Source organism: Nocardia flavorosea NBRC 108225, from assembly GCF_001613385.1.
Taxonomy (GTDB): domain Bacteria; phylum Actinomycetota; class Actinomycetes; order Mycobacteriales; family Mycobacteriaceae; genus Nocardia; species Nocardia flavorosea.
The window spans coordinates 1-51,512 of sequence record NZ_BDCG01000007.1; the positions used below are offsets into that span (position 1 = coordinate 1).

A 51,512-nucleotide genomic window follows, 5' to 3' on the forward strand; every position below is an offset into this window, starting at 1 on the left:
AGCCGGCTCTCGAGCTTGGCCGTAACCGCCTCGAAGGCGGCGTAGAAACTGTCCGCACAGGCCTCTGCCCGCACGATCGGGCCCTTACCCCGCGCGGTGATCTCCACCCGCTGGCAGCTCTTGCGTTGACGACGATTGCGCTCGTGGAAGAGTTCCACGTCGAACAGGAAGATCGATGGATCGAAGCGTTCCAGCCGGGACAGCTTGTCCGACACATAGATTCGGTAATGGTCGGGGACCTCGACGTTGCGACCCTTCACCACGATATCGGCGCGGGCCTCTCGTGGGCGGTCGAGCTGGTCTTCCAGCTGCGGCTGGGCTGTGTCCTGAACTGAAGGTCGTGAAGATGTCGTCACGCGTACCTCCCGGATCTGGCCGCACACTTCCGATGCGCGCGGCGGGATGAACGTTGCCGGCCGCGTCCCATCAGTCGGCCGGCATTCGAATCGCAGGCCCACCTCCAAACTCCCGGAACTCCGGTGTGTGAACGCGACGCTAGTACGCGGATCCGAGGTTCGCCACTGTTCACGCAAATTTCGGGGTACTCACGCCGCGCAGGTCACCAAGATGTCATCGAGGTATGTGCCGGCGGCCGCCAGAGCCCGGGCGCACGCCTGCGCCGTGGCTCCAGTTGTCAGCACATCGTCGACCAAGACGACCTGCGCCTTCGCCGCATCGGCAGGTAACGGCACCGCGCGCACCCGACCGCGTAGATTGCGATCGCGGTCGCGCGCCGACAGGCCGGCCGAATCGCGGACTCCCCACCAGACTCGCAGACACGGCAACACCTGGCAACCATCCAGCGACCGCGCCGCCGACCGGGCGCACCGCAGCACCGGATCACCGCCGCGGCGCCGGGCCGAAGCCCGCCGGCTCGGCGAGGGTACAAGTATCAGCGGCCGGCCGGGAGCCCGCAACTCGGCGAGCCCGGCGGCCAGCGCCACCCCGAGCGGCCCCGCCAGATCGCGCCGGCCCCGTTCCTTCACCGCCAGTACCGCCTGCCGCGCGGGCCCGCGGTACCGGCTCAGCGCCCAGCACGGCACTCCTGGATCCCGGAGGGGGTGGATACGCGTCGGCGGGCCCGCCACACTGCGGGCGCATTCGCCGCACCACGGCGTTCCGGGTCGACGGCAAGCACCACATTCGGCCGGCAGAACCAGATCGAGGAGTGTCCGCATAGCGGCGAGTGTGCCGCCGGGCACCGACAGACCGGCCGCACCGACGCCGGGCCCGATATCAGCCGGGGAGGATGGGCACCGCGTCCGCGCCGAGCTCGGGGACCTCACGCCAGTACGGATCCCCGCCCTCCGGGGTACGGGTCAGTTCGAGAACCGCCCGCGAATCCGCCACATACTGGCGCTCGATGGAGGCGGTGACCTGCCGGACGGGCGGGGTCAGGTTCCGGCCCCCGAGCGAGGACATACCGGAACCGTCGATCTTGACCGTGCGTACCGGATCCACCGTGCCGCTACCGGCGATAATGATCGTATCGTCGCTGTACCAGTCCAGAGCGGTGGCGGTGGTGGGGAGCTCGATGGCGATACGCCGCGGTTCGGTGAGCGCGTAGGTGCCGTCCGGACGAACCACGACCATGGCCAGGTACACATTGCCGTCGGCGATCAGCGCCGCACTCACCCCGTTACGCGAAATCCGCAGTTCGGTGATCGGCCCCTGAACCGGCGTTCCGGAACCACCGGCGAACAACTCGGTGGTGTCGACGCCCTGCGGCAGCACCGTACCGGTTTCCCGGTTGGTGACGGCCCGAATCACCCGATTACCGTCGACAACCGCCCAGGCCGCGCTGCCGTCCGCGGTCCAGGACGGGCGCGTGATGGTGCCGCCCTCCTCCACCGGGAACGCATCACCGCCGTAACTGCCCATCATCAGGGTGCGCTGTGGTTCCGGCGGTTCCCGACCCGCATCGGCCACCGCCGCGACACGCTTACCGTCCGGCGACAGCCCCACCGACTGCAGATTCTGCACGGTGCCGAAGTATCCGGGAGCGGGCCGCGGACCGCCGTCCGATTCGACCTCCACCAGTGTTCCGTCGCGCAGCGCATGCAGGCCCACCGGCGTCTCCGGCCGAACGGAATCGGCCACCGGTCCCAGATCGGTGACCGACCACCCCCCTTCGGCGAACCGCTCGTCCAAGGGACGGCCGTCGGCCAGCAGAATGTAGGGACCGAGAACATCCGCGGCGGACAGGGTCAGCACCACCTGCGCAGCGAGGAGCTCACGGTCACGCTGGGGCAATTCGCCGATACCGGAAAAATCGATCCGGACCCCGCCGAGACCGACTCCGACACCCACAGGATCACCATTGGCCTTGGTGATCGTGCCACGCACAGCCGCGGGCGGACTCAGATAATTACGCACTACCGGGGCGATATACGGCTGGGGGCCGGCAATGAGCATATCGACCAGCCGCCGGGTCAGATCGTCCGGCCGCACCGAAATCCAGCGCAGATCCGGCGCCACATGCCGGCCGTCGGCGGTGACGAAATACAGGGCTTGCCGCCGGTAGGACTGAGTGAAGGCGGAGTACTCCATGACCACGCCGTCGGGCAGGTCGTCGATCCGCCATTGGCCGTCGACCCGGGTCATCTCGATCTTGTGCTCGATGATCCCGTCGGCCACATGGTAGGAACCGTCCTCGGCGAGCTCACCCACCTTCCGGGCCCGCAGCACATACGTCGCCACGTTCTCGGAACGGGATTCCCGCAGCGTATCCGCGCGCTCGACGACGACATGGGATTCCTCGTCGTTCCACTGGGTGGACGCGGCCGGTGTCATGTACTGCCGGGCCGCGAGATGCCCGTCGGCGGGATCCGCGGTGGCCTGCAGGAAATCGCGTAACAGCAGATCCGGGTCGCGACCCTGCATCGGCGGCGGCGGACCCTCCACCGTCGGCTCCTGATTGATGGTTCCGAGTGCCTGCGGCTGTGAGGAGTCCGGCAGATTCGCGCAACCGGCGACGACCACCATCCCCGCCACGGCGACGACTGCGGTCAGCAGCCGGAACCAGCGTGAGCGTCGGGGTCGCACGGTCATGATTTCTGGTCTCCGCTGTCGGTGAACACGGTCGGGGGCGCGGATTCGGCGGAATCTGTTGCGGGCGAATCGGGTCCACGAGGGCGGTCGATCTCCGCCGCCTCGGGTCCGTCCTCGCCCGGGGTGTCCGCCCCGGCTCCCGCCGTACCCGGACCACCCGCCCCCGGCACCTCGGCACCGGTCCCGCTCGCCGGACCGTCCCCACCGGGAGCTGCCGCACCTGCACCGCCCTCAACGGCTTCAGCCGCACCGGAGGCCTCGGCACGCGAGCCCTCCACGGCGGGACCGACGACGGCAGGCCCGGCGGCACATGGTGTGTCTCCAGCGACTTCAGCCGCGCCGCGATCCACGACGCCCGGATCCTTCGTAGCAGCGTCGCCGCCGGCCCCGGCCGCACCAGGGCCGCTGCCCTCGTCCGGCCCGTCCGCACCGGAGGCCCCGGCACCCGGCCTATCCGCAGCGGGACCGTCTCCGCCGGATCCGGCGCCACCCGGACTGTTGCCACTGACTTCAGCCGCACCGGGGGGCACGGCGCCCGGACCGTGCGCGGCGCGGTCGCCGCCGGCTTCGGTCGCGCTGGGGCCGTCGGCCCCACCAGGCCTGTCCGCATCGGATCGGGCGGTGCCGGGAGCCTCGGCGCCCGGCCTGTCTGCGGCGGGACCGTCTCCACCCGGCCCGGCACCACGTCCAGCGGCATCAGCCGCACCGGAAGCTTCGGAGCCTCGCCCCTCCACATCGTGACTGCCGCCGCTCGGCCCGGCGGCATCGGTGGCGGGAACGCCCTCGGCAGCAGCCCGGCCTGCTTCCGGCCCGCCCACAGGCCGGGGAGCCCACGGCTCCGTCTCTGTCACCGGGGGGCCCAGTTCCGCTCGCTCGGATCCGTTCTGGTCGCCTTCGGCCTGCGGGCGGCGCGGTGCCTTACGCATACCCGGTTCCAGCGGAAGCGGGCTCTTGCCCATTTTCTGACCGCGCACGAGTGGCAGCGTCAGCCGGAAACTGGCACCGATATTGGGACGTCCCCAGGCCTCCAGTTTTCCGTCGTGCAGATTGGCGTCTTCCACGCTGATCGACAAGCCGAGGCCGGTGCCACCGGAGCGGCGCATACGCGACGGATCGGAACGCCAGAACCTGCTGAAGACCAGCTTCTCCTCCCCCGGCCGCAACCCGACACCCTGATCCCGGACCACCACCGCCAGCGCATTGGCCTCGATATCCCCACGCATCCGGATCAGCACCGGTTTGCCTTCGCTGTGGTCGATGGCATTGGCCAGCAGATTGCGCAGCACCCGCTCCACCCGGCGCGGGTCGACCTCGGCGACCACGGGTTCCTCGGGGAGGTCGATCACCACCTCGACCCCGGCGTCGCGGGCCAGATGCCGCACCGTGGAGATCGCGGCCCGCACACACATCCGCACATCGAGCGATTCCACCTGGAGTTCGGCGACACCGGCGTCGTGGCGTGAGATCTCGAGCAGATCGTTGAGCAGTCCTTCGAACCGGTCCAGTTCGGTCACCAGCAGTTCGGCGCTGCGCGCCAGCGCGGGATCCAGATCGTCACTGCTGCCGTGGATGAGATCGGCGGCCATACGCACCGTGGTCAGTGGTGTCCGTAGTTCGTGGCTCACATCGGAGGTGAAGCGGCGCTGCAGATTGCCGAATTCTTCGAGCTGGTTGATCTGGTTGGACAGGCTCTCGGCCATTTCGTTGAAGGCCTTGGCGAGCCGGGCGATATCGTCGTCGCCGCGTACCAGCATGCGTTCCTTCAGCCTGCCGTCGGCGAACCGTCCGGCAATCCGCGCGGCGGACCGGATGGGCAGCACGACCTGGCGGGTCACCAGTGCGGTGATCGCGGCCAGCAGGATGAGCAGCACCGCACCACCGACCATCATGGTTCCGCGCATCAGCGCCAGGCTGCGTTCCTCGTTGGCCAGCGGGAAGATCAGGTAGATCTCCAGCGTGGGCACTTCGGCGCTGGGACTGCCGAGGATCAGGGCCCGGCCGCGGTAACCGTCCGGATCGGAGACATTGGCGAACTGGTAGCTGACCTGGTTGCGCTGCACGAAACGGCGCAGCGAATCGGGTACCTCCTTGATGGGCCCGACTGCGATCACCTGCTGCGGCGTACCGCCGATCACGCTCAGTGCCGAATCGAAACTGCCCGCGGCACCGCCGGACCGGCTCGATTCACGACGGTTGGACAGCGACTCCCGGGCATCGCCCAGCCGCTGCTCCTGGGTGGTCACATCGTGCACCCCGGCGAGCTGGCCCTCCACCGTATTGCGGACCCGGTCCATCTCCTCGACACCGGCGCTGATCTTGGCATCCAGCAGCCGGTCGGTGATCTGGCTGGTGAGCACCACACCGAGAACGGTGATGACGATCAACGACAGCGTCAGCGTCGAAACGATGACCCGCAGCTGCAGCGAACGCCGCCAGAGCAACCCCAGGGATCTACCCGTGTGCTGAAACCATTCGTTCACCGGAGCCAGTGCCTGCCGCAGCTGGTCCCGACGCCCACTCCCGCCCGAATCGCGATCTGTGCGGGATCCTTCGTGGTCGCGCAAGTTACCGCCTCCGGGCCCGGAGCCGACGGTAACCGATCACGGCGGACCGGCCTTGTATCCCACACCACGAACGGTCAGCACGATCTCCGGATTCTCCGGATCCTTCTCGACCTTGGCGCGTAGTCGCTGAACGTGGACGTTCACCAGGCGGGTATCGGCGGCGTGCCGGTAACCCCATACCTGTTCCAGCAGGACCTCGCGGGTGAAGACCTGCCGCGGTTTACGCGCGAGCGCGACCAGCAGATCGAATTCCAGGGGCGTCAGCGAGATCTGCGCACCCTCGCGGGTGACCTTGTGCGCCGGCACATCGATCACGATATCGGCGATATTGAGCAGCTCGGCCGGCTCTTCCTCGGTACGGCGCAACCGCGCGCGCACCCGCGCCACCAGTTCCTTCGGCTTGAAGGGTTTGACGATGTAGTCGTCGGCGCCGGACTCCAGGCCGAGCACCACGTCGACGGTATCGGTCTTGGCGGTGAGCATCACGATCGGCACACCCGAGTCGGCGCGCAGCACCCGGCAGACGTCGATACCGTTCATCCCCGGCAGCATCAGGTCCAGCAGGACCAGGTCGGGCCGGATCTCCCGGACCGCCGACAGCGCCTGGGTGCCGTCGCCGACCACGTGCGGGTCGAAACCCTCGCCCCGCAGGACGATGGTGAGCATCTCCGCGAGGGCCATATCGTCGTCGACGACCAGAATCTTCGGCTTCATAGTTACTATGTTGTCATCTCCCGGGCTCGTAACGGGTCGCCACGCCATACATGGCGCGTTCCCGCCGGATATCCAACACTAATTCGCGACCAATGCGGCGAGCCGCGCGGCCAATACATTCATTTCGCCGGAGCGCGGACCGGGACCTTGTTCGCCGGGCCGGAAAACCCACCAGGTTCCGTACCAATCGCGCCGAGCGAGATCACGGTACACCGCGGCGGTGCGCTCCTGTAATCCACCGTCGCGTTCGTAGGCATCCAGCTCTCGCGCCGCGTCGAGTTCGCCGCGCCGGCGGGCGCGTTCGGCCGCGACTTCGACCGGTACGTCCAGCAGCACCTGTACCTGCGGCACGGGCAGGGCGAAACGGCCGAATTCCAATTCCCCCACCCACCGCACGATTTCCCCGTCTGCGGTTTGGCCGAGCCGGGCGGCGTTGTAGGCGGCGTTGGAGGCCACGTAGCGGTCCAGCACGACCAAATCGTTGTCGGCCAGCAGTTTCGCCAGTTCGTCGGCGGCTCCGGCGCGGTCCAGCGCGAACAGGGCGGCCATGGCGTTCACCGAGGCGGCCAGATCACCGTGCGCGCCGCGTAATGCTTCGGCGGCGAGATCGGCGTGGACGGAGCGGCCGTACAGCGGGAAAGCCAAGGTTTGCACGCGCAGCCCGCGCTGTTCCAGCGCGGCCACCAGATCGGTGATCAGCGTCCGCTTCCCCGCACCGTCGAGCCCCTCCACCGAGACCAGCACACCCATGCTGAGCAGCCTACTCGGACGGCTGTGCCCGCCTGCCGAGGCAGGCGGGCACAGCCGGAGACCGAGAAAGGTGCCGGATCAGTAGCGGTAGTGCTCCGGCTTGTACGGGCCTTCGACATCGACATTGATGTATTCGGCCTGGTCCTTGGTGAGCTTGGTCAGCGTGCCGCCCAGTGCTTCGACGTGGATGCGGGCGACCTTCTCGTCGAGCACCTTCGGCAGGCGGTAGACCTCGTTGTCGTACTCCTCCGGTTTGGTCCACAGTTCGATCTGCGCGATGACCTGGTTGGAGAAGCTGTTGCTCATCACGAACGACGGGTGGCCCGTGGCGTTGCCCAGGTTGAGCAGCCGTCCCTCGGACAGCACGATGATGGACTTACCGGAATCACCGAACGTCCACAGGTCGACCTGAGGTTTGATATTCAACTTGGTGGCACCGGAGCGCTCCAGGCCCGCCATATCGATTTCGTTGTCGAAATGGCCGATATTACCGAGAATGGCCTGGTCCTTCATCGCCCGCATATGGTCGAGGGTGATGATGTCCTTGTTACCGGTCGAGGTGATCACGATATCGGCGTCACCGATGGCCTGTTCCACGGTCACCACGTCGAAACCGTCCATCAGCCCCTGCAGGGCGTTGATCGGGTCGATCTCGGTGACCTGCACCCGGGCCCCCTGCCCGGCCAGCGATTCCGCGCATCCCTTGCCGACGTCGCCGTAGCCGCAGATCAGCACCTTCTTACCGCCGATGAGGACGTCGGTGCCGCGGTTGATGCCGTCGATCAGCGAATGCCGGGTGCCGTACTTGTTGTCGAACTTGGACTTGGTGACCGAATCGTTGACGTTGATCGCCGGGAACGACAGTTCACCGGCGGCGGCGAACTGGTACAGGCGCAGCACACCGGTGGTGGTTTCCTCGGTGACGCCCTTGACACTTTCGGCAATGGCGGACCACTTGCCCTTATCGGTCCCGAACCGCTCGCGCAGCAGGTTCAGGAAGACCGTGTATTCCGCGGAATGCTCCTCGTCGGCCGGCGGCACCACACCCGCCTTCTCGAACTGCGCCCCGCGCAGCACCAGCATAGTGGCGTCGCCGCCGTCGTCGAGGATCATATTGGCCGGTTCGCCCGGCCAGGTGAGCATCTGTTCGGCCGCCCACCAGTACTCCTCCAGCGTTTCGCCCTTCCAGGCGAAGACCGGGGTGCCCTGCGGCTCCTCGACGGTGCCGTGCGGGCCGACCACCACGGCCGCCGCCGCATGATCCTGGGTGGAGAAGATGTTGCAGGAGGCCCACCGGACCTCGGCGCCGAGTGCGGTAAGGGTTTCGATCAGCACGGCGGTCTGCACGGTCATATGCAACGAGCCGGAGATGCGGGCGCCTTTCAGCGGCGCGACATCGGCGTATTCGCGGCGCAGGGCCATCAGCCCGGGCATCTCGTGTTCGGCCAGCCGGATCTCCTTGCGGCCGAATTCGGCCAGCGACAGATCCGCGACCTTGTATTCGACGCCGTTGCGGCTATCGGTGCTCAGCGATGTGCGAGGCAATTCGGAGGTCGTCATCAGCGTGGATCAGCCTTCTCTCGGTTACGGCATGAGCGAGTCGGGCCCGCAGGCGGCAGCGGAACGTCACCACGCAGGACCCTCGCTCAGGCCCGATAAACACGGTCTCGATCGCAAGGCTAGCCGGTTCCGTGCCGCCGCGGTCCGGCTGTATCGGTTGCCGCCGGTACCGGGCACACGGCACCCGGGGCGCCTGTGGAACTCAGCCGGTGACCATGCCGGGACCGGACGATACGGCGGCCGCGGCGCGCCGTTTGCGGGGTGCGAGATTGATCCGGGTGAGGTCGCCGTCGTAGTGCGCGAGCACCCGTTTGTCCATCACCCGGCGCCACAGCGGCGGGATCCCCGCGAGGACGACCATGGTCGCGTACCCCGCGGGCAGCTGCGGTGCCTCGTCGGTACTGCGCAAGGTCTGGTAGCGGCGGCCGGGGTTGGCGTGGTGATCGCTGTGTCGCTGGAGGTGGAACAGGAAGATATTGGTGACGAGCCGATCGCTGTTCCAGCTGTCTCGCGCGGTGCAGCGCCGATAGCGCCCGTTGGGGCGGCGCTCTCGAAGCAACCCGTAGTGCTCGATGTAGTTGACGGTTTCCAGCAGACCGGCGCCGATCACAGCCTGCAGCAGCAGATACGGCAGGATATGCCAGCCGAATACCAGCATCAGTGCACCGAAGAGCACCGAGGTCATCGCCCACGTCTGCAAGATGTGGTTGTTCGGGCTCCACCAGCCGGACCCCGTTCGGCGCAACCGGTCTCGCTCCAGCCGTAGCGCGGAGCGGAACCCTCCGGCCACACTACGCGGCAGGAATTCCCACAGGCTCTCGCCGAATCGAGCGCTGGCGGGATCCTCGGGGGTCGCGACCCGAGCGTGGTGGCCGCGATTGTGTTCGACGAAGAAGTGACCGTACCCGGATTGCGCCAGCGCGATCTTGGCCAGCCAGCGTTCCAGGCGTTCGACCCGGTGTCCGAGCTCGTGGGCGGCATTGATACCGATTCCGGAGACCAGGCCGAGGGTGACGGCCAGACCGAGCTTGTCGACGATATCCAGTTCGCTACCGGACCACAGGTACCCGGCGAGGGCCAAACCTACGAGTTGGATGGGCAGGAAGAGATAAGTGCACCAGCGGTAGTAGCGATCGTTGGAGAGGGTTTCGTAGTCTTCGTCGCGGGGGTTGGAACCGTCGTCGCCGACCAGTAGGTCGAGGACCGGGATCAGCACCAGGACGATGATCGGCCCGGTCCACCAGAACACCTCGAGCCCGGTGTGCAGCACCAGCTGGGAGGGCAACAGCGCGGTGGCCGGAGCGATCAGACCGAGGATCCACAGATGGCGTTTGGGATCGGCCGACCCGGCCGACTTGCCAACCAATTGCACGTTTGCCCCGCTATTGAAAACCGAACTTGCAGCGGCCTACATATTCGCAGACCCGGTGTCTCCATTGCGTCATTGTTCGACCCAAACGTGGTGACCGTTACACGCCGGAACCGTACCCTGACGCCACGCCCGCGAGCCGGGCGGCCACGACCCCGGCCGAAAGCCGGCGAAACCGCAGGTCGCGGCGCCTTCTCCGAAAATCTCGCGGCCCGGTTCACCGCGCGGGGATTTCCGCTGCCCGCCCGGCGAGCACCGCGGCGACATAGGGGCCGAAGATGCGGCCGAGTTCGGCCGGTACGTCGTGTTGCGGCCCGGGCGGGGTAGGGATACAGCTGATCGCCAGCCGGACCAGGGCGTGGGCGAAGGTCTCGGCCTGGCCCCGGGTGAAGGCCACCCAGCTGCGCTGCATAACGCCGATGAGCCGCTCGGTGGCGTGCTCGATCAGCGGGCCGGCGTCGAGGGTGATGAGGCGCAGCAGATCGAGTTTGACCTCGCCGACCACCAGCGATTGCACCAGTGGATCCTGGGCGGCGTCGCGGAAATAGCCGGCGATGCCGTCGCGGATCGAGGCGTCGGCGTCACCGATATTGGCGGCGAGCGCCGTCTCCACATGATCGACGAGATCGTCGGCCAAGCGGATGGCATAGGCCTCGGCCAGACCCTGACGCGAACCGAATTCGTTGTAGAGGGTCTGCCGGCTGACCCCGGCGCCGGCCGCCACCTCGGTCAGCGTGATCTTGGACCAGTCCCGTTGCCCGAGAAGGTCACGCATCGCGTCCAGGATGGCTGTGCGCAGCAACTCACGCGCAGACCCCTGGATGAAATTCCGGGATCCGGTGCTCGGCATGGCAGCGACACTGGCACGAACGACCTGTTCGAGTCAAAGTTTCAAGTTCGTTCGGCCGGCTCCCGCCCTACCGGGCCCGGGTAGATCGCCGGAATCAGGGTAAGAGCACGACGTCGGCGTCCGGTGGCAGGGCGTCCACCGGCCACCACCGCAGATCGGTGGATTCCGCACTGCGCACCGGTACCGCACCGGCCGGGGCGGTGATCCGGAACAGCAGATCCAGATGCCGCGTCGGGATCCCGAGGGAACAGGTGATCGGATGCGCTTGGGCCGCATAGAGTTCCGGTTCGATACGCAACCCGTCGATACCGGATTCCTCGGTGGCCTCGCGCAGCGCGGCCCCCGCCACCGTCTGATCGCTCTCCTCACAATGCCCGCCGAGCTGGATCCAGCGCCCGACCCGCGGATGCAGGGTCAGCAGGACCTCCCGGCCGTCGTACGAGAAAACCACGGCCGACGCGGTGATATGACCGGGTACGTGTTCACGCAGGCATCCACGCGGCGCCGACCCGAGAAATGCCAGTATCGCTTCGCGCAGCGAGGCCTCGGTACCACCGGCCGGTTTCCAGGCGGTCAGCAGTTCGACGGCCGAGGTGTGCAGCGATTCGGCGCTCACCGCTCCACCAGCCCCGCTGCCGGATCCCGCGGGTCACGGGGGGCGAGCTCCTCGATGGGGTGACCGACGGCTATGGCACCCAGCGGGTTCCAGTCGTCATCCAGGTCCAGGACCTCGCGGGTGACCTCCGGCGCGAAGATGGTCGAACCGATCCAGCAACTCCCCAGCCCCTCGGCGGCCAGCGCAACCAGCAACCCTTGCACCGCGGCGCCCACCGCGACGGTGAACATGGTCCGTTCCGCGGCGCGACGGCGATCGTCGGGATAGTCATGGGCACCGTCGGGCACGCAGAACGGGATGATCACCTCCGGGGCGTCGAAGAGTATGCGCCCCCGGTTCACCCGGCGCTCCACCCGTTCGGCATCCAGGCCGTCGGCCAGGAGATCGGCCCGCCACTTCTCCGCCATGGCTGTGAGCAGCCGCGCACGCCGGGCCGGGTCGCGTAGCCAGACGAACCGCACGGGTCGGGTGTGATGCGGCGCGGGGGCGGTCAACGCGACGGCGGTCGCCGACCGGATCTTCTCCGGGTCCACCGGGTCGGCGGTGAAACTGCGCACCGAGCGCCGCAGCAGCACCGCCTCTTCCCGGCCGCGTTGCAGGGCCTCGGCCGTACCGAGCCAGAACAGATCGTCGGTTCCCGCACGAACGAGGTCGGCCGCGGTCGAACCGTCGTCGGTGAGTGTGAGTCCACGGACCACCGCCACCGGCACCGCGCCCAGTTTGCCCTTCACCAGATCGGCGGCCGCGGCGAGTTCGTCGGCAATTGCGACCTGGGTGACCTGCAGTTCGTTGCCCTGGCCGTCCACCGCGCCCGAATAGTCGTGCAGTACACGCAGTCCCGCCGAGCCGATCGCGACATCGGTCTGGCCGTTACGCCATGCGCGCCCCATCGTATCGGTGACCACCACCGCCACGTTCACCCCGAGCCGGGTCGCCAGCGCCGAACGCAACCCTTTCGCGCTGCCGTCGGGGTCGGCGGGAAGCAGGACGAGTTCGCCGCGTTCGACATTGGACCCGTCCACCCCGGAGGCGGCCTGGACGATGCCGAGCCGGTTCTCGGTGATCAGGGTGCGGCCGCGGCGGGCCACGAGCCGCACCGATTCCTGCTCCACCAGCCGCCGCCGTACCGCATCGCGCTCCTCCGGATCGGTTGGCGCGGTGACGATCCGTCCCTCCGCCTTGGCGACGATCTTGCTGGTGACCACCAGAACATCGCCGTCGGCGAGCCACGGAGCACAGGCGGCGATATGTTCGGCGAGGTCGTCACCGGGCCGGAATTCCGGTAATCCGGCAATCGGCAGAATACGCAATTCCGCGGCGGCGTGATCGGCAATTACCTCGGCGAACGACTCGGCGCCGGTCACGGTTTCACTCCTGCCAGATCGAGGGCCGCACGCACCATTTCGGCGGTGGCCTGCGGATCGGTCATCAACAGCGGCACGCTGCGCACCTGCACCCCGGGAACGTCGGCGGTATCGGTGGTGTGGACCAGCCAGCCGTCGAGAATGCCGGTGGCCGAACGTGATCCGTAGTGCCGGCCGACCGCCTCCGCGGAGGTCTCCACACCGATCACCGACAGGCATTCGTCGGCCATACCGCGTAGCGGCTTCCCATCGATCACCGGCGATACACCGATCACCGGGGCCGCGGTGGTGCGCAATGCGCCCCGAATTCCGGGCACCGAGAGGATGGAGCCCACGCTCACAACGGGGTTCGAGGGGGCCAGTAATACGATATCAGCATCGGCTATGAGTTCGATCACATTCGGTGCCGGCTTGGCTTCATCGGCCCCGATTGTGGCGAATCCATGAGTTCGGACGTCGGCCCGGTACCGAACCCACCACTCCTGGAAATGGATCGCGCGACGTTCGCTGGGGCTCTCCGGGTCGCTGATAACAACATGCGTTTCACAGCGATCGTCGGTTGCCGGGATGAGTTCGACGCCCGGCTGCCATCGATTGCACAGCGCCTCGGTAACCGCGGAGAGCGGATAGCCGGCACGTAACATTTCCGTGCGAACCAGATGTGTGGCGATATCCCGATCCCCCAGCCCGAACCAGTCCGGCTGAGCATGGTATTTCGCCAACTCTTCCTTCGCGTGCCAGGTTTCCCCCGGCCGGCCCCAGCCGCGCTCGGTATCTATTCCACCACCGAGGGTATACATGCAGGTATCGAGGTCGGGGCAGATTCTCAACCCGTGCATCCAGACGTCATCGCCCACATTGACGATGGCCGAAACCTTCGCTTCGGGCAGCAGCTCCCGCACGCCCTGCAGGAACCGCGCGCCACCGACTCCGCCGACCAGGACGACGATACGGGGACCATTGGCGGGCCCGATGTCCGCTTGTTGTGAAGTCACATCTGTACACCCTATGCGGCGCGGGAAATAGTGCGTCTCCCGCTATATTTGCCGGTCATTTGCTATTCGGGTCACAAGATCGACTCGGAATGCCGCGCGGGATAGTAACGGAATAGTGACGGTGGCTTGACCATCGCACCCGGCGGCGTGTCTAATCACAGACATGTCATTCCGGACGGCGCTGGAAGTTCAAGGCGCGAACGGAAACTCGAACAGGTGTTCGAATTGGAATGACGAGCTCGGGGAAGTCCGCGAGACAACATCGCGGAGTTAGGCCGTCGATATGCGTGTGGATCGACGGAAAGAAATCATTCTGCGCTAACACACAGTGAGGAGGCGGAGCGATGGCCGAAGAACTGGCCCCGGCCGGCATTCCGGTGGGTGTATCGCGAACCGATTCCACAGCAGGCGCAGCACGAGGCGTCGCTGCTGACAACGGCTGGACCGATCGCGATCGGAGTGAGCGAGAATCGACACCCCGGCTCAGCCTTATCGTGACCGGTTTCGACGAGATGTTCGACTCCATCGAGGAACAGTGGCAGGAACGCGCATTGTGCGCGGAAACCGATCCGGAAGCGTTCTTCCCGGAGAAGGGCGGCTCCACACGCGAGGCCAAACGCATCTGCATGGGATGCGAGGTCCGCGACGAATGCCTGGAATACGCGCTCGCACACGATGAACGGTTCGGTATCTGGGGCGGCCTGTCGGAGCGGGAGCGCCGGCGCCTCAAGCGCGGTATCGGCTGACGACACCGCTCGCGTCGGTGCGCCCCGGAGCAGGTAGCCGGGGCGGGCCGTCGCGGTCGGCGATCGGTGACTAACGTTCGAGTCATGGCACGATCCCGCAATCGCAGACCCCCGACCGCCCGGTCGGTGAGCCGCCGCGGTCGCGGCGTGCGCGGACCCATGCTTCCTCCCACGGTCCCGGCCTGGCGCACCCGCGGCCAGAAATTCGACCGGCTGGTCCTCGAGGCGTTCGCGCCACTGGACACCCGCTGGCACGACCGCCTCACCAAACTGGATATCGCCGTCGACGATGTCCCGAAAATCCGCCCGCTGCACCCGGACTCCGTCACCTGGCCGGACGAGGTGGTCGCCGACGGCCCGGTCCCGCTGTCGCGGCTCATCCCGGCCGGAGTCGACCGGCACGGCACCCCCATCCGCGCACGCGTCGTGCTGTTCCGCAAACCACTCGAATTACGCGCGGGCGATCCGGAGGATCTGGTGGACCTGCTGCGCGAAGTACTGGTCCAGCAGATCGCGACCTACCTCGGCGTCGACCCGGACGTCATCGACCCCGAACCGGAATAGCCGGAGCCGATCTGCCGCGCGACAAAGTTCTGCACCTCGAAGACACCCACTGGACGCGGCAGCAGCGAACCGAGATCCCGGCGTGAACAACGGGCATCGCGATCACAGGACAATCTCGCCCGGCCGGGCTGCGCCGCAATTGCCCCCAGTTATCTGGCCACCCCCGGACCATGGGTGGGGCCCGGCCGGTTCTGGAGCGACGGAGCCGGGGAACGAAGCGCAGGAGTGAAGACCCGGGCGTATAAGGGCCCCACCTTCGAGGCGCGGAGCGCCTCCGAAATTACGGCCCGCCCCTTCACCGACGGTCGACCCCGACAGCACGGCACCCCCCTGCGCCGCGGTGCACTCCGAATCACACCCGCCCCGCGCCGCGGCGCACTCCACAGCACTCCCCGCCCGTCGACCAAAGGCCCACCCAACAGCAAGCACTCCAACCCACACCCCCACCGTGCCGCAGCACGCTCCAAAAGCGCACCCCCTCCCTTCACAAACAGCTCACCCAGCGGCACTTGGTTGCGGACGGCTTACACCAGTGAGGCGGGCGCCCGGCCGGCCACCGCGAGTAATACGCCGAACTGCTGAACAGTTCCTCCCCTGTTTCGCCGACGGCGCCGCGCAGATGGTGCCGCCGGAGATGATCGGCGCCGACCGGCTCCCGGCACCAGGGCCGGCAGCGCCGCGAATCCCCCGGCACCGGAGGCGACGCCGAAATCACAGCGTGTCTGCCCCACCTGTGTCCGTGTTGCGGGTTACTCTCATCCACGTGATCTCCATGCGTCGTTGCTGCCGACCCGGCTGCAAGAATCCGGCCGTCGCGACGCTGACCTATGTTTACTCGGACTCCACCGCCGTGGTGGGTCCGCTGGCGACGGTGGCCGAACCCCATTCCTGGGACCTCTGCGGAACACACGCCTCCCGGATCACCGCCCCCAAGGGCTGGGATATGGTCCGGCACGAGGGCGGTTTCGCCACGAGCCCCGATGACGACGACCTCACGGCACTGGCCGAGGCCGTCCGCGAAGCGGGCCTACGCCGCCGCCCGCCCGAACCGGAGCAGCGCGGCTATCGCGAGCACACGCCTCCCCCGCGCCCTACCCGCACGGGACGCCGTGGACATCTGCGGGTCCTCCCCGACCCTCCCGGCTGATATCCGGCGCGCCTGACTCCTGCCGCACCCGACTACCGGTTCGGCTGTGCGGTTCGACGGCACAAGGTTCTGCAACCTCGGAAGACATCCGCTGGAAGCCGCAGCAACGGACCGAGCGCCCCAGCGTGCACGACAGGCAGGACCTGCAAACGCCGACGCGGCCGGCGCCGAGTCGTGCGGCCCCGCTTCGAGAGCGGATCGCGGTACGGCTGCTCAGTTCGAGCCGGCCAGGTGGCCGCCGGCCGGGGATTGTCCCGGGATCGAGACGGGTGGGACCGGAGGCACTGCCATGAATACGGCGCCGAAGTGGCACCTACTAGGGTGGTCCCCATGACAGTCGCCCGCCCTGCCGAGTCCGTGAACGCGGTGATCAAGGCCTACGACATCCGCGGCGTCGTCGGGGAACAACTCGATGCCGATTTCGTCCGGGATACCGGCTCCGCGTTCGCTCGGCTCATGCGGGCCGAAGACGCGCGACGCATCGTGATCGGTCACGATATGCGCGCCTCGTCTCCGGAGCTGGTGGATGCGTTCGCCGCAGGCGTGCTGGCTCAGGGGCTGGACGTGGTGCGGATCGGCCTGGCATCCACCGACCAGCTGTATTTCGCCTCGGGCACTCTCGACTGCCCGGGCGCCATGTTCACCGCCAGCCACAACCCGGCCCGCTACAACGGCATCAAATTGTGCCGGGCGCGGGCGCTGCCGGTGGGTCAGGACACCGGTCTCGCCACCATCGCCGAGGAACTCGTCACCGGTGTTCCGGGCTACGACGGCGCGACGGGCACCACCACGGAAACCGATTTGCTCGGCGATTACGCGGTGTTCCTGCGCGAACTGGTGGAGCTGGACGGTATCCGGCCGCTGACCGTCGCGGTGGACGCCGGTAACGGGATGGGCGGGCATACCGTTCCTGCCGTTCTCGGCGCCCTGCCGCAGGTGACGATCGTGCCGCTGTACTTCGAACTGGACGGGTCGTTCCCCAACCACGAGGCCAATCCGCTGGATCCGGCGAACCTGGTGGATCTGCAGAAACTGGTCCGGGAATCGGGGGCCGATATCGGGCTGGCGTTCGACGGTGACGCCGACCGTTGTTTCGTCGTCGACGAGCAGGGTGATCCGGTCTCGCCGTCCGCGATCACCGCGCTGGTCGCCGAGCGCGAACTCGCCAAGGAGCCCGGTGCCACGATCATCCACAATCTGATCACCTCACGGTCGGTCCCGGAACTGGTGACCGAGCTGGGCGGCTCCCCGGTGCGCTCGCGCGTCGGGCATTCGTTCATCAAACAGCTCATGGCGAGTACAGGTGCGGTTTTCGGCGGAGAGCACTCCGCGCACTACTACTTCCGCGATTTCTGGGGCGCCGATTCCGGCATGCTGGCCGCATTGCATGTGCTGGCCGCCCTCGGTGAGGACAAGCGGCCCGCTTCGGAACTGATGGCCTCCTACACCGGGTACGCCGCCTCGGGAGAGATCAATTCGACCGTCACCGACGCCGCCGAACGCACCGGCGCGGTGCTCGACGCTTTCGCCGGCCGGGCGGTGGCGGTGGACCGCCTCGACGGCGTGACGGTCCAACTCCCCGAGAATGCCTGGTTCAACCTGCGAGCCTCCAATACCGAACCGCTACTGCGGCTCAACGTCGAAGCGCGCTGTCCGGAGGAAGTAGACGCACTCGTGACCGAGATTCTGCGCATCGTCCGCGCCTGACTGGAATAGTGGAAATACACACCGTGGATTCGCCCGTTCCAGGCCCGGTATCCACGACCCGGGCGGTGGCGGCGGCCGAGACCGAAAACAGCGCGATGAGGGGAGGTGCCACGCCCGATGATCGCTGATACCCCGGTACTCGATCTGGACGATGCCGCAATGCTCGAGGCCGCCGATACCGGCGGCGCCCTCCGTTCGGCCGCATCCGGTGGCGCCCAGGTACGGGCCACCGCAGCGGCCGTGGCCGAGAATGCTCTCGCGGGGCTGGCCGGTCTGCAGCCACGCAGTCTGCTGCTGGTTTCCGGCGCCGGCCGGGCCGGGCGGGCGGCGGGGCTGCTGGTGGCGGCGCTCGGTGACCGTGCCGGATTGCCGCTGGTTCCGGTGAGCACCGTGCCTTCCTGGGCCGGCCCCCTGGATGTCGTACTGGTCAGCGGTGACGATGCCGGGGATCCACGGCTGATCGACGCCGTGGACCGGGCAGTGCGCCGGGGCGCCGAGGTGGTCGTGGCGGCACCGAACGAAGGGCCGCTGCGGGCCGCAGCGGCCGGACGTGCGGCCGTACTGGAGCCGCGGGTACCTGTGCTCGACGCCAACCGGCTACTGCGCTACCTGGCGACCGGTATCGCGGTGCTGCGGGCCATCGCCCCCGCCCGATCCTCCGGTGACCTGCCCGACCTCACCGATCTCGCCGATGTACTCGATACCGAGGCGCTGCGCGACGGGCCCCAGCACGAGGTATTCCACAATCCCGCCAAGAACCTTGCCGCCCGCACCCAGCAGCGCGGCCTGATCCTGGCCGGTGACAGTCCCGCCACCACCGAACTCGCGGTCCATGCCGCGGAGGTCCTGCTGCAGTCCGGGGGCCGCACCGCCACCGCCGTGGATCTGTCCGTTGCCGTGGCCGCGCTCCCTCAGCTGGTGGATACGGCAACGGCCGCCGCGCCGGATTACGATCCGCTGTTCCACGACGAGCAGCTCGACGGTCCGCCGCCGGTCGAGAAGAAACGGATCTTCCTGTGCAGCACCGATAACGACAGTCCGGCCGCGCGACGCAAACTCGCGCTGTTCGGAGGTGCCGGCGGCGGAACCATCGACGCCGACCTGGTCACAGCCGATATCGAGACGGTCCCGGCGGATCCGTCCCGCGCCGAATCGGGCGAACCGTCCCCGGAACCGCCCACTCATGCCGGCACGGAGCTGGAACGCCTCGCGGTACTGGCGCTGCGCTGGGAGATGACGGCCGCCTACCTGCGACTCATCGGCGGCCGGGCGGTCGCGGGCGCCGATCCGGACAGGTACGACGGGGGACCGTACTAGTGCACGAACTCGTAGGTGCGTTGCGCTCGTACGCCTGGGGTTCACGCACCGCGCTCGCCGAACTCTGCGGCCGCCCTGTCCCTTCCGCGCATCCGGAAGCCGAACTGTGGTTCGGCGCCCACCCCGCCGACCCCGCCTATGTCCGTACCGAACGCGGTAAACGCTCGCTGCTCGAAGTGGTCTCGGCCGAACCCGGCCGGGAACTCGGCGCCGCCGCTACCCGCTTCGACGGCCGGTTGCCGTTCCTGCTGAAAATACTGGCCGCCGAGGAACCGCTGTCGTTGCAAGCGCATCCGAGCGCGCAGCAGGCGGCGGCCGGTTTCGCCCGGGAGAACCGCAACGGTGTGCCACTGGATTCGCCCATGCGCAACTACCGCGACGACAGCCACAAGCCCGAACTCGTCGTCGCGCTGGAACGTTTCGAGGCCTTGGCCGGTTTCCGGGATCCGCTGCGCACGGTGGAACTGTTCCGCGCCCTGGGCGTTCCCGAACTCGGGCAATACGCCGATCTGCTCGCCGCGCAACCCGATTCCGACGGGTTGCGCACCCTGTTCACCAGCTGGATAACGCTGCCGAACACGGTGCTGGACATGCTTCTGCCGGCCGTCCTGGACGGCTGCGTGCGCTATCTGACCAACGCGGAGCGCGAATTCGCGCCGGTCGCCCGGACGACCCTCGAACTCGCCGAAAGCTATCCGGGCGATGCCGGTGTGCTGGCTTCGCTGTTGCTGAACCGGATCACCCTGCAACCCGGTCAGGGCTTGTTCCTCGCCGCCGGCAACCTGCACGCCTATCTGCACGGCGTCGCGGTCGAGATCATGGCCAACTCGGACAATGTGCTGCGCGGCGGGCTCACCCCGAAACACGTCGACGTGCCGGAGCTGCTCAAAGTCCTGGATTTCGAACCCATCGACCTGCCCCTGGTACTACCGGAACCAGCCGGTGACGGTTCGGTGCGTTATCGCACCCCCGCCCCGGAATTCGCGTTGCGCCGCTTCGATATCACCGCGGGTTCGGCGCTGGTACCGCTCACCGACGCCGGCCCCGGCATCGTCTTGTGCACCGCCGGTTCGGCCCATCTGCTCGACGGTAGCTCCGAGGTCCGGCTCGATCGCGGTACCGCCGCGTGGATCTCGGCCACCGATACCGATATCCGCGCCAGAGCCGCCGACGGGCCGGCCACCCTGTTCTGCGCCTGCGTGGGGTAAGCCCGGATTCGTCGCCGAACCCCATCGCCACAGTTTTCAGCGCCGGCGTTCACCTTCGGTGTGGGCGGACAGGAACGTCGATATACCTCCGGCCTCGGCACATTCGGCTCCGCGCAACCGAACTCCGGGTGCCTACGTCGGCTCGGAGGCCCCCGTTGGTCGCGCCGGACATGATGGCCGGCCCAGCGCTGGGTGCCCGGCCGGAGTTGCGCCGCGCAGAGCAACGCGACCAAAACGCAGCCTTTACAATGCTGTAGCCCTACTCGGATGAGACCGTGGGGCCTGAGCTCCGCGCCGCCGGGGGGCGGTGCAATCGACACAGAGGGTGGCAGATGTCGGCTGGTGGAAGTAAGAAGGCGATTCTTGCCGCGCTGACGGCGAACGCCGGTATCGCGGCCGCGAAGTTCGTGGGTGCGGGGATCACCGGGTCGGCGTCGATGCTGGCCGAGGGGGTGCACTCGGTAGCCGATACCGCCAACCAGGGGCTGCTGCTGTTCGGGCAGAACCGGGCGCAGCAGGAGGCCGACGAGCTGCATCCGTTCGGGTACGGGCGCAGCCGCTATTTCTATTCGTTCGTGGTGGCCCTGGTCTTGTTCACCTTGGGCTCGGTGTACGCCCTGTACGAGGGCATGCACAAGATCCAGCATCCCGAAGAGCTCAGCTCGCCCATAGTGGCCGTGGTGATCCTGGTGATCGCCATCGGGCTGGAGATCTACAGTTTCACGACCGCGGTCCGGGAATCCCGACCGCTCAAGGGCCGGGCGAGCTGGTGGCAGTTCATCCGTAATTCGCGCAGCCCGGAACTGCCGGTGGTACTGCTGGAAGATACCGGTGCGCTGGTCGGCCTGGTGCTGGCGCTGGGCGGTGTCGGACTGACGATGCTGACGGGTGATCCGGTGTGGGACGGCATCGGAACCCTGTGCATCGGCGCGCTGCTCGGAATCATCGCGATCATTCTGATCATCGAGATGCACAGCCTGTTGATCGGCGAGGGTGCGACCGCGGCCGAGGATCGCGCGATCCGCGACAGCATCGCCGACGGTACGACGATCGATCGGCTCATCCATATGAAGACGCAGTACATCGGTCCGGAAGAGATGCTGGTGGCGGCCAAGGTGGCAGTGGTGCCCGGACTGGATATCGCGCAGATCGCGGCGGGTATCGACGAGGCCGAGAGCCGGATCCGGGCGGCAGTGCCGACAGCGCGGATCATCTACCTGGAGCCCGATCTGTACCGGCAGCCCGCCGGTAAGGCCTAACTGCCCGGCATGGTTTCCGCGTTCGCGCCGGCCAGCTCCAGCGGGTCGGCGCGGATACCGAAAACGGTGCGCAACGCATGCGCGGCGGCGTGTGTACCGGCCATTCCGTGCACTCCGCCGCCCGGCGGGGTGGCCGACGAGCACAGGTAGACGCCGGGCAGGCCGGTGGTGTGCGGATTCCAGCGGGGTACCGGGCGGAACACCGTCTGCATGAGGGTCATCGCCCCGGCGCCGATATCACCGCCCACGTAGTTGGCGTTGTACACCGGAAGTTCGGCGGCCGTGTAGACATGTTTCGCCAGGATCAGGTCCCGGAAACCGGGAGCGAACCGCTCGATCTGACCGGTGATCTGCTCGCTGATATCGCGATCCGATCCGTTCGGAACGTGCGCGTAGGCATACAGGGTGTGCTGCCCCGCCGGGGCGCGGCCGGCGTCCACGACACCGGGCTGGATGATCAGCGTGTACGGCCGATCGGTATGCATACCGGCGGCGACCGCATGTTCGGCGGCCATGGCCTCGGCCCGGCTGCCCACCAGGTGCAGTGTGCCCGCTTCGGCGCATTCCGGCGCCTGCCACGGCACCGGGCCGGACAGGGCGAAATCGACCTTGCAGGACCCCGGGCCGTAGCGCACGTTACCCAACCGGCGGCGGTACCCGGTGGGCAGCCGGTCGCCGCCGATACGCACGAGTTCGGCCGGCGAGGTATCGCACAGGACTGCCCGGGCCGAACCGAACTCCGCCAGCGAATCCACCCGATGGCCGGTGACCACCCGGCCACCGCGGCGGCGTAGCTCCGCAGCGAGCGCGTCCACGATCGCCTGGCTGCCGCCGCGCGGTACAGGCCAGCCACCGACATGCGCGAGGGTCGCCAGGAGCAGCCCGGCGCCGACGGCCGGTAGTGCCCGCGGCGGCCGGACCGCATGCGCGGCGACCCCGGTGAACAGTGCCGGGGCAACCTCCCCGGAAAATCGGGCGTTCCAGAACGGCGACCCCTGTTCGAACATGCGCAGACCGAACCGGACCGCCCCCCGTGACAGCGGCACCCGCCGCATATTCGACATCGCGGTATCCACCACGGCCGGCCAGTCCTCGACCAACGGCCCGAACAGGCCCTGCCAGGCCTTTCCGTCACGCCCCAGCTCGTCCACGGTGCGGTCCAGATCCCGCCATGCCACCCCGGCGATCCCGGAATCGAGCGGATGCGCATACGAGGCGGCCGGAGTGAGCAGTTCCACGCCGTGCGCGGCGAGGTCGAAGGCCCGGAAGAACGGGGAGGCATACGCCATGGGGTGCGCGCCGGCGCAGATATCGTGCCGGAAGCCGGGCAGGGTGACCTCGGCGGTCCGGCAACCACCGCCGACTGTCTCCCCCGCCTCGTACACTTCGACGTCGAGCCCGGCACCGGCCAGGATCACCGCCGCCGCAAGCCCGTTGGGTCCGGCCCCCACCACGACGACATCAGCCATGATCCGAGTCTATGTTCATCGGCACGCCGGCGTGGGCGCCCATCTGATGTCTCGTCGAATCCGTCTTCGGTGCGCGACCGGCGCTTGCGAACAGCCGACCCGATCGTCCGGTCGACTGCGGCAGCGACCGGCGGTGTGGTGGTGGATATCTCCACCTGCGTGGTACCGCCGGCCGAGGCGGCGACCTCCGTGCGGGTGCGGAGCTCAGGGGCGCAGTGGTCGGCCCCGCCGGGCTGCCCGGTGGTTCGCCGACGCATGCGTACGAGGCCGGGGCCGCAATCAGGGCGACCTTCTGCTGGTTGCCTTGGAATAGGTGCGGGCCTGCTTCGTCCGGTCCGGGGCGAACCGTTCGATCAACTCTCCGCGATGGACTCTGTTCGTCGCGCCCGCAACCGGGCGAACACGTCGATCGACTCTCCGCCGGTGAGATTCGGCCACGGTTATCGCCTGTGGCCCGCCCCGTTCACACCCGGGTACGGGCTCGTGCACCGGTGTGTGCGGGCAGGTGGGAGTAGCCGTGCAGGGTGTACAGGGGCCGGCGGGTGGGCGGATCGGTGAGTCGCAGGTCGGGGAAGGTCTCGGTGAGGGCGCGCAGGGCGTGGGTGGCTTCCATCCGGGCCAATCCGGCGCCGAGGCAGACGTGGATTCCGCTGCTGAAGCCGAGATGGTTCTTGGCATTCTCCCGGGTGATGTCGAATCGGGCGGGATCGGGGAAGACGGCGGGGTCGCGGTTGGCGCCGGCCAGGGACAGCACCACCGTCGATCCCGGGCGCAACCGGCGGCCGGCGATTTCGAGGTCGGTACGCGCGACACGGGCGGTGGTCTGTACGGGGGCGTCGATCCGCAGAACCTCTTCGACCGCGTTGGGCCAGAGTTCCGGTTCGGCGCGGAGCCGGTCCAGCTGATCCGGATGCTCGAGCAGCCAGACGATACCTTTGCCGATGAGATTGACGGTGGTCTCGAAACCCGCGCCCATGAGCAGGGTGGCCGAGGCGCACAATTCGTGATCGGTCAGCTCGCCGGCGGTGACCAGGCTGCTGAGGATATCGTCGCCGGGGTCGGCGCGGAGCCGCTCGATATGGTCGAGCAGATACGCGTGCACCCGTTCGGAGGCCTGCATCGCTTTGCTGTGCGTCTGCCAGGAGATCCCGAGATCGAGCAGCGGGCTTATATCGTCGCCCCACTGCAGGAACATCGCACGATCCGAATCGGGGAATCCGAGCATTTCGGAGATGATCGCGATAGGCACCTGGGAGGCGAACCGGGTCACCAGATCGGTGGGCCCGTCATCGGGCAGGGCGGCCAGCAGCTCGTCGGTCACGCTCGCGATCCGGTCGCCCAACCGGGCGACAGCGCGCGGGGTGAAGGCGGCGGCGACAGGTTTGCGCATCCGGGTGTGTTCGGGCTGGTCGATCATCAACATGGACGGCGGATCGACGGGATTGGGCGGAACCGGCCGGCGCTGCAGCCATGCGCGCGCACGGTCCGGAAGCGGGGTCAGCTCGGGCATTCCTGTACCGAAACGATTGTCCCGCAGTATCTCCCGGCACAGGTCATGGTCGAAGGTGATCCACGCCGAGGTGACCCGATGCAATCCGCCGGTGCCGCGCATCTCCTCGATCAGCGCGTACGGGTTCGTGATACCTTCCGGGCCGCCGTTGAGCCGGGCGAAGGGATCACCTTGCCGGAGTTTGACCTTCTTGGCCGCCCGGACCAGTCCGTGATGGTTGACCCACCGGTACAGGTACTGCGGTTTCATCCGAACCCCTCCGTCGCTGCTCCGTCGCATCCTTCCCGACGTTACGCAGAACACAGTCGCGGCGGTACCTGCCGGCGTCGGATTCGGAGAACCTACCGTGGTAGGACTCCGGGCGCTCAGAGGACCCGGGTGACCCGTTCGGTCTCGATGCGGCGATCCCGCTGCGCCGGATCCGGATTGGCCACCTGGACCAGCGACGCGCCTGCGACGAGCACCGCGAGGTACCGGTCGACCAGTTCCTCGGCGGTATCCCAGCTGCCGCTCGACAGCACCCGGTCGGTTCCCGAGAGCCCTTGCCGGGCCGCGGATTTCCGTGCCACGGTGAGTACCTCCGAAACCGGCATACCATCCAGCGCGGCGCCGGTCCCACCGGGGTGGAACTGGTCGCCGTGGACGCGGACCGCGGTCGCGTAGTCGGTGACCCCGAGCGGCAGATCCTGCACCGGGGCGCCCATCGGGTCGAGCGACAGCGCCGCGACCTCTGGCGCGTCCTCGGTTTCGGCGAGGCGGCCGGCGGCGGCGAAAACCAGTTCCGCGTCCGGGTCCGGTTGCAGCACCACCTCGGTCCCGGCCCACCAGCAGCCGAGCAGGACGGCCGCGGTCTGCCAGTGCGCGGGTAGGAGTACCGCCACCCGGGCACCGGGGGTGAGGCCGAACTCGTCACGGATCAGATTGGCGGTTTTGGCCGCCCAGTTGGCCAGGGTGACCGCGGACAGTTCGATACGCGCGCCGGTCGCATCGTCGTACCAGGTGATCCGGGGCGCGGCCGGTTCGCGTTCCAGAATCGGCTCGAGTACCGCTTCGGGGAGGGTCGTGGCCTGCTCTACGTCACGCATCGTCTGCTTTCTGCGTCCAAATTCTTCGGCGTCCGATTCACACCGGCGGTCAATTCACACAGGTGGGTCCGTCCTCGGCCGCCGCAATGGGCGGTGCGGGGGGCACCGGGGTCGCCGATGTCGACGTATCGCCGAAATCGATCACGTCCTCGCTGCCGGATCCGGGGCCAGCGTAGTCGCTTGCCAGCACCACGCTCACCGTCCCCGGTGCCAGCGCGGGGTCCGCGACGACCGGGATACCACCGAGCGCCGCGGCCACTGCCGCTGCTCCACGATCGGTTTCGGAGGCGGCGAGCACCTGGCTCTGCCAAGCTGTCCCGTCCGAATAGTTACCCACCTCGCCGGGCAGATAACCGAGTGCGGTGAGTTCCTGCGATACCGAACCGGCCAGTCCGGAAACCGAGGTCGCGTTGAAGACATCCACCTGCACTGTTCCCGGATCCGCGGCCGGAGCCGGGGCCGTGGTGGTGCCCGGGTCGGTGCTGCCGGCTTCCTCGCCGACCAGCCCCGCGACATAGTCCTGGACATCGTCGGGTTCCACCCGCACCACCGACTCACCGGTCGAGGTGGTGCCGTTGAGATCGGCGACGGGAATGGTCTCGAAGGTCACCTCGCCGGCGGACAGATCCTGGAGCTGGTTCAGGAACGCCAGCAGATCCCAGCCCTCGTCGAGCACGACGGTGCGGCCCACTGCATCGCTGAGCTCGCGCAACCGAGTGGGGTTGCTCAAGGTGTCGGTGCTGATCACCTGGTGGACGAGTTGAGCCATGAACACCTGCTGGCGCACGATCCGGTCCAGGTCGCCGCGTTCGAGATCGTGCCGCTGCCGGACGAAGCTGAGGGCTTGCGGGCCGTCCAGTTTCTGGCGGCCGGCCGGAAAATACGCACCGGACATAGGTTCGTCCACCGGTCGGCGCAGGCACACGTCCACACCACCCACCGCATCGGTGAGCAGCACGAAGCCGAGCAGACTGACCTCGGCGTAGTGGTCGACGGTGATACCGGTGAGCCCGGCCACCGAGCTGATCAGGGCCTGCCGGCCGCGCTGCGTAGATTTCTCTTCGGCGACTTCCGGGGTGGCGCCGTCGGCGAGCATATCGTCCTGTGCCGTCTGCTTGGTGATCCCGTACGCCGAGTTGATCTTGCCCTTGCCCAGTCCCGGAATATCGACATAGGCATCACGGGGAATCGAGATCGCGGTGGCCGAGCTACCGTCGTTGGGCACCCGCACCAGCACGATGGTGTCGGTATTCGTGCCGATCTCGTCACCCGCGTGCAGCATCGCGCGTTCGGCCTCGGTGAGCGGATCACCTTTCGCGTCGGTACGCGAATCCACGCCCACCAGCAGGATGTCCACGGCGCCGTCACGCTGCCCGCCGAGGCCCAGATCACTGATGCGTTCGATATTCGACACCAGCGTATCCACGCCCCGCCAGGCGAAGCCGGTACCCACCAGCACAATCAGAGCAACCGATGCGACGAATACCCGCGCCGGACTCCACAACGTCGGCTCCCCACGCTGCGCCACCTTTGAACTTCCTCTCCCCGTTCGGACCGGTCGAGGACCCCGATCCACTTCGCGTACGCCGTCGAAACACCTTCCGCTCCACGCAGGCTAACCAACGGCAGCCCGGGTGACATCGATTCGGCCCTTCGACGGCGTGCCAGACTGGGCCGGTGAACGATGTCGTGCCGCCCGGAACCGAACTCAGCGACCGGCTCGTGGTCACCGGGGCCGGCGGCCAGGTCGGCCGGGAACTGCTCCGGCTGGCGCCCACCGCCCGTGCCTACACCCGGTCCCGGCTCGACATCACCGATCCGGCGGCCGTGGAATCGGTACTGCGCCCGGGCGATATCGTCGTCAATTGTGCCGCGTACACCGCGGTGGACGGGGCCGAATCGGATCCCGACGCGGCCTTCGCCGGCAACGCGACCGGCCCCGCCGTGCTGGCGTCGGCCTGCACCGGAGCCGGCGCGCGGCTCATCCATCTCTCCACCGATTATGTGTTCCCCGGCACGGCGATCACACCGTACGAGCCCGGCGACCCGACCGGACCGGCCACCGTCTACGGTCGCTCCAAACTCGCTGGGGAACGCGCCGTCCGCGAAAACTGCCCGGATTCCCATATCGTCCGCACGGCCTGGGTGTACCGCGGCGCCGGCAGCGATTTCGTCGCCACCATGCGGCGACTGGAACAAGAACGGGACACGGTGAACGTGGTGACCGACCAGGTCGGCTCCCCCACCTACGCCGCCGATCTCGCCGCCGGCCTGCTCGAACTCGCCGGCCGCCCCGAAGCGCCCACTGTGCTGCATGCCACGAATTCGGGCCGGGCGAGCTGGTTCGAGGTGGCGCGCGCCGTGTTCGCCGGTATCGGCGCCGACCCCGATCGCGTGCGGCCGTGCACATCCGCCGAATTCCCCCGGCCCGCCCCCCGGCCTGCCTTCTCCGTATTGTCCGGCACCGCATGGCGAGGCGCAGGCCTGACACCATTGCGCCCCTGGGAATCCGCGCTCACCGAGGCATTGACCAGGACCGCCCGTTAGGGTGGGGCGCTGTGAGCGCTTCCGATACCCCGGGTCAACCGCATGACCGGCCACGACTGGCCGTGGTCACGGTCACGTATTCACCGGGCGAACATCTCGAGCATTTCATCAGCACCCTGAGCACGGCGACCGCGGAGAAACCGCAGGTGATCCTGGCCGACAACGGCTCGACCGACGGTGTCCCGGAACTGGTCGCCGAGGCCAACGCCCATGTGCGGTTCCTATCGACCGGCGGGAACATCGGATACGGCGGCGCCATCAACCGGGCCGTCGCCGAACTCGATCCCGACCTCGAATTCGTGCTGATCGCCAACCCCGATATCCGCTGGGGCAACGATTCCATCGACCTCATGCTCGAAGCCGCCCGGCGCTGGCCCCGTGCGGGCGCCATCGGCCCGCGGGTCCTGGAGCCGGACGGCAGCATCTACCCCTCCGCCCGATCGGTTCCGGGCCTGCTCGACGGCGCCGGTCACGCGATCCTGGGCGCGATCTGGAAAACCAACCCGTGGACCCGCCGCTACCGGCAGGAAAACGAGGAGATCTCCGAACGCGCCGTGGGCTGGCTGTCCGGATCGTGCCTGCTGGTGCGCCGAGAGGCGTTCGACTCCATCGAGGGATTCGACTCCCGCTACTTCATGTACATGGAGGACGTCGACTTCGGCGACCGGATGGGCAAGGCCGGCTGGCACAACGTTTTCGTCCCGGACGCCGAGGTCACCCACGCCAAAGGGCACGCCGCCGGCCGCAACCCCGAGAAGATGCTGCCTGCCCACCACGCCAGCGCCTACCGGTTCCAGGCCGACCGGCATCCGCACTGGTGGCAGGCCCCGCTGCGCTGGGCATTACGCGCCGGACTTGCGATTCGCTGCCGCATTGCGGTTCGATCCGCACTGCGTACCCGGCAGCAGGAACTCGCCGGCTGACCGGACCGGCCAGCGGCCCGGGTCGCACGGAACGGATGGGACAAGGGAGCTCCATGGCATCACAAGCAGACGCGGTCATCCTGGTCGGCGGGAAGGGTACGCGGTTGCGTCCGCTCACTCTGTCGGCGCCGAAACCGATGCTGCCGACCGCGGGGGTGCCGTTCCTGACCCATCTGCTGTCCCGTATCGCCGCGGCCGGACTCACCCATGTGGTGCTCGGCACCTCCTACAAGGCGGAGGTCTTCGAGGAGCATTTCGGTGACGGGGCCGACCTCGGACTGGAGATCGAGTACGTCACCGAAACCGAACCGCTGGGCACCGGCGGCGGTATCCGCAACGTGCTGCCCCGGCTCACCGCCGACAACATCATGGTGTTCAACGGTGATGTGCTGGGCGGCACCGATCTGCGGGCCATCCTGGAAACCCACGAAACCACCCGGGCCGATGTCACCCTGCACCTGGTGCGGGTGAGCGACCCCCGGGCTTTCGGCTGCGTCCCCACCGATGCGGACGGGCGGGTCACCGCGTTCCTGGAGAAAACCCAGGATCCGCCGACCGACCAGATCAACGCCGGTTGCTACGTGTTCCGGCGCGAGTACATCGAGAAGATCCCGGCGGGCCGCCCGGTATCGGTCGAGCGGGAGGTTTTCCCGGCGCTGCTCACCGAGGGCGCCCGGGTGCAGGGCCACGTCGACACCTCGTACTGGCGGGATATGGGGACGCCGGAAGATTTCGTCCGGGGTTCGGCCGATCTTGTGCGCGGTATCGCCCCGTCGCCGATCCTGCCCGGGCAACGCGGTGAATCGCTCGTCCACGAGGGCGCGGGAGTGGCGCCCGGAGCATTGCTGATCGGCGGTACCGTGGTCGGGCGTGGCGCCGAAGTCGGTGCCGGTGCCCGCCTGGACGGCGCGATTCTGTTCGACGGCGCCAAAGTGGAAGCGGGCGCCACGGTGGAACGCTCGATCATCGGATTCGGTGCCCGCATCGGGCCACGCGCCCTGATCCGGGACGGGGTCATCGGCGACGGTGCCAGTATCGGTGCGCGCTGCGAACTGCTGCGCGGGGCCCGGGTGTGGCCGGGTGTGGAGATTCCCGACGGCGGTATTCGGTATTCGACGGACGTGTAGCGGCCGGCGGTTGCCGGGGCGATCGCGGTGCGGACACATCCCGGTCCGAACGCGACCATCGGCGGCGCCGCGTCTTGCGAGGCCCTGAAAGGTTTCGTCCCGTCGCTGCTTTCCGTGCTCGATACGATGCGGCGCAGCGGCGAGTATCGAGTGCGGACAGCAGGGACCGAGGAGGCCGGAACCCGCGGCGCCGGGGGCGCCGCACATCGAACACAGCTCAGGCGAAACCCACGGCGCGTTCGCCCCAGGCGGTGAGCAACTCACCTTCCGGATCCGGGACCACGCGATCGACGGTGTCGATGAGCAGGGTTTCCCGCGATTCGGGATGGTAGGGCGGCCAGTGCTTGGAACCGTCCAACGCGGCGGGGACACCGTGGGCCGCGAAGGCCAGCCAGCGGCGCATCATCCGGCCCGAGACCTCGGCGGCCTGCCGGCGGCCGCCCAGCCAGAAGGTCGGATCGTGGTCGAAGGTGCCGAAGTTGCCGAAGATGTACGGCAGCTCCGTGGCGTGCCCGGCGCCGACGCGCGCGGCGCGCAGCATCGGGGTCGCATGGTCGAAGCGGTACATCCAGGTACGGGAATGCTGGGCATGACCGTCGGCCACCCATAGCGCGGGCATCCGGAACGCGGCATCGGTGGACATGGCCAGGGCACCACGCGGCTTCGCCAGGTCGGGGTACACCCGGGTGATCTCCGCGATACGTTCCGCGGACAGGTCGGGATGGCCGGTCTGAACCTGCTCGAGCATCGTGTTCACCGCCTCCGGCGTGACCGGCATGATCGGCGAACGGAACAGCCGGAACAGCGACGCCTCGTCTTTGTTGGTACCGATGATGAGCGGTACCCGGTGTGAGCGGCCGTCGCGAAACCGGTCGGTGGGGTAACCGGGCAGCAGATCCTCGTCCACCACCGGCGCGGCGGCGAGCGTACCGGGGGCCTGCAGCGGCACCTCGTCGATCAGCACCGCGGCCGCCCGCACGATCCGTTCGATCGGACAGGTCAGCAGTTCGGCCGCGCGTGACCTCGGCAGTTCCGCCAGTTCCAGAAAACGCTCCGCCACCCCGGCCGCGCGTTCCCGGCCGTAGACGGCGGTCGCGGGCGGGCTCTGCGCAATGGCACGCTGGAACAGGCCCGCGGCCCGGGGCGCAGTGAGCAACGCGGTGACACAGCCGGCACCGGAGGATTCTCCGAAGAGGGTCACGTTGCCGGGGTCGCCACCGAAACCGGCAATATTGTCGCGGACCCATTCCAGGGCAGCGAGTTGGTCGAGCAACCCCAGATTGGGGACGAATTCATCGTGCAGCGAGGACAGATCCAGGAATCCGAAGGCCCCGATCCGGTAATTCACCGTAACGACCACGGCATCACCGGCCGCGGCCAGATTGCCGCCGTCGTAGACGGCCTGTGCGGCCGACCCCAGGCAGTAGGCGCCGCCATGCAACCACACCAGCACCGGCCGCGGTTCCTCGGCGGTCGCGGCGGGGGTCCAGACGTTCAGCCACAGGCAGTCCTCGCCCATCGACAGTGAACGGTCCATCGGGACGGTGTTGTCCATATCCTGCGGGGCGACCTGGCCGAAGGCGACGCAATCGCGGATCCCGTCCCAGCGTTGCGGCGGCCGCGGCGGCCGGAACCGGCGCGGACCGGCGGGCGCGGCGGCGTAGGGGATCCCCCGCCACACCGATACCGCCCCCTCCCGGGATCCCCGGACCGCACCGAACTCGGTCCGGGCCACCGGGGCGGACCCGTCCACCCCAGGCGTTACCTCGAAGCACTGGACATTCATCACAGACCTCCTCTACCTGTGCATTCGAGGGTACGACCGAACTGGTTACAACTCGGTTCCAGAATTATCGCGTTGCGCCGGAAAAACCGGTGCGCGACATCTCTAGAATTCCGGCATGCCGAGTTACGAATTCCGGTGCCGCAGCTGCGGCAACACGTTCGAGGTCAATCGTCCGATGTCGCAGGCGTCGGATCCGGCCCGCTGCCCGGGTGGCCACGACGACACCGTGAAACTGCTCACGACCTTCGCGACGACCGGGCGGGCCGCGGCGCCTGCGGTATCGGCACCCGCGCCCACCGGCGGCGGCGGATGCTGTGGTGGGGGTTGCTGCGCCTGATCCGGAATCAGGCGCAGCAACCCAGCTCGGGACTGGTTCACGAAGCCCGGCAGCCGCTGGTGATCCACCAGCGGCAGCGCAACGCCGCGGCGCGAGGGGCGCCACGGCCCGCTGCCGGACGTGGTACCCGCGACGCGCCGGTCTGTTTCGATGTGTTTACCCGGCCCCGGGCTCTGCGACGCGCTCCCGGCGACAGTGGTCACAGCGCCCCACCTCCGGCCTGGTCGCCGACACCTGATACTCGCGGACAACCGGCGGTCGACGGCCGCCACCCCGGGTTCAGCTGCCGGGCGTCTCCGGAGTAGCGGCGTGCCCACGGTCGATATGCCCCAGGTCGCGGGCCGGATCGATGCGGTCACGGACGCGCTGCTTCAGTACCGCGATATCGGGAAAGCCGCCGTCGGTTTTGCGCTCCCACACCTGGTCGCCGTCCACGGTGATCCGGAAAACCCCGCCCTCGCCGGGGATCAATGCCACCTCACCGATATCGGTGCCGAAAGTGGTCAGAAGTTCCTGCGCCATCCAGCTCGCCCGGAGCAGCCAGCGGCACTGGGTGCAGTATTCGATGGCGATACGCGGCATGGCGTGCACACTACCGGTGGCGGACACGGCAATCGTCGGTCGCGGTTCACTCCCCGATTTCGCCGTCGAGATAGCACCAGGCTCCGTCGACGCGAGTGAACCGGCTGGTCTCGTGCAGACGGCCGCGACCGCCGGGGTCACGGTAGTGCGCGGTGAATTCCACCGTTCCGGTTTGCTCGAACGGGCCGCCGCCGGTTACCGCGTGAATCTCCAGGAACTGCCAGCGCCGGTCGGGGTCGAGGTCCAGCCGGTCGGGCCGGGTATCGGGATGCCAGGATCGGCGCAGATAGCCGGTATCCCCGAGCGCGAAGGCCGTGAACCGGGAACGCATGAGCGCTTCGGCGGTCGGGGCCGGGCGGCCGGCCAGCAACGGACCGCAGCATTCGGCGAACACCTCGCCGCGGCGACAGGGGCACGGTTTCGAATCGTCCACGGCTGACGATTCTGCGCGGTCCGCAAAAGCCGCGGCCGCCGGGCCGAGGCTACGGAAGTCAGCGGCGGACCGCGGCCAGTTCACCGGCGATACGCGCGGTGTCTTCCCGCCACCGGCGCAGTTCGGAGACACCCGGCGCCAGTTCGGTGTCGTGGTGATGGGCGGCATGGGACAGGGCGGTCCACAGCGCGGCAGTCCGCGCCGCGACAGACGGTCCGGCGATGACCCGCAGGGCCAGCAACTGCGCGCGCATCGGGCAGCGCGCGAGGTCGGGTTCGGTGCGCGCCCACAACTCGTCCACCGATTGTTCGAGCGCGATACGCAGAATCCATGCCGTCGCCCGCGACCACACCGCACCGGCGGCGGGCACCGAACCGTCGAGCAACCGGTCGACCACGACCAGCCGCTCGGCCACCGTGGGCCGCGGGAACCGGGCTTCGACGGGGCGGCCCGATGACCGGCCCGGTCGCCGGGGCTGCGTGGTCTCTCCGCGACGAACTCGCTTCCGGACCCGGCGCCGCGATACACGCCCTGCCGATCCCGATCCGCTCGCCGGCGCCACCCGGCCACCATCGGAACCGAGCGCCCCCTCGGCCGCGGTAGGCATTGCGTGACCCGACCGGAATATCGCCCGGCTCGCCGAGTCCGCCCGGGACACCCCTTCGTCCGCAGGGGGCAACGCCCGCCCTGCCGGGGGTGTCGGTCCGGCGGCTGTCCGGCCGGTCCCGGGATCGTCGGTTTCGCCCGGGGTCATCGGGCCAGCCAGTCCACGAACCGTTCGGTATCGGCGATCAGCTCGGACAGGTCGCGCGCGATCGGGATATGCGCGCCGGCAGTGGCGTCGCGGACGACTTCGACCGCCCATCGGCCTTCTTTGGCCAGCCGTATGTTCAGGTCCTCGATCCGGCGGCCGGGCCCCAGGACCGCGAGCGTGACCATGGCCCGGGTGGACTGGGCGGTATCGATGCGCCGCTGCACCTCACGATGATCCATCCCCTCGGCGAGCAGGATCCGTTTCGCGCGCGCCAGACCGGCCGCCTCCAGGGCCGAGCGGCAGCAGCTGGCGACCAGCTCGTCGGATATGGCCCGCGGCAGCTGCGGAGTACGCAGCAGGGCACGGGCGTCGTCGAGGTAGCGGTGCACCGGATCGCTGGACAGCCGGATCTCCACCACCGACCGTTCCCGGCGCTGTACTTCCAGGATCCGGGCGTCGATCTGCATCCGGCGCACCGCCTCGGCGAGCCGGTCGTCGTGGGTGAATACCACCACTTGCCGATCCCACGCCACGGTCGCGAGAACGCGGGCCAGACCGTCCACCTTCGCCGGATCCATCGCCTGCACCGGATCGTCGATCACGACGAAGCGGAAAGGACTGTCGGCCAGGGTGGCCCGGGGCAGGAAAAGAGCCAGGCCGAGGGCATGCAGTTCCCCCTGACTCATCACTCCGAGGGCGGCACCGTCCACCTCGTCCACGGTGACATCGAGTTGGACCCGGCGCGCGGAGTTCGCGTTGCCCTGCAACCGGATGCCACCGAGTTCGACATTGCTCTGCTGCCGCAGGCTCTGCCAGACCCACCGGGCGGTACCGGCCAGCGGGGCGAGCCGCTCGTCGCGCACCCGGGCGGTGGCCGATTTCAACCACACCTCGGCGGCCCGGGCGGTCTGTAGTTCCGCCGCCCGGGCGTGCACCGTGCGGGCGAGGTCGAGCCACCTGCGCAGTCGCGGGACCAACGGCGTCCACGCCTGCTCGAGGCGGTCCAGTTCCTTCACGGCACGCTGCCGCAGGAAACCGAGTTCAGCGGACAACCGCTCGTGGACGACACCGAGCGCGTCCGGATCCGGGTCTCCGAATTCGGTCAGCCGGCGCCACTGTGCCCAGGTTTCGGCCAGGGCGGCAGTATCGAGGTAAGCCGGTTCCGCAGTGGTGAGTTCAGCGGGCACATCGCCGATCACGGCGCGTAATTCGGCCAGCACTTCGCTCAATTCGGTGCGTGCGCGGACCAAACCGGCAGTTCGCTCGGAGAGTTCGTCGACGGCGGCAGCGGTTTCGGTCAGCCACCGCACGTCCAGGCTTCCCCGGCCGCACACCGGGCAGGGGCACCCGCTGCCCGAACTCCCACTGCCGGAGATGGTCTCGGGGTCGGATAGTCCGCCGATAAGCTTGCCTCCCCGGCCCTCGGACCGCACTGTTGCCGCCGCGGCACCGGAACCGCAGGCGTCCTCGCCCGATCTCCGGTGTGCCGGGTCCGCACCGGCGCTCTGCTCGGCCACATGGGAGTACGCAATCCGCAACAGATCGAGAATGCGCAGATCGGCTGCCGATGCCGGTGAGGTCGCCGCAGCGACGGCGGTCCGGGCGGTGCGGAGCCGGGCGAGCAGCTGCTCGATCCGAGCCTGCGGGGCCAGTTCGACGGCCAGGATTGCGCGCAGGGCGGCCGGTTCCGGTCCGCCGGTGGTTTCGGCCAGCAGGATTTCCAGTGCGGCGAAGTCGGGTTCGGGCCGGCGCAGGATCTGTTCGGCGCGTGCGGCCCGCCGGTCCGCGATGCGGGGTAGTTCGGCGAGCAGTAGTTGCCGTTCCCGGCGGGCAGTCCGGGACGCGCTCTCCATTTCCAGACGTACGGACCTGATGTGCTCGTGCGCGGCGATGAGCTCGTCCAGGCCCAGTAACCGGTGCAGGGCATCGAACAACTCACTGGGTTTCCCGTCGACCAGGGCGCCGAGTTCGCTGTAGGACAAAAACGGCCGGTACAACTCCATGGGCGGCGCCCACCGGCCGGCGGGAAAGGCGGTACCGGGTGCGCCGGCCCGGCACTGGACCCACTCTCCTCCGGTGAGCGGTTCACCGTCGGGCCACACCCGGGAGACGGTCAGCGCCGTCGCGGGTCCGTCGGTCCGCAGCTCCAATTCGATCCGGACCGGACCGGGGTGATGCAGGTTGCGCCATCCTTCCCGCCATGCCGCGGAACGGCCGTCCCATCGTCGATTCGCTCCGGTGAGCGCCAATTCGGCGGCCTCGGCGAAACTGGACTTACCGCTACCGTTACGGCCGGTGACCAGGGTGAGCCCGGGTCCGGGCGGTAATTCCAGCACGGTTTCGGGTCCGATACCGCGGAACCCTTCGACACGGATGTGGCGCAGGAACATACCGCTGAAATCGAAGGCGCTGCCATCGGCCGGGCCCGGCGGGTCACCGTCCGCCGCCGCGGCGGCGAGAGCGGTCCGGACGATCGCGGCGACCTCGACGGGCAGGCCGGGTTCCGCTTCGAGCTGCCGGAAGACCAGCTCCCCCGGCCGGATCGGGATTCGCTCGGATTGCTCACACACAGATTCCACGACTTCTCCACCCCCTCGAGACCACACGCGCTCCCCGGCCCCGGGTGTGATCGAACGATCGAAAGCTGTGCCGAACGCTACCGGATAGCGGACCGATCGCACAGGGGGACGGGATCGCGGGCGTCCGGGACGGTGCGGCTGTGACGGTTTCCCGATCGGATATGCCGGGGACGGAGACGAACCTGCCCGCGGGGATGGGATCTGGTCATCGGCCGATCCGACTCCGACCGATGGCCACCCCTCGCCAACCCCGTCGGGCAGCTCGTTGGTGTCACCCGCCTAGGGGTGGCTCGGTCTTGCCGAACAGAACAGGATGCCAGAGGCCTCGACATTGCGCAAGCGGAGCAGGGCCCGAATACCTCTCGGCGACAACCTCTTCCATATTCCTGTGGCAGAGACACCTTTGTGTCGGTGCGGTGCGATACAACTCTTCGGACCGAGAAAACGGGGGCACGATGATCGAACGATATGGACTCACCGGATGACACCGCAGTGGTCGGAGAACCAGGTGACAGCACTCGCGCCGGATACGAGTTCACTCACCGCCGCGCGCAAACTCGGCCAGAAATGGTCGGGCACAGGATGGTGCAAAACCGCACTGTGGGGATTGTGCAAGGGCAGTGGCCGGACTCCCTACCAGACGATCGTCGATCTGTCCGGGCCGGCGTTCCGGTGCTCGTGCCCGAGCCGGAAATTCCCCTGCAAACACGCGTTGTCGTTACTCCTGCTGTGGTCCGCCGGAACAGTGGGCGAAACCGCCGAAACGGCCGATTTCGCCGCCGAGTGGATCGGCCGCCGCGCAGTGACGGCGGCCGCCCCGAAGAGGAGTCGCGTCCCGAGCGCAGCCGCGGCTCAGCAGCGGCACGATCGGGTCACGGCGGGCTTGGCCGAACTCGAAACCTGGCTGACCGACCAGATCCGCACCGGGCTGGCCCAGACGGATCGCTCCCCCGCCGCGTTCGAAGCCATGGCCGCACGCATGATCGACGCACAGGCTCCCGGTATCGCCGCCGCGCTGCGCCGTTTGCCGGCCGCGGTGGTGGGACGGTCGAACTGGCCCGAAGTGATACTGGGCCGGTTCGCCTGGCTGCGTCTGCTGCTGGCGGCCCACGCGAAACTGGATACGTCGGCGGCATCGTCGGCGGCGACCGTCCGCACCCATATCGGTTATCCGACGGCGGCGGATACCGTCCTCGCCGAACCCGAGGTGCGCGACCGGTGGGTTACGCTGGGCATACGCACCGGCGAGGAAGACGGGCTCTACACCCGCCGCAGCTGGTTGTACGGGGTGAACACCCGCCGTCGGGCCGTCCTGATCGACCATTCGCACGGATCGCCGGCGTTCGCCACCGAGGTCCCTCCGATCGGCCTGGTAACGGAATCCGGCCTGCACTTCTATCCGGCGGCCGCGCCGCTGCGTGCCCTGGCCGGCCCCGGTGCCACCGCGCCCACACCGGACGCCGGTGCCATCGCGGCCATATCCGGATCCGGCACGATCGCCGACGCGCTGGGTGAATTCGCTTCGGCCGCCGCGGCCGATCCGTGGCTGGAGTCCTGGCCGGTGCTTCTGCGCACGGTCGTCCCGGTAGGGCAGGCCGGCGATTGGCTGCTCGCCGAACCCGACGGCACCGCGATCCCCCTGGTGGAGCCTGTCGAACCGTGGCGGCTCCTGGCTGTGTCCGGAGGGCGGCCGGTCACCGTCTTCGGTCTCTGGACCGGGCGAGCGCTGGAAGCCGTATCGGTACTCGCCGATGGGGAATTCCACGATCCCGGTCCCGTTGCCGATACCGCGTATACCGCTCTCACCGCCGGTCCGGAGGTGGCCTCGATCGCCTTGCTCGGCACCGCCCGGGGCGCCGCGGCGCTCCCGGCGCTTCCCGGCCCGGTCGCCGCGACCGCCGCGGCGTTGCCGGACACGGACGCGGCCCGCCGCCTGCTGGATGCCACGGCCTTGGAAATATCCTGGTCGCGGGGCGGATACGTACCCGTGCACGCCGAGTTGCCCGCGGAGCCCGCCGCCGAGGATCCGCGGCCGCTACTGCCCGCCGCCGCGGCCGACCGGGTGGCGCTGCTGATCGACTCCCGGCCGGAATTCCTCCCGGAATGGTTCGCCGCCGCCGCACCCCACGACTACCGCGCACCGGATCGGCTGGCCGGGGCACTGCTCGATTTCGCCGCGCGCGACAGCGGTCTGCGGGAGGCTGCTCTACGGCTCGCCGGTGCCCGGGGCCGCTGGCTGGCGGAATCGATTCCGCGCTGGCACAGCCTCGTCCGGCGCGACAGCGCAGATCCGGAACCGAGCGCCGAAACCTGGCGGTTGGGCCTGCCACCGGAACGGATCCGCTGGCTGGCCGCGCTGCGCCACCGCGACCCCGCCACCGCACGCGAAACCCTGGAGGCGGCCTGGCCACGGGAATCAGGGGCGCCGAAGGCCGAACTGCTGGCCGTTCTGTCCGATGGGCTGGGCCCCGAGGACGAGGCGCTGCTCGAACGGGCCCTGCGCGATCGCCGCGGCGACGTCCGCCGCACGGCCGCCGGGCTGCTGGCCCGGCTCCCCGAGTCGGCCTTCGCCGGCCGGATGTCCGCACGGGCCGGGGCCTGGCTGAAATACGCGGCCGCTGGGCCGGAACAGGCCGCCGAGCTGATCGTGGACATCCCGGATAGTCTGGACCCCGACACCGTCCGCGACGGTTTCACCGATAGCACCGTGGAATTCGGTTACCGCTGGAACGGACAACCCGATCCGAGTGCCGCCCGGCTGCGCAGACTCGTGGCCAACCTCCCGCTCATCCAGTGGACGACCACCCTGGGCCCCCCGAACCGGGCAGTGACGACCCGCATAGACGACCGCTTCCGCCAGCCGCTGTTCGACGGCTGGATGGACGCGGCACTCACCCAGCGTGATCCCGAATGGGCCGCTGCCCTGTTCGCCGCGGGCACGCCGTCGAATGCGGCGATCCTGCGGCGCCGGGAGTTGTTCGCCCTGATCCCGGCCGCCGACCAGGCGCGCCACCTGACCCGGCTGGATGCGTCGTGGCTGTCGGAAATCGAATCGCTGTTACCGGCCGTGGCCCGGCCGTGGCCACCGGAAGTGGCCCGGCACCTATTACATCTCCTCGCCGAGCGGGCCCGGACCGCGCAACGCCGCCCGGGGGCGCCGGGAACTCATCCGACCGCACACCGTTCACTGCTGCACACCGCTGCCCGCCATATGCCACCCGATTGCGAACAGGCGGCCGGCGCGGTGGCGAGCCGCTGCACCGACCGGGATTGGGCGATGGCCCTCGATCTGCTCGCCCACGAACTCCGCCAACGATCCGTAATGCTCGAGGAGCTGAATTGACCACCACCGAAACCGCCCCGCCCGCACCGCTGCTGCGCCCGCACGCGGAACAGGCATTCGCCGGCGAACTGACCGCACTCGCCGCCACGGACGACCGGCCCCGCCCACCGTCGTGGAAACTCTCGCCGTGGGCAGTGGTGACCTACCTGCTCGGCGGCACCCTGGACGACGGAACGGTGATCACCCCCAAATACGTCGGCCCGCGCCGGCTCATGGAGGTCGCGGTCGCCACTCTCGCCACCGATCGCGCGCTACTGCTCCTCGGCGTTCCCGGTACCGCGAAGACCTGGGTTTCCGAGCATCTCTCGGCGGCCGTCAGCGGGTCGTCCACCCTCCTGGTCCAGGGCACCTCGGGCACCGCGGAGGAGGCCGTCCGGTACGGCTGGAACTACGCCCGGCTGCTTGCCGAGGGGCCCAGTGACGGCGCCCTGGTGGCGTCACCGATCCTCGACGCCATGCGCACGGGAGCCATCGCACGGCTCGAGGAACTCACCCGGATCCCTTCGGATGTGCAGGATGCGCTGATCACCATCCTGTCCGAGAAGACCCTGCCGATCCCGGAGCTCGGGACAGAAGTCCAGGCAGCCAAGGGTTTCAATATCATTGCCACCGCCAACGATCGCGACCGTGGCGTGAACGAACTGTCCTCTGCCCTGCGCCGCCGGTTCAATACCGTGGTTCTGCCGCTGCCCGGCAGCGAGGGCGAGGAGATCGATATCGTCACCCGCCGGGTCGCACAACTGGGCTCGGCACTGGAGTTGCCCGAGGTACCGGCCGCCGCCGAGGAAGTGCGCCGGGTGGTGCGGATCTTCCGGGAGTTGCGCGCCGGTATCACGACCGACGGCCGGACCAAACTCAAATCACCATCGGGAACGCTGTCCACTGCCGAAGCCATCTCGGTGATCACCAACGGGATGGCGCTGTCGGCGCATTTCGGTGACGGAGTCCTGCGGGCCGCGGATATTGCGGGCGCTGTGATCGGTTCGGTGATCAAGGATCCGGTCGCCGATTCGGTGGTGTGGACGGAGTACCTCGAGGCCGTGGTCCGCGAACGCGACGAATGGTCCGATTTCTATCGCGCCTGCCGGGAGATCACCGGATGAACGAGTCAGGCCCGGAGGTGGTAGCGGAGCGTAACCACGCAGGGACCTCGCTCATCCGCAATCAACACAGCATGAACGAGTCAGGCCCGGAGGCGGTAGCAAGCGTGAACGAGGCCGGCGAGACCCGGGTCTACGGGATACGGCACCACGGGCCCGGTTCGGCTCGCTCGCTGCGTTCGGCGCTCGAGGAGTTCCGGCCGGATATGGTCCTGATCGAGGGACCTGCGGATGCGGACCCGCTGGTCCCGAATATAGCCGCCGATACGATGGAACCGCCGGTCGCGCTGCTGGGTTACGTTGCCGACGAACCGGCGCGCGCCGCGTTCTGGCCGTACGCGGTGTTTTCCCCGGAATGGCAGGCGCTGCGTTACGCCGTCGGAAACGGCATACCGGTACGGTTCTGCGACCTGCCCGCGGCGACCGCGCTGGCGGTCGACAACCGCGGCGGGGGCCGGGATGCCCTCGCCGAACTCGCCGCAGCGGGCGGCTATGACGACGCGGAACGCTGGTGGGACGCCGTGGTCGAATCGAGCACCGAGGCCGGGACTTTCCCCGCAATCACCGAGGCCATGGCGGCCCTGCGCGAAACCGCGCTCACCGTGCCGCCTTCCGATATCTCCGCGCCCGAGCCGGGCAAAGCGGCTGACGAGTCGGCCACCACCGGAGCACGAGCGCTACACCATCCGAACGGCGCAATCGATGCGCATGATCCCGTCGGAGCAGCAGACGGACGCACCGTTCCCGGTGCAGGCGGGTATTCGGGTGCCACCGGCGAATCTCGCGTTTCCGAGGCAGACGAAACACTCCGTCCGGTCGATGCGCCCAACGATCCCGTCGACGTGCTACCGCGGGTCACCGGCGATGCCGCCGAAGACGGCAGCGGAGTCGACGCCGGCCCCGACCCGCTGGTGCTCGATCGGCACACACTTGTCCGCGAGGCGCATATGCGGCAGATGCTGCGGCAGGCCCGCAAGGACGGTGGCCGGCGGATCGCTGTCGTCTGCGGCGCGTGGCATGCGCCCGCACTGTGCGATCCGCTCGGCCCGGCAAACGCCGATCAGCGCCTGCTGAAGGGGCTTCCGAAGGTCAAAGCGAAGCTGACCTGGGTGCCGTGGACGCATTCCCGTCTCGCTGCGGCCTCCGGCTACGGCGCGGGCATCACCTCCCCCGGCTGGTACCACCATCTGTTCACCGTCACCGAGCATCCGATCGCCTCCTGGCTCACCAAGGTCGCGCGGCTGCTGCGCGGTCATGACCTGCCGGTGTCCAGCGCCCATATCATCGAGGCCGTCCGGCTGGCGGAAACCCTTGCTGTGCTGCGCTCACGACCGTTGGCGGGACTGTCCGAGGTCACCGAGGCGACCCGGGCGGTGCTGTGCGAGGGCGACGATACGGTGTTGCGGCTGGTCGGTGCGGAACTCGTGGTGGGTGAAGCGCTCGGTGCTGTGCCGGCCGACACGCCCACCGTGCCGTTGGAGGCCGATCTACGCGCCCAGGCGCGCTCGCTGCGGCTGAAACAGGAGGCACTGTCACGATCCTTGGACCTGGATCTGCGCAAGGATCGCGATATCGCCAAATCGCGGCTGCTGCATCGGCTGCGGCTGCTCGGCCTGCACTGGGGTGTTCCCGCGACCGGTGCCGCCGGATCCACCGGAACATTCCGGGAGGCCTGGGAACTGCGCTGGGAGCCGGAATTCGCGGTCCGGGTGATCGAGGCGTCCCGCTGGGGTACCACTGTGCAGGCAGCCGCCGAGGCGAAGATCCTCGATACGGCGGGCCGCGACGGCAGCGGTGTGGCCGAACTGACCGATGCCCTGGAATTCGCGCTGCTGGCCGAGCTACCGGGTGCCCTCGACGGCCTGATCCGCCGGCTCGGTTCCGCGGCCGCGATCGATCACGACATCACCCATTTGCTCGCCGCGCTACCGGGTGTGCTGCGCACCCTGCGCTACGGCGATGTGCGCGGCACCGATACCTCGGCCCTGGCCCAGGTCGCCGACAGCATGCTCGTGCGGATCTGCGCCGGTCTCCCGGCAGCAGTCACGGGGCTCGGTGACGATACAGCCGCCGCCCTGCGCGCACAGCTCGATGGGTTGAACACCGCGATACACACCCGCGACGACCCGGAATCCACCGAACGCTGGCTGGTGGCGCTGGCGCGGCTGGCCGACCGTCCGGATATCCACGGGATGCTTACCGGCCGGGTGGTCCGGCTGCTCTGTGATGCCGGCCGGTTCGAACCGGAGGAGGCCTCCCGCAGGCTCGCCGCCGCACTGTCGGTCGGCAATACCGCGGCCGCGAAGGCCGCGTGGGTGGACGGTTTCGTCGGCGGCCGGGGACTGGTGCTGGTCCACGACCGGGCCCTGCTGTGTCTGATCGACGACTGGCTCGCCGGCCTCACCGGCGATCAGTTCATGGAAGTGGTGCCGCTGCTGCGCCGTACCTTCGGCGCCTTCGAGTCCGGGGAACGCCGGGCCATCGGGTCGGCCGTGCGCGATAGCGGCTCGCGGGCACCCGCCGCCCGCGCCGAGATCGACGACGAACGCGGCAGGATCGTATTACGCGCTGTCGCAGACATTTTGGGGGTACCGGCATGACAGGCACCGCAGCACACCCGGTCGCGGACGAGGAGCGACTACGCCGGTGGCGCCTCGTTCTCGGCGGCGCGGCCGAGCCCGCGCTCGGCGAGCTCACCGGGGCCGGCGATGCGGCCGTCGACAAGGCGCTGGGGGCTGTGTACGACACGAATCGCGGGGGCGGCCGGTCGAGCGGTGACCGGTCCGGTGGCCTCGGTCGATCGGCGCCACGGGTCGCCCGCTGGCTCGGCGATATCCGTACATACTTCCCGTCGACCGTGGTCGAGGTGATGCAGCGGGATGCCGTGGACCGGCTCGGCCTCACCCAGTTGCTGCTCGAACCCGAACTCATGGAGGCGGTCGAACCCGACGTTCATCTGGTCGGGACACTGCTCAGCCTGAACCGGGTGATTCCGGAGACCACCAAATCGACTGCCCGGATGGTGGTCGGGAAGGTGGTCGAGGAAATCGAGGAGCGGATCGCCGCCCGCACCGTCGCCGCGGTGAGCGGGGCACTCAACCGGGCCACCCGTACCACCCGGCCCAAACCCCGCGATATCGACTTCGACCGCACCATCCGCAAGAACCTCGCGAACTATCTGCCCGAGCAGCGCACCATCATCGCCGAACACCTGGTCGGGTACGGCCGGCGGTCGCAGGCGGTGCACCGTGACGTGATCCTGGCCATCGATCAATCCGGGTCGATGGCTTCCAGCGTCGTGTATTCCTCGGTGTTCGGCGCGGTCCTGGCTTCCATGCGCGCGCTACGCACCTCGCTGGTGGTTTTCGATACCGAGGTCGTCGATCTCACCGATAAGCTCAGCGATCCGGTCGATGTGCTGTTCGGTACCCAGCTCGGCGGCGGCACGTATATCAATCGCGCCATCGCCTATTGCGAGTCACTCATCACCCGGCCCACCGATAGCTTGTTCTTCCTGATCTCGGATCTCTACGAGGGCGGCGTCCGCGAGGAGATGCTGCGCCGGATCAACGCGATGAAGGAAGCCGGAGTGCAGGTGGTGGTGCTGCTGGCGCTCTCCGACGACGGCGCCCCGTCCTACGATCGCGAGAACGCCGCCGCACTGGCCGCGCTCGGCGTTCCCGCGTTCGCCTGCACTCCGGACCGTTTCCCGGATCTGCTGGCCGAAGCCCTCAACCGGGGCGATCTCCGCCACTGGGGCACCGACGGAATGTAACCCGACGGCCCGGTCGGCTGCACCGCAACCGCCAGGCTCCCCGGCCCCACCGCGGAGTGGAGAACGAGACCCGAAGGGCCCCGACCCCGCGCCGCCGGAGGCGGCGCCATAGATACAGCTCAGATATCGGCGATAGCGGCCAATGGTGGGGTGCGGGCGGCACGCACGGCGGGCCAGAGCGCTGCCAGCACACCCACCACCGCGGAACCGATCAGCATGTACACCAGCTGATCCCACGGAACCGCGATCTGGTCCAGGCCGAGATCGCGCAGGGTGCGCAGGAATCCGACGCCGAGTCCCAGTCCGAGCACCGCACCGACGAGTGCGCCGAAGACCGCGATGAGCATGGATTCCAGATAGATGGTGCGCCGGACCTGCGAACGCTGGGTACCGACCGCGCGCAACATACCGATTTCGCGTCGTCGCTCCACCACCGACAGCGCGAGCGTGTTGACGATCCCGAGTACCGCGATCACCACCGCCAGGGCGAGCAGGCCGTACAGAATCGCCAGCATATTGTTGATCTGCTTCGCGTTCTCGCCCTTGAATTGCTCGCGATCCTGCACCTGGACGATCACGAATTCCTCGGTGGCCCGTTCCAGATCGGTTCGCATCGCGGCCAGATCGGCGTCGGGCGCCGCCCTGATCAGCACCGCGGCCTCGGTCCGCATGGATACCGGCATCGCTTTTTCGTAGACCGCGGACGGTACGATCAGCGGCCCCAGTACCTGCGAATCCGCATACACACCGGACACGGTCAGCGGGATTTCGGCACCCCCCAGCGTGTTGATCACCAACTGTTCGCCGGCGCCGGTGCCGTGTTCGATCGCCTCGTCCTCGCTGAGCAGAATTTCCGATTCACCCAGTGACGCTGTACCGCTGAGTATGTCGATATTCACGACCTGTTCGAGCGGGCCGTCCGGCGAGGTGCCGAATTCGTCGTCGTCGCCGATCCTCAGCGCTACCCCGCGTAGTCCGACGACGTCGGCGGCCGCGGGCACCTTCTCCCGGACCGCGTCGCTCGCGCCCGCCGGTACGCCCATCATCGGTGGCCCGGCGAGGACATAATCGGCCTCCACGCCTTGATCGACGAGCCGGGAGATGCTGACCTTCGCCGATTCGCCCAGCATCCCGATCGCTGTGACCAGCATCAGCCCGAGGGTCAGCGCGAAGGCGGTCGCCGCGGTGCGCCGCGGATTGCGGATCGCATTGTTGCGCGCCATCTGCCCGATCGGACCGAACGGCCGGATCAACCAGCCGAGGCCGGCCAGTACGGGTCGCGACAATGCCGGGGCGGCGAACAGTACGGCGAGGATCAGCCCCAGTGCGCCGACCCCGACGACCGCCGCGGCGCCGCCGCCGGTGTTCCGCGCACCGAGCACCACCAGCACTACTCCCGCGACCGCGAGGACCGCGCCCGCGATCGTGCGCCCCCGCAGCGAATCGCCGGCGGAGGCGAACTCTTCGCGCATCGCCTGCACCGGCGGAATCCGGGACGCTCGCCGGGCCGGCGCGTACGCGCTCACCACGGTCACCAGCAACCCGACCGCGAAAGCCACCAGTACGGTGCGCGGCAGTACCGCCATGGTTCCGGTCGGCAGGCCGAGGTCGAAGGCGTTCAGCACCGCCGCCAATCCGTAGGCGAGTGCGATACCCGCGAACAACCCGAGCAGGCTGCCGATGACACCGACGATCAACGCTTCGGCGACCACCGAGCGGCCGACCTGCCCGCGGCCGGCGCCCACGGCGCGCAACAGTGCCAGTTCCCGTAGTCGCTGCGCCACCAGCATGGAAAAGGTGTTGTAGATGATGAAGGTGCCGACGATCAGCGCGATGGCGCCGAACGCGAGCAGGAAGTAGTTCAGGAAGTTCAGTGCCTCGGAGATTTCGGCCTTCATCTCCGCGCGGACCTGGTCGCCGTTCTGTGCCTTGTAGTCCGGGTAGAGCATGGACAACCGGTCGCGCAGGGTATCGCCGGGAACTCCCTCGGCCGCGATATCGAGGTAGGCGACGTGCGTACCGTCGGTGAACAGTTCCCTGGCCTGGGCCTCGGTGAACTGCACTCCGATGAAACCGCCGGTATCGGTGGCCGGGGCGTAGAGCCCGGTGACGGTGACATCGATCGGACCGGGGTGGGAGGGCACCAGCACCTTGGTGCGATCCCCCACCGCGATACCTGCGCTTTCGGCGGCGCCGGTGTTGAGCGCGACCTGCCCCGGTTCGGCCGGCGGTACGCCCGCGACGAACGGGTCCGGTTGGGCGACCGATCGCTCGGGCGGCAGATAGGCCAGACCGAAGCTCGGCGCCCCGCCGGTCTGCACGGCCTTCTTTCCGGCCGGGTCGAGGAGCACCACCGAACCTTCGATACCGGGCGCCACGGTCCGGACGCCGTCCATGGCGGCCACATCGTCGACCACGTCCTGCGGGATACCGGGAGACTGCCGTTCCTCGGGACTCAACCGGACGTCCACCCCGGCGGCTTCGCCTGCGAAAATCCCGTCGAAGGTGCGCTGCAGAGTATCGGTGAAGACAAAAGAGCCCGCGATGAACGCGGTTCCGAGCACCACGGACAGCAGCGTGAGCGCCAGCCGGACCTTGTGTGCGGCGAGATTGCGCAGGGCGACCGTGCGCATCGGGTGTGCGGCCACTATCGGGTCTCCTGTGTCGTGCGGGGAGACCCTGCACCCCGGTCGGTCCGGCGAATGGCAGCGGGTGGGCGATTCACCGGGCCTCCAGCGCCTTCATGCGGTCCAGCACGGTGTCGGCTGTCGGATCGCGCATCTCGTCGACGATACGACCGTCGGCCAGGAAGATCACCCGGTCGGCGTACGCGGCGGCGGCGGGTTCGTGGGTGACGATGACAACGGTCTGGCCGAATTCGTCCACCGCCGCCCGCAGAATCGACAGCACCTCACCGGAGGACCGCGAATCGAGGTTGCCGGTCGGCTCGTCACCGAAGATGATTTCCGGTTTGCCTGCCAGCGCCCGCGCACACGCGACCCGCTGCTGCTGCCCACCGGACAGTTCGCTGGGCCGGTGGCCGAGCCGGTCCTCCAGGCCCAGCCGCTTCAGTACGGTCGCCAGCCATTCCGCCTCGGGCGGGCGACCGGCGATATCGAGCGGCAGGGTGATGTTCTCCAGTGCGGTCAGCGTGGGGACCAGGTTGAATGCCTGGAAGACGAATCCGATCCGGTCCCGCCGCAAGGCCGTCATCTCCTTGTCGGAGAGATCGGTGAGTTCGGTGTCGCCGATCCGCACCTGCCCCGCACTCGCCGAGTCCAACCCGGCCAGACAGTGCATGAGAGTGGATTTACCCGAACCGGACGGCCCCATGATGGCGGTGAATTCCCCGCGGGCGAAATCGACCGATACCGCATCGAGGGCCGTGACCCGGGTCTCCCCGGACCCGTAGACCTTCGTCAGTTCGAGGGCACCGGCGGCGACGGCGGACGCGGAGCCGGCCGCATCCGTATCGACAGCATGAGCAGTCATGGGTCCAGTCTGTCGGGCCGCGCGCTGCCGCGCCATCCGGGATACCCCTGACCCCGGGCCCCGCGCCGTCGTTCTCTGGTAGCGGGTGCATCCACCCGACGCCTTCGACCGACCCGGCCGTGAGGCATCTACATCACTCTTTCGAACAGCCCCACATTTGTCCCCACGGCACCGCCGAGTTCAGCAAAACCCTGGACAACCACCCGCGCCGCCGGAGACGGCGCAATAGATACGGCTCAGTTCAGTGGCGCGGACTTCCACCAGGTCACCATCTCGGGGATGGTGCCGACGATGCCGTCGGTGTACATCAGATACTGTGCCCGTTCCGGATGGTTGGTGAATACCGTGATCATCTTGGGGCCGTCGCTGTCCCAGGTGTAGTTGGTGTAGGTGCGGCTGCCGTTGGTTTCGCTGGTTTTCTCCGCCGTGGCGGGCAGGCCCTTGACGACCGAATCCACCTCGGCGGCGGAGTCGTAGACGTAGATCCGGTAGAACGGGTCTTCGTTGTTACCGCCGCCGTAGCAACGCCACTGCCAGGCCCATTTCCCGAAATCCGGTTCGCCGTCGTCCGGGGTGGGGGTGTAGCCGTCGTCGGTTTCCCAGCATTTCGCGCCGTCGTAGCCGATTTCCTCGTCTTTGGTCGCGGGGACCATCCGGGGGAACTCTTTGCTGATCGAATCCGCGTTGGCCGGAACCGGGGCGACGGTGGTCTGGGTGCTGGTGGTGGGCCCGGCCTGGTTGCCGCCGTCGTCGCCGCTGGAGGCGAGGGCCACGACACCGATCACCACACCGATCAGCACCACGAGGCCGACACAGATGGCGACGATGAGCCCGGTATTCGATCTGGCCGGTGGCGGCCCGCCCTGCGGCATCTGCCCCATCGGCTGTGGGTAGCTGGTGGGCTGGGTGTAGGCACCCGAGCCGCCACCGTACGGCTGGGCGGGGTTCGGATATCCCGGCCCGCTCCCGTAGGGCTGCTGGTGCATATCTCCGCCGGGCCGTCCCATATCGACCGGCTGCTGCTGGAAACCGGCGGCGTACTGGGGCTGCTGTCCCTGCTGGGCGCCGCTGATGTACGGCGGTGGCTGCTGGACACCACTGGCATACGGCTGAGCTTGGGTGCCGCTGGCATACGGCTGCGGCGCCGCGGTGCTCGGATACGGATTCGCGCCGCTGCTGTACGGGGCGTTCGGTGGCTGGTAGTTCGGGTTCACCGTGGTGGGCGGCGGCATTGCGGGTGAACTCGGGGAGGTCAGTGCTTGTTTCGCGGCCTCGGCGAACTCGCTGCACGACGCGAAGCGATCGTCGGGGCGTTTGGCCATCGCCTTGGCCAGCACCATATCGAGCGCCGGGGGCAGTTCGGGCCGGGCCGCGCTCAGCGACGGCGGCGGCGATTGCAGATGCCCCTGGATGACCCCGGCCGGGTTGGTCGAGGTGAACGGTCCGTTGCCGGTGAGCAGCCAATACAGCGAACACGCCAGCGAATACTGATCCGAGCGATGGTCCAGATCGGCGCCGGTGAGCTGTTCGGGCGAGGCATATGCCAGCGTGGCGGTGAACGTACCGGTCTGGGTGAGGTGCCCGGTATCGTCGCGTAGCCGCGCGATACCGAAATCGGTGAGGTAGACCCGTTCGCCGCGGCCGCCGGTGGACCGCGCCAGCAGGATGTTGGCCGGTTTGACGTCGCGATGCATCACACCCATGCCGTGGGCGTAGTCCAGCGCGGAAGCGGTTTCGGCGATGATCTGCACGGCCCGTTCCGGCGGCAGATTCTTCGGATCGACCGACGCGGCATCGATACCGTCGATGTACTGCATGGAGATCCACAGTTGCTCGTCCTCGAGCCCGCGGTCGTATACCGTCACGATATTGGGATGGTCCAGGCGGGCGACCAGATCGGCCTCCCGTTCGAATCTGGCGCGCACCTCCTTATCGAAGAACATCTCCCGATTCAGTAGTTTCAGCGCCGTCATCCGCGGCAGTCGCGGATGTTTCGCCAGGTAGACCGAGCCCATCCCACCCCGGCCGAGTTGCCGGTCGATGACATAGCCGGCGAAAACATCGCCGTTGGCCAGCATGTCCACTCCAATTCCCGCCACGCTGCCGGGACCCACCGGCAGCAGTTGCGTAGACGAAAAACGTGACCGGACCGCAGCGGTTCGGTCACGCGAAATCATCGAAACCATAGCAGGAGTCGATGCTGCGCCGACGGCTCTCGCCTCCGGGCAAAACCAGTACCCGGGACGCCCGGCGCGGGTATCGGCTTCGCCCGCTCGGCCCCCGCACGCGCACACCGCCGCCTCGGCCGTGGCCGGACCCGTTCCGGGCTCCACCCCGACGGGGTAACCGGCTTGTCGTTCCTGCAGGCGCCGCCGGATCGTGAACTGTGCCGGCTACCCGGTCAAGGTGCAGCGCCGGGGCGTGGTGGCGGACCGCCGAGATCGGGCGGGTCCGCGCCCGGGCGCCGGCGGAAGCCGGGCAGATCGATGACCGCGGGGTCGGCGGGTTCCGCGCGGGGCCGGTCGACCGGCCGTGGGAGGTCGCCGGGACCGCGGGTTCCGGGGCCGGGTGGCCGGAATTCGTTCGGTGCAGGCGGGGGTTCTCCCGCGTTCGGCGGCGGGCGGTTCCCCGCGCCGCCGGACCGCGGGCCGCCGCCACGGGGGTGGCGGAATTCGCTGGACCCGTACGGCGGCGCCGCCGGACCCGGATGCCGGTATTCGCTGGAGGCGTGCCGCGGCGGAACCACACCGGTCTGGCGATATTCGGTGGATCGGTACGGCGGCGCACCCCGCCCGCCCGGTTGCCCGAACTCTCCCGAACCGTAGCCGGGACCGCCGGGTCCGTGCCGCGGTCCGGGACGTAAACGCACCCCGGGCCCCGGCGGGCGCC

General features: G+C 68.4%; 38 protein-coding genes and 1 pseudogene. 15 read left to right on the plus strand and 24 right to left on the minus strand.

The window, feature by feature from the left end; all coding sequences use genetic code 11:
- The 12 genes and pseudogenes from hpf to cofD form a co-directional block, all read right to left on the minus strand.
- Positions 1-356, minus strand: a 356-nt coding sequence (gene hpf / locus NFL01S_RS07920; protein WP_084492508.1) for a ribosome hibernation-promoting factor, HPF/YfiA family, incomplete at its 3' end; no start/stop codon positions are given.
- A gap of 189 nt (positions 357-545) precedes the next feature.
- Positions 546-1,178: a ComF family protein gene (locus NFL01S_RS07925; protein ID WP_062973041.1), complete on the minus strand. Its 633-nt coding sequence runs from the start codon at positions 1,176-1,178 to the stop codon at positions 546-548.
- A gap of 58 nt (positions 1,179-1,236) precedes the next feature.
- Positions 1,237-3,051, minus strand: a complete 1,815-nt coding sequence (gene lpqB, locus NFL01S_RS07930) for an MtrAB system accessory lipoprotein LpqB (protein WP_062973042.1) — start codon at positions 3,049-3,051, stop codon at positions 1,237-1,239.
- An 875-nt stretch (positions 3,052-3,926) separates the two neighbouring features.
- Positions 3,927-5,552 (minus strand): annotated as a pseudogene (gene mtrB / locus NFL01S_RS07935) (MtrAB system histidine kinase MtrB); the annotation flags it as partial.
- Between the two features lie 99 nt (positions 5,553-5,651).
- Entirely contained in the window at positions 5,652-6,329 is a 678-nt protein-coding gene (gene mtrA / locus NFL01S_RS07940; protein WP_033243239.1) for an MtrAB system response regulator MtrA, read from the minus strand.
- 78 nt (positions 6,330-6,407) lie between these two features.
- Complete coding sequence (locus NFL01S_RS07945) at positions 6,408-7,079, minus strand: dTMP kinase (protein WP_062973044.1); 672 nt, start codon at positions 7,077-7,079, stop codon at positions 6,408-6,410.
- A gap of 78 nt (positions 7,080-7,157) precedes the next feature.
- A complete protein-coding gene (gene ahcY, locus NFL01S_RS07950) occupies positions 7,158-8,639 on the minus strand; it encodes an adenosylhomocysteinase (protein WP_062973045.1) in 1,482 nt (493 codons plus the stop codon).
- 202 nt (positions 8,640-8,841) lie between these two features.
- Positions 8,842-10,011 carry an alkane 1-monooxygenase gene (locus NFL01S_RS07955; protein WP_062973047.1) on the minus strand — a complete coding sequence of 390 codons (1,170 nt, stop codon included), beginning with the start codon at positions 10,009-10,011 and terminating at the stop codon, positions 8,842-8,844.
- Positions 10,012-10,225: 214 nt separating this feature from the next.
- Positions 10,226-10,858, minus strand: coding sequence for a TetR/AcrR family transcriptional regulator (locus NFL01S_RS07960; protein ID WP_062973049.1), 633 nt, complete (start codon positions 10,856-10,858; stop codon positions 10,226-10,228).
- 94 nt (positions 10,859-10,952) lie between these two features.
- On the minus strand, positions 10,953-11,474 hold the full coding sequence (locus NFL01S_RS07965; protein ID WP_062973051.1) for an NUDIX hydrolase: 522 nt from the start codon (positions 11,472-11,474) through the stop codon (positions 10,953-10,955).
- Entirely contained in the window at positions 11,471-12,838 is a 1,368-nt protein-coding gene (locus tag NFL01S_RS07970; RefSeq protein ID WP_062973053.1) for a coenzyme F420-0:L-glutamate ligase, read from the minus strand. The genes NFL01S_RS07965 and NFL01S_RS07970 overlap by 4 nt, the downstream gene beginning before the upstream one ends.
- Positions 12,835-13,833 (minus strand): 2-phospho-L-lactate transferase, encoded by a 999-nt coding sequence (cofD, locus tag NFL01S_RS07975; RefSeq protein ID WP_062973055.1) that lies wholly within the window; start codon positions 13,831-13,833, stop codon positions 12,835-12,837. Before cofD ends, NFL01S_RS07970 begins: the two co-directional genes overlap by 4 nt.
- A gap of 512 nt (positions 13,834-14,345) precedes the next feature.
- Here cofD and NFL01S_RS35295 point away from each other — a divergent pair.
- The 7 genes from NFL01S_RS35295 to NFL01S_RS08010 all read left to right on the plus strand — a co-directional run bounded on the left by NFL01S_RS35295 (position 14,346) and on the right by NFL01S_RS08010 (position 21,781).
- The gene (locus NFL01S_RS35295; RefSeq protein WP_033243613.1) at positions 14,346-14,579 is read left to right on the plus strand and encodes a WhiB family transcriptional regulator; all 234 of its coding nucleotides are present in this window, start codon (positions 14,346-14,348) and stop codon (positions 14,577-14,579) included.
- 84 nt (positions 14,580-14,663) lie between these two features.
- Positions 14,664-15,143 carry a metallopeptidase family protein gene (locus NFL01S_RS07985; RefSeq protein ID WP_168433861.1) on the plus strand — a complete coding sequence of 160 codons (480 nt, stop codon included), beginning with the start codon at positions 14,664-14,666 and terminating at the stop codon, positions 15,141-15,143.
- A gap of 772 nt (positions 15,144-15,915) precedes the next feature.
- Entirely contained in the window at positions 15,916-16,290 is a 375-nt protein-coding gene (locus NFL01S_RS07990; RefSeq protein WP_084492509.1) for a DUF3499 domain-containing protein, read from the plus strand.
- 330 nt (positions 16,291-16,620) lie between these two features.
- Positions 16,621-17,997 (plus strand): phosphomannomutase/phosphoglucomutase, encoded by a 1,377-nt coding sequence (locus tag NFL01S_RS07995; RefSeq protein ID WP_062973057.1) that lies wholly within the window; start codon positions 16,621-16,623, stop codon positions 17,995-17,997.
- Between the two features lie 117 nt (positions 17,998-18,114).
- The gene (locus tag NFL01S_RS08000) at positions 18,115-19,314 is read left to right on the plus strand and encodes a hypothetical protein (protein WP_062973059.1); all 1,200 of its coding nucleotides are present in this window, start codon (positions 18,115-18,117) and stop codon (positions 19,312-19,314) included.
- Positions 19,314-20,522: a mannose-6-phosphate isomerase, class I gene (manA, locus tag NFL01S_RS08005; RefSeq protein WP_062973061.1), complete on the plus strand. Its 1,209-nt coding sequence runs from the start codon at positions 19,314-19,316 to the stop codon at positions 20,520-20,522. Before NFL01S_RS08000 ends, manA begins: the two co-directional genes overlap by 1 nt.
- A gap of 332 nt (positions 20,523-20,854) precedes the next feature.
- The gene (locus NFL01S_RS08010) at positions 20,855-21,781 is read left to right on the plus strand and encodes a cation diffusion facilitator family transporter (RefSeq protein WP_062973063.1); all 927 of its coding nucleotides are present in this window, start codon (positions 20,855-20,857) and stop codon (positions 21,779-21,781) included.
- Here the strand turns inward: NFL01S_RS08010 and NFL01S_RS08015 are convergent.
- From NFL01S_RS08015 to NFL01S_RS08030, 4 genes are all read right to left on the minus strand, one after another.
- A complete protein-coding gene (locus tag NFL01S_RS08015) occupies positions 21,778-23,250 on the minus strand; it encodes a phytoene desaturase family protein (protein WP_062973066.1) in 1,473 nt (490 codons plus the stop codon). The genes NFL01S_RS08010 and NFL01S_RS08015 overlap by 4 nt on opposite strands.
- A gap of 463 nt (positions 23,251-23,713) precedes the next feature.
- Positions 23,714-25,009 (minus strand): cytochrome P450, encoded by a 1,296-nt coding sequence (locus NFL01S_RS08020; RefSeq protein ID WP_062973067.1) that lies wholly within the window; start codon positions 25,007-25,009, stop codon positions 23,714-23,716.
- A 116-nt stretch (positions 25,010-25,125) separates the two neighbouring features.
- On the minus strand, positions 25,126-25,845 hold the full coding sequence (locus tag NFL01S_RS08025; protein WP_062973069.1) for a TIGR03089 family protein: 720 nt from the start codon (positions 25,843-25,845) through the stop codon (positions 25,126-25,128).
- A 49-nt stretch (positions 25,846-25,894) separates the two neighbouring features.
- Entirely contained in the window at positions 25,895-27,373 is a 1,479-nt protein-coding gene (locus tag NFL01S_RS08030; RefSeq protein WP_062973071.1) for an LCP family protein, read from the minus strand.
- Between the two features lie 149 nt (positions 27,374-27,522).
- Here NFL01S_RS08030 and rfbD point away from each other — a divergent pair, with 149 nt between their 5' ends.
- Genes rfbD through manB form a run of 3 tightly spaced genes read left to right on the plus strand, consistent with a single transcriptional unit; the run spans position 27,523 to position 30,442 of the window.
- Positions 27,523-28,392, plus strand: a complete 870-nt coding sequence (gene rfbD / locus NFL01S_RS08035) for a dTDP-4-dehydrorhamnose reductase (protein WP_245670568.1) — start codon at positions 27,523-27,525, stop codon at positions 28,390-28,392.
- A gap of 11 nt (positions 28,393-28,403) precedes the next feature.
- Complete coding sequence (locus tag NFL01S_RS08040) at positions 28,404-29,315, plus strand: glycosyltransferase family 2 protein (protein ID WP_062973073.1); 912 nt, start codon at positions 28,404-28,406, stop codon at positions 29,313-29,315.
- A gap of 53 nt (positions 29,316-29,368) precedes the next feature.
- The gene (gene manB, locus NFL01S_RS08045; RefSeq protein ID WP_062973075.1) at positions 29,369-30,442 is read left to right on the plus strand and encodes a mannose-1-phosphate guanylyltransferase; all 1,074 of its coding nucleotides are present in this window, start codon (positions 29,369-29,371) and stop codon (positions 30,440-30,442) included.
- A 217-nt stretch (positions 30,443-30,659) separates the two neighbouring features.
- On the opposite strand, the gene NFL01S_RS08050 is transcribed toward manB, so the two are convergent.
- Positions 30,660-32,228, minus strand: coding sequence for a carboxylesterase/lipase family protein (locus tag NFL01S_RS08050; RefSeq protein WP_084492506.1), 1,569 nt, complete (start codon positions 32,226-32,228; stop codon positions 30,660-30,662).
- 115 nt (positions 32,229-32,343) lie between these two features.
- Here NFL01S_RS08050 and NFL01S_RS34230 point away from each other — a divergent pair, with 115 nt between their 5' ends.
- Positions 32,344-32,565 carry an FmdB family zinc ribbon protein gene (locus NFL01S_RS34230; protein ID WP_084492507.1) on the plus strand — a complete coding sequence of 74 codons (222 nt, stop codon included), beginning with the start codon at positions 32,344-32,346 and terminating at the stop codon, positions 32,563-32,565.
- Positions 32,566-32,844: 279 nt separating this feature from the next.
- On the opposite strand, the gene NFL01S_RS08060 is transcribed toward NFL01S_RS34230, so the two are convergent.
- The 4 genes from NFL01S_RS08060 to NFL01S_RS08075 all read right to left on the minus strand — a co-directional run bounded on the left by NFL01S_RS08060 (position 32,845) and on the right by NFL01S_RS08075 (position 36,913).
- On the minus strand, positions 32,845-33,147 hold the full coding sequence (locus NFL01S_RS08060) for an Rdx family protein (RefSeq protein ID WP_062973101.1): 303 nt from the start codon (positions 33,145-33,147) through the stop codon (positions 32,845-32,847).
- A 46-nt stretch (positions 33,148-33,193) separates the two neighbouring features.
- Positions 33,194-33,580 carry a YchJ family protein gene (locus NFL01S_RS08065; protein ID WP_062973103.1) on the minus strand — a complete coding sequence of 129 codons (387 nt, stop codon included), beginning with the start codon at positions 33,578-33,580 and terminating at the stop codon, positions 33,194-33,196.
- A gap of 58 nt (positions 33,581-33,638) precedes the next feature.
- Positions 33,639-33,995: a hypothetical protein gene (locus tag NFL01S_RS08070; RefSeq protein ID WP_062973081.1), complete on the minus strand. Its 357-nt coding sequence runs from the start codon at positions 33,993-33,995 to the stop codon at positions 33,639-33,641.
- Positions 33,996-34,330: 335 nt separating this feature from the next.
- Positions 34,331-36,913, minus strand: coding sequence for an AAA family ATPase (locus NFL01S_RS08075; protein ID WP_245670569.1), 2,583 nt, complete (start codon positions 36,911-36,913; stop codon positions 34,331-34,333).
- A 481-nt stretch (positions 36,914-37,394) separates the two neighbouring features.
- On the opposite strand from NFL01S_RS08075, the gene NFL01S_RS08080 reads away from it, so the two are divergent.
- The 4 genes from NFL01S_RS08080 to NFL01S_RS08095 all read left to right on the plus strand — a co-directional run bounded on the left by NFL01S_RS08080 (position 37,395) and on the right by NFL01S_RS08095 (position 45,131).
- On the plus strand, positions 37,395-40,256 hold the full coding sequence (locus NFL01S_RS08080; RefSeq protein ID WP_062973083.1) for a DUF5691 domain-containing protein: 2,862 nt from the start codon (positions 37,395-37,397) through the stop codon (positions 40,254-40,256).
- Positions 40,253-41,359 carry an ATP-binding protein gene (locus tag NFL01S_RS08085; protein WP_062973085.1) on the plus strand — a complete coding sequence of 369 codons (1,107 nt, stop codon included), beginning with the start codon at positions 40,253-40,255 and terminating at the stop codon, positions 41,357-41,359. The genes NFL01S_RS08080 and NFL01S_RS08085 overlap by 4 nt, the downstream gene beginning before the upstream one ends.
- A gap of 71 nt (positions 41,360-41,430) precedes the next feature.
- On the plus strand, positions 41,431-43,956 hold the full coding sequence (locus tag NFL01S_RS08090) for a DUF5682 family protein (protein WP_062973107.1): 2,526 nt from the start codon (positions 41,431-41,433) through the stop codon (positions 43,954-43,956).
- A complete protein-coding gene (locus tag NFL01S_RS08095; protein WP_062973087.1) occupies positions 43,953-45,131 on the plus strand; it encodes a VWA domain-containing protein in 1,179 nt (392 codons plus the stop codon). The genes NFL01S_RS08090 and NFL01S_RS08095 overlap by 4 nt, the downstream gene beginning before the upstream one ends.
- A 119-nt stretch (positions 45,132-45,250) precedes the next feature.
- Here NFL01S_RS08095 and NFL01S_RS08100 read toward each other — a convergent pair whose 3' ends face one another.
- The 3 genes from NFL01S_RS08100 to NFL01S_RS08110 form a co-directional block, all read right to left on the minus strand.
- Positions 45,251-47,764: an ABC transporter permease gene (locus tag NFL01S_RS08100; protein WP_062973089.1), complete on the minus strand. Its 2,514-nt coding sequence runs from the start codon at positions 47,762-47,764 to the stop codon at positions 45,251-45,253.
- A gap of 88 nt (positions 47,765-47,852) precedes the next feature.
- Entirely contained in the window at positions 47,853-48,623 is a 771-nt protein-coding gene (locus tag NFL01S_RS08105; RefSeq protein WP_062973091.1) for an ABC transporter ATP-binding protein, read from the minus strand.
- Positions 48,624-48,859: 236 nt separating this feature from the next.
- On the minus strand, positions 48,860-50,701 hold the full coding sequence (locus tag NFL01S_RS08110) for a serine/threonine-protein kinase (RefSeq protein WP_062973093.1): 1,842 nt from the start codon (positions 50,699-50,701) through the stop codon (positions 48,860-48,862).
- Positions 50,702-51,512 lie beyond the last annotated feature (811 nt).

What these genes read in the sequence shown, in the direction of transcription:
- NFL01S_RS07995 (WP_062973057.1), top strand. Translation starts at nt 16,621, where the DNA reads ATGACAGTCGCCCGCCCTGCCGAGTCCGTGAACGCGGTGATCAAGGCC.
- manB (WP_062973075.1), top strand. Translation starts at nt 29,369, where the DNA reads ATGGCATCACAAGCAGACGCGGTCATCCTGGTCGGCGGGAAGGGTACG.
- NFL01S_RS07945 (WP_062973044.1), bottom strand. Translation starts at nt 7,079, where the DNA reads ATGGGTGTGCTGGTCTCGGTGGAGGGGCTCGACGGTGCGGGGAAGCGG.
- NFL01S_RS07925 (WP_062973041.1), bottom strand. Translation starts at nt 1,178, where the DNA reads ATGCGGACACTCCTCGATCTGGTTCTGCCGGCCGAATGTGGTGCTTGC.
- NFL01S_RS08025 (WP_062973069.1), bottom strand. Translation starts at nt 25,845, where the DNA reads ATGCGTGACGTAGAGCAGGCCACGACCCTCCCCGAAGCGGTACTCGAG.
- NFL01S_RS08095 (WP_062973087.1), top strand. Translation starts at nt 43,953, where the DNA reads ATGACAGGCACCGCAGCACACCCGGTCGCGGACGAGGAGCGACTACGC.
- NFL01S_RS08100 (WP_062973089.1), bottom strand. Translation starts at nt 47,764, where the DNA reads ATGCGCACGGTCGCCCTGCGCAATCTCGCCGCACACAAGGTCCGGCTG.
- NFL01S_RS08015 (WP_062973066.1), bottom strand. Translation starts at nt 23,250, where the DNA reads ATGGCTGATGTCGTCGTGGTGGGGGCCGGACCCAACGGGCTTGCGGCG.
- NFL01S_RS08080 (WP_062973083.1), top strand. Translation starts at nt 37,395, where the DNA reads ATGACACCGCAGTGGTCGGAGAACCAGGTGACAGCACTCGCGCCGGAT.
- lpqB (WP_062973042.1), bottom strand. Translation starts at nt 3,051, where the DNA reads ATGACCGTGCGACCCCGACGCTCACGCTGGTTCCGGCTGCTGACCGCA.
- mtrA (WP_033243239.1), bottom strand. Translation starts at nt 6,329, where the DNA reads ATGAAGCCGAAGATTCTGGTCGTCGACGACGATATGGCCCTCGCGGAG.
- ahcY (WP_062973045.1), bottom strand. Translation starts at nt 8,639, where the DNA reads ATGACGACCTCCGAATTGCCTCGCACATCGCTGAGCACCGATAGCCGC.
- NFL01S_RS08020 (WP_062973067.1), bottom strand. Translation starts at nt 25,009, where the DNA reads ATGAAACCGCAGTACCTGTACCGGTGGGTCAACCATCACGGACTGGTC.
- NFL01S_RS07990 (WP_084492509.1), top strand. Translation starts at nt 15,916, where the DNA reads ATGCGTCGTTGCTGCCGACCCGGCTGCAAGAATCCGGCCGTCGCGACG.
- NFL01S_RS34230 (WP_084492507.1), top strand. Translation starts at nt 32,344, where the DNA reads ATGCCGAGTTACGAATTCCGGTGCCGCAGCTGCGGCAACACGTTCGAG.
- NFL01S_RS08050 (WP_084492506.1), bottom strand. Translation starts at nt 32,228, where the DNA reads ATGAATGTCCAGTGCTTCGAGGTAACGCCTGGGGTGGACGGGTCCGCC.
- NFL01S_RS08105 (WP_062973091.1), bottom strand. Translation starts at nt 48,623, where the DNA reads ATGACTGCTCATGCTGTCGATACGGATGCGGCCGGCTCCGCGTCCGCC.
- NFL01S_RS08000 (WP_062973059.1), top strand. Translation starts at nt 18,115, where the DNA reads ATGATCGCTGATACCCCGGTACTCGATCTGGACGATGCCGCAATGCTC.
- NFL01S_RS08090 (WP_062973107.1), top strand. Translation starts at nt 41,431, where the DNA reads ATGAACGAGTCAGGCCCGGAGGCGGTAGCAAGCGTGAACGAGGCCGGC.
- NFL01S_RS08060 (WP_062973101.1), bottom strand. Translation starts at nt 33,147, where the DNA reads ATGCCGCGTATCGCCATCGAATACTGCACCCAGTGCCGCTGGCTGCTC.
- NFL01S_RS08010 (WP_062973063.1), top strand. Translation starts at nt 20,855, where the DNA reads ATGTCGGCTGGTGGAAGTAAGAAGGCGATTCTTGCCGCGCTGACGGCG.
- NFL01S_RS07985 (WP_168433861.1), top strand. Translation starts at nt 14,664, where the DNA reads ATGGCACGATCCCGCAATCGCAGACCCCCGACCGCCCGGTCGGTGAGC.
- NFL01S_RS35295 (WP_033243613.1), top strand. Translation starts at nt 14,346, where the DNA reads ATGTTCGACTCCATCGAGGAACAGTGGCAGGAACGCGCATTGTGCGCG.
- NFL01S_RS07960 (WP_062973049.1), bottom strand. Translation starts at nt 10,858, where the DNA reads ATGCCGAGCACCGGATCCCGGAATTTCATCCAGGGGTCTGCGCGTGAG.
- NFL01S_RS08110 (WP_062973093.1), bottom strand. Translation starts at nt 50,701, where the DNA reads ATGCTGGCCAACGGCGATGTTTTCGCCGGCTATGTCATCGACCGGCAA.